At 42.7% G+C, this 55,732-nt stretch carries 52 protein-coding genes (1 of these 52 running past the window's edge); 21 read left to right on the top strand and 31 right to left on the bottom strand.

The window, feature by feature from the left end; all coding sequences use genetic code 11:
• The 21 genes from AAEU28_RS18900 to rpmH form a co-directional block, all read right to left on the bottom strand.
• On the bottom strand, window positions 1-941 hold the beginning of the coding sequence (locus AAEU28_RS18900) for an insulinase family protein (protein WP_421965494.1). 1,921 nt of this gene lie to the left of the window's left edge; 941 of the gene's 2,862 nt are visible here — the first part of the coding sequence; it begins with the start codon at window positions 939-941; its stop codon lies beyond the left edge, outside the window.
• A gap of 365 nt (window positions 942-1,306) precedes the next feature.
• Window positions 1,307-3,421, bottom strand: a complete 2,115-nt coding sequence (locus tag AAEU28_RS18905) for a winged helix-turn-helix domain-containing protein (protein WP_421965495.1) — start codon at window positions 3,419-3,421, stop codon at window positions 1,307-1,309.
• A 169-nt stretch (window positions 3,422-3,590) separates the two neighbouring features.
• Window positions 3,591-4,007, bottom strand: a complete 417-nt coding sequence (locus AAEU28_RS18910) for a F0F1 ATP synthase subunit epsilon (RefSeq protein WP_421965496.1) — start codon at window positions 4,005-4,007, stop codon at window positions 3,591-3,593.
• Window positions 4,008-4,021: 14 nt separating this feature from the next.
• Complete coding sequence (gene atpD / locus AAEU28_RS18915; RefSeq protein WP_058031478.1) at window positions 4,022-5,407, bottom strand: F0F1 ATP synthase subunit beta; 1,386 nt, start codon at window positions 5,405-5,407, stop codon at window positions 4,022-4,024.
• 32 nt (window positions 5,408-5,439) lie between these two features.
• Window positions 5,440-6,300, bottom strand: coding sequence for a F0F1 ATP synthase subunit gamma (gene atpG, locus AAEU28_RS18920; protein ID WP_421965497.1), 861 nt, complete (start codon window positions 6,298-6,300; stop codon window positions 5,440-5,442).
• Between the two features lie 57 nt (window positions 6,301-6,357).
• Window positions 6,358-7,899 (bottom strand): F0F1 ATP synthase subunit alpha, encoded by a 1,542-nt coding sequence (atpA, locus tag AAEU28_RS18925; protein WP_058031480.1) that lies wholly within the window; start codon window positions 7,897-7,899, stop codon window positions 6,358-6,360.
• A gap of 14 nt (window positions 7,900-7,913) precedes the next feature.
• Complete coding sequence (gene atpH, locus AAEU28_RS18930; RefSeq protein ID WP_058031481.1) at window positions 7,914-8,447, bottom strand: F0F1 ATP synthase subunit delta; 534 nt, start codon at window positions 8,445-8,447, stop codon at window positions 7,914-7,916.
• A gap of 15 nt (window positions 8,448-8,462) precedes the next feature.
• Complete coding sequence (gene atpF, locus AAEU28_RS18935; RefSeq protein ID WP_058031482.1) at window positions 8,463-8,933, bottom strand: F0F1 ATP synthase subunit B; 471 nt, start codon at window positions 8,931-8,933, stop codon at window positions 8,463-8,465.
• A 41-nt stretch (window positions 8,934-8,974) separates the two neighbouring features.
• Window positions 8,975-9,208, bottom strand: coding sequence for a F0F1 ATP synthase subunit C (atpE, locus tag AAEU28_RS18940; RefSeq protein ID WP_349284987.1), 234 nt, complete (start codon window positions 9,206-9,208; stop codon window positions 8,975-8,977).
• Between the two features lie 56 nt (window positions 9,209-9,264).
• The gene (gene atpB / locus AAEU28_RS18945) at window positions 9,265-10,122 is read right to left on the bottom strand and encodes a F0F1 ATP synthase subunit A (RefSeq protein WP_421965498.1); all 858 of its coding nucleotides are present in this window, start codon (window positions 10,120-10,122) and stop codon (window positions 9,265-9,267) included.
• Between the two features lie 15 nt (window positions 10,123-10,137).
• Window positions 10,138-10,518, bottom strand: a complete 381-nt coding sequence (locus AAEU28_RS18950) for an ATP synthase subunit I (protein WP_130254907.1) — start codon at window positions 10,516-10,518, stop codon at window positions 10,138-10,140.
• A gap of 138 nt (window positions 10,519-10,656) precedes the next feature.
• Complete coding sequence (locus AAEU28_RS18955; RefSeq protein WP_421965499.1) at window positions 10,657-11,613, bottom strand: ParB/RepB/Spo0J family partition protein; 957 nt, start codon at window positions 11,611-11,613, stop codon at window positions 10,657-10,659.
• Between the two features lie 14 nt (window positions 11,614-11,627).
• Entirely contained in the window at window positions 11,628-12,413 is a 786-nt protein-coding gene (locus AAEU28_RS18960) for a ParA family protein (RefSeq protein WP_058031487.1), read from the bottom strand.
• A 12-nt stretch (window positions 12,414-12,425) separates the two neighbouring features.
• Window positions 12,426-13,046, bottom strand: coding sequence for a 16S rRNA (guanine(527)-N(7))-methyltransferase RsmG (gene rsmG / locus AAEU28_RS18965; protein ID WP_138483157.1), 621 nt, complete (start codon window positions 13,044-13,046; stop codon window positions 12,426-12,428).
• Between the two features lie 16 nt (window positions 13,047-13,062).
• Window positions 13,063-14,952, bottom strand: coding sequence for a tRNA uridine-5-carboxymethylaminomethyl(34) synthesis enzyme MnmG (gene mnmG / locus AAEU28_RS18970; protein WP_421965500.1), 1,890 nt, complete (start codon window positions 14,950-14,952; stop codon window positions 13,063-13,065).
• 426 nt (window positions 14,953-15,378) lie between these two features.
• Entirely contained in the window at window positions 15,379-15,822 is a 444-nt protein-coding gene (gene mioC / locus AAEU28_RS18975; RefSeq protein ID WP_421965501.1) for an FMN-binding protein MioC, read from the bottom strand.
• A gap of 682 nt (window positions 15,823-16,504) precedes the next feature.
• A complete protein-coding gene (gene mnmE, locus AAEU28_RS18980) occupies window positions 16,505-17,869 on the bottom strand; it encodes a tRNA uridine-5-carboxymethylaminomethyl(34) synthesis GTPase MnmE (RefSeq protein ID WP_421965502.1) in 1,365 nt (454 codons plus the stop codon).
• Between the two features lie 151 nt (window positions 17,870-18,020).
• Window positions 18,021-19,664, bottom strand: coding sequence for a membrane protein insertase YidC (gene yidC, locus AAEU28_RS18985; RefSeq protein WP_421965503.1), 1,644 nt, complete (start codon window positions 19,662-19,664; stop codon window positions 18,021-18,023).
• Between the two features lie 8 nt (window positions 19,665-19,672).
• Window positions 19,673-19,966 carry a membrane protein insertion efficiency factor YidD gene (gene yidD, locus AAEU28_RS18990; RefSeq protein ID WP_138633454.1) on the bottom strand — a complete coding sequence of 98 codons (294 nt, stop codon included), beginning with the start codon at window positions 19,964-19,966 and terminating at the stop codon, window positions 19,673-19,675.
• A gap of 81 nt (window positions 19,967-20,047) precedes the next feature.
• The gene (rnpA, locus tag AAEU28_RS18995) at window positions 20,048-20,476 is read right to left on the bottom strand and encodes a ribonuclease P protein component (protein ID WP_058031496.1); all 429 of its coding nucleotides are present in this window, start codon (window positions 20,474-20,476) and stop codon (window positions 20,048-20,050) included.
• A gap of 6 nt (window positions 20,477-20,482) precedes the next feature.
• Window positions 20,483-20,617: a 50S ribosomal protein L34 gene (gene rpmH / locus AAEU28_RS19000; protein ID WP_008488847.1), complete on the bottom strand. Its 135-nt coding sequence runs from the start codon at window positions 20,615-20,617 to the stop codon at window positions 20,483-20,485.
• 552 nt (window positions 20,618-21,169) lie between these two features.
• On the opposite strand from rpmH, the gene dnaA reads away from it, so the two are divergent.
• The 8 genes from dnaA to AAEU28_RS19040 all read left to right on the top strand — a co-directional run bounded on the left by dnaA (window position 21,170) and on the right by AAEU28_RS19040 (window position 31,419).
• Window positions 21,170-22,567, top strand: coding sequence for a chromosomal replication initiator protein DnaA (gene dnaA, locus AAEU28_RS19005; RefSeq protein ID WP_421965504.1), 1,398 nt, complete (start codon window positions 21,170-21,172; stop codon window positions 22,565-22,567).
• A 19-nt stretch (window positions 22,568-22,586) separates the two neighbouring features.
• Window positions 22,587-23,690, top strand: a complete 1,104-nt coding sequence (dnaN, locus tag AAEU28_RS19010; RefSeq protein ID WP_421965505.1) for a DNA polymerase III subunit beta — start codon at window positions 22,587-22,589, stop codon at window positions 23,688-23,690.
• A gap of 3 nt (window positions 23,691-23,693) precedes the next feature.
• Complete coding sequence (gene recF, locus AAEU28_RS19015) at window positions 23,694-24,779, top strand: DNA replication/repair protein RecF (RefSeq protein WP_421965506.1); 1,086 nt, start codon at window positions 23,694-23,696, stop codon at window positions 24,777-24,779.
• 15 nt (window positions 24,780-24,794) lie between these two features.
• Window positions 24,795-27,218 (top strand): DNA topoisomerase (ATP-hydrolyzing) subunit B, encoded by a 2,424-nt coding sequence (gene gyrB / locus AAEU28_RS19020; protein ID WP_138483175.1) that lies wholly within the window; start codon window positions 24,795-24,797, stop codon window positions 27,216-27,218.
• Window positions 27,219-27,397: 179 nt separating this feature from the next.
• Window positions 27,398-28,297, top strand: a complete 900-nt coding sequence (glyQ, locus tag AAEU28_RS19025; protein ID WP_404392437.1) for a glycine--tRNA ligase subunit alpha — start codon at window positions 27,398-27,400, stop codon at window positions 28,295-28,297.
• Window positions 28,298-28,299: 2 nt separating this feature from the next.
• Window positions 28,300-30,369, top strand: a complete 2,070-nt coding sequence (gene glyS, locus AAEU28_RS19030; RefSeq protein ID WP_421965507.1) for a glycine--tRNA ligase subunit beta — start codon at window positions 28,300-28,302, stop codon at window positions 30,367-30,369.
• A 184-nt stretch (window positions 30,370-30,553) separates the two neighbouring features.
• Window positions 30,554-30,994 (top strand): hypothetical protein, encoded by a 441-nt coding sequence (locus AAEU28_RS19035; RefSeq protein WP_421965508.1) that lies wholly within the window; start codon window positions 30,554-30,556, stop codon window positions 30,992-30,994.
• Window positions 30,995-30,996: 2 nt separating this feature from the next.
• Window positions 30,997-31,419, top strand: coding sequence for a hypothetical protein (locus AAEU28_RS19040; RefSeq protein ID WP_421965509.1), 423 nt, complete (start codon window positions 30,997-30,999; stop codon window positions 31,417-31,419).
• 7 nt (window positions 31,420-31,426) lie between these two features.
• Here the strand turns inward: AAEU28_RS19040 and tusA are convergent, their stop codons facing one another.
• The 3 genes from tusA to fadB form a co-directional block, all read right to left on the bottom strand.
• Entirely contained in the window at window positions 31,427-31,666 is a 240-nt protein-coding gene (gene tusA / locus AAEU28_RS19045; RefSeq protein ID WP_421965510.1) for a sulfurtransferase TusA, read from the bottom strand.
• A 262-nt stretch (window positions 31,667-31,928) separates the two neighbouring features.
• Window positions 31,929-33,095 carry an acetyl-CoA C-acyltransferase FadA gene (fadA, locus tag AAEU28_RS19050; RefSeq protein WP_421965528.1) on the bottom strand — a complete coding sequence of 389 codons (1,167 nt, stop codon included), beginning with the start codon at window positions 33,093-33,095 and terminating at the stop codon, window positions 31,929-31,931.
• Between the two features lie 7 nt (window positions 33,096-33,102).
• Window positions 33,103-35,265, bottom strand: coding sequence for a fatty acid oxidation complex subunit alpha FadB (gene fadB / locus AAEU28_RS19055; protein ID WP_421965511.1), 2,163 nt, complete (start codon window positions 35,263-35,265; stop codon window positions 33,103-33,105).
• A gap of 364 nt (window positions 35,266-35,629) precedes the next feature.
• Here fadB and AAEU28_RS19060 point away from each other — a divergent pair, with 364 nt between their 5' ends.
• The 5 genes from AAEU28_RS19060 (at window position 35,630) to AAEU28_RS19080 (ending at window position 42,173) form a co-directional block, all read left to right on the top strand.
• Complete coding sequence (locus AAEU28_RS19060; protein ID WP_421965512.1) at window positions 35,630-37,516, top strand: transglycosylase SLT domain-containing protein; 1,887 nt, start codon at window positions 35,630-35,632, stop codon at window positions 37,514-37,516.
• Window positions 37,517-37,607: 91 nt separating this feature from the next.
• Complete coding sequence (gene pepQ, locus AAEU28_RS19065) at window positions 37,608-38,930, top strand: Xaa-Pro dipeptidase (protein ID WP_421965513.1); 1,323 nt, start codon at window positions 37,608-37,610, stop codon at window positions 38,928-38,930.
• A gap of 307 nt (window positions 38,931-39,237) precedes the next feature.
• The gene (locus AAEU28_RS19070; protein WP_421965514.1) at window positions 39,238-39,852 is read left to right on the top strand and encodes a YigZ family protein; all 615 of its coding nucleotides are present in this window, start codon (window positions 39,238-39,240) and stop codon (window positions 39,850-39,852) included.
• A 52-nt stretch (window positions 39,853-39,904) separates the two neighbouring features.
• Window positions 39,905-41,356 (top strand): TrkH family potassium uptake protein, encoded by a 1,452-nt coding sequence (locus AAEU28_RS19075; RefSeq protein WP_421965515.1) that lies wholly within the window; start codon window positions 39,905-39,907, stop codon window positions 41,354-41,356.
• 127 nt (window positions 41,357-41,483) lie between these two features.
• Entirely contained in the window at window positions 41,484-42,173 is a 690-nt protein-coding gene (locus AAEU28_RS19080; RefSeq protein WP_421965516.1) for a flagellar brake domain-containing protein, read from the top strand.
• Window positions 42,174-42,188: 15 nt separating this feature from the next.
• On the opposite strand, the gene trkA is transcribed toward AAEU28_RS19080, so the two are convergent.
• Genes trkA through def form a run of 4 tightly spaced genes read right to left on the bottom strand, consistent with a single transcriptional unit; the run spans window position 42,189 to window position 46,341 of the window.
• Window positions 42,189-43,565 carry a Trk system potassium transporter TrkA gene (gene trkA, locus AAEU28_RS19085; RefSeq protein WP_058028293.1) on the bottom strand — a complete coding sequence of 459 codons (1,377 nt, stop codon included), beginning with the start codon at window positions 43,563-43,565 and terminating at the stop codon, window positions 42,189-42,191.
• An 11-nt stretch (window positions 43,566-43,576) separates the two neighbouring features.
• The gene (gene rsmB, locus AAEU28_RS19090) at window positions 43,577-44,860 is read right to left on the bottom strand and encodes a 16S rRNA (cytosine(967)-C(5))-methyltransferase RsmB (RefSeq protein WP_421965517.1); all 1,284 of its coding nucleotides are present in this window, start codon (window positions 44,858-44,860) and stop codon (window positions 43,577-43,579) included.
• Window positions 44,860-45,804: a methionyl-tRNA formyltransferase gene (gene fmt / locus AAEU28_RS19095; protein ID WP_421965518.1), complete on the bottom strand. Its 945-nt coding sequence runs from the start codon at window positions 45,802-45,804 to the stop codon at window positions 44,860-44,862. The genes rsmB and fmt overlap by 1 nt, the downstream gene beginning before the upstream one ends.
• 27 nt (window positions 45,805-45,831) lie before the next feature.
• Window positions 45,832-46,341 carry a peptide deformylase gene (gene def / locus AAEU28_RS19100; RefSeq protein ID WP_421965519.1) on the bottom strand — a complete coding sequence of 170 codons (510 nt, stop codon included), beginning with the start codon at window positions 46,339-46,341 and terminating at the stop codon, window positions 45,832-45,834.
• A 118-nt stretch (window positions 46,342-46,459) separates the two neighbouring features.
• Here def and AAEU28_RS19105 point away from each other — a divergent pair, with 118 nt between their 5' ends.
• From AAEU28_RS19105 to hemF, 6 genes are all read left to right on the top strand, one after another.
• The gene (locus AAEU28_RS19105) at window positions 46,460-47,581 is read left to right on the top strand and encodes a LysM peptidoglycan-binding domain-containing protein (RefSeq protein ID WP_421965520.1); all 1,122 of its coding nucleotides are present in this window, start codon (window positions 46,460-46,462) and stop codon (window positions 47,579-47,581) included.
• A gap of 40 nt (window positions 47,582-47,621) precedes the next feature.
• Window positions 47,622-48,719, top strand: coding sequence for a DNA-processing protein DprA (gene dprA / locus AAEU28_RS19110; protein WP_421965521.1), 1,098 nt, complete (start codon window positions 47,622-47,624; stop codon window positions 48,717-48,719).
• 2 nt (window positions 48,720-48,721) lie between these two features.
• Window positions 48,722-49,195 carry a DUF494 family protein gene (locus AAEU28_RS19115; RefSeq protein ID WP_058028302.1) on the top strand — a complete coding sequence of 158 codons (474 nt, stop codon included), beginning with the start codon at window positions 48,722-48,724 and terminating at the stop codon, window positions 49,193-49,195.
• An 89-nt stretch (window positions 49,196-49,284) separates the two neighbouring features.
• The gene (locus AAEU28_RS19120; protein WP_421965522.1) at window positions 49,285-49,851 is read left to right on the top strand and encodes a topoisomerase DNA-binding C4 zinc finger domain-containing protein; all 567 of its coding nucleotides are present in this window, start codon (window positions 49,285-49,287) and stop codon (window positions 49,849-49,851) included.
• The gene (locus AAEU28_RS19125) at window positions 49,851-50,420 is read left to right on the top strand and encodes an L-threonylcarbamoyladenylate synthase (protein ID WP_421965523.1); all 570 of its coding nucleotides are present in this window, start codon (window positions 49,851-49,853) and stop codon (window positions 50,418-50,420) included. The genes AAEU28_RS19120 and AAEU28_RS19125 overlap by 1 nt, the downstream gene beginning before the upstream one ends.
• Window positions 50,421-50,422: 2 nt before the next feature.
• The gene (gene hemF / locus AAEU28_RS19130) at window positions 50,423-51,337 is read left to right on the top strand and encodes an oxygen-dependent coproporphyrinogen oxidase (RefSeq protein WP_421965524.1); all 915 of its coding nucleotides are present in this window, start codon (window positions 50,423-50,425) and stop codon (window positions 51,335-51,337) included.
• Window positions 51,338-51,410: 73 nt separating this feature from the next.
• On the opposite strand, the gene AAEU28_RS19135 is transcribed toward hemF, so the two are convergent.
• Window positions 51,411-53,021: a methyl-accepting chemotaxis protein gene (locus tag AAEU28_RS19135; protein ID WP_421965525.1), complete on the bottom strand. Its 1,611-nt coding sequence runs from the start codon at window positions 53,019-53,021 to the stop codon at window positions 51,411-51,413.
• Between the two features lie 100 nt (window positions 53,022-53,121).
• The gene (locus AAEU28_RS19140; protein WP_058028310.1) at window positions 53,122-53,580 is read right to left on the bottom strand and encodes a group II truncated hemoglobin; all 459 of its coding nucleotides are present in this window, start codon (window positions 53,578-53,580) and stop codon (window positions 53,122-53,124) included.
• A 23-nt stretch (window positions 53,581-53,603) separates the two neighbouring features.
• On the opposite strand from AAEU28_RS19140, the gene aroE reads away from it, so the two are divergent.
• Both aroE and AAEU28_RS19150 read left to right on the top strand, forming a co-directional pair.
• Entirely contained in the window at window positions 53,604-54,422 is an 819-nt protein-coding gene (gene aroE / locus AAEU28_RS19145; RefSeq protein ID WP_421965526.1) for a shikimate dehydrogenase, read from the top strand.
• Window position 54,423: 1 nt separating this feature from the next.
• Entirely contained in the window at window positions 54,424-54,663 is a 240-nt protein-coding gene (locus AAEU28_RS19150; protein ID WP_404392476.1) for a DUF1488 family protein, read from the top strand.
• Here AAEU28_RS19150 and AAEU28_RS19155 read toward each other — a convergent pair.
• Window positions 54,646-55,188, bottom strand: a complete 543-nt coding sequence (locus AAEU28_RS19155) for a gamma carbonic anhydrase family protein (RefSeq protein ID WP_421965527.1) — start codon at window positions 55,186-55,188, stop codon at window positions 54,646-54,648. The genes AAEU28_RS19150 and AAEU28_RS19155 overlap by 18 nt on opposite strands.
• Window positions 55,189-55,732: the final 544 nt, after the last annotated feature.

Raw genomic sequence — 55,732 nt, forward strand, 5'->3', positions numbered from 1 at the left:
GTCGTAAAATTATTCTGCAGCGGGAATTGCAACATTAATAAATCAGCTGCCACTTTTGTTTTTAGCTTAATTTCTTTATTTAGCGTGTCTTGTGTGAATACTGGTAAGGTAATTCGCGGATCAGCAACCTCCCAGTTTGGTAACTGAGCAAAGTGCTTTTTAGCCAGCTTTTTTAACTCGTCAATCGATTGATCACCAACCAAAGTTAAAGTCATGATATTCGATGAGTAGTACTTTTGATAAAAGTCTTGCATCGCTTTGTAAAGACTAAGCTGCCCGTGCCCAGTTTTATTTTGCAAGGTTGCTTTATTACCCACCCCCAACTGCTTAATTGGGTGTTCTGGGTTTACCGTATTCGCTAATGTACGACTGACCACAAACATATCTTGCTGTCTAAGACGTTGCCACTCTTGCTCTATTGCCGTGAGTTCTTTATCTATGTTTTCTTTTTTAAATAAAGGCGCAGCAATGGCGTCTGACAACATTGTCAAAGCCGTGTCAAATTGTGCACTTGAAATAGTAAAGAAATACGTGGTCAGCTGTGCTTCTGTCATCGCATTGTAGTGACCATTGTGCTTGGTAATGAAGTCTTTCAAAGTATAAGGGGTCGGGTAAGACTGAGAACCTTGGAAAATCATATGCTCAAGAAAGTGCGCCAAGCCTTGGTAGTTTTCAGGATCATGAAATTGCCCCACTCCAACACTTAAACTCACCGCTGATTCAGCAACTGAAGGGTCTGACACAACAACGACGCGCAACCCATTATCTAAACGCATTTCACCGTAGCTACGATCGTCATGTTGGCTTTTTACAAAACCGGCTTGTGAAAGCTGTGTAGGCGTAGCCAATGTTGTATATGCGCGGTCGTGAGTGCTTTGTGCAGCAGCATAATGCGACATCAGTGCCAGCGTGATTAAAGCAAGTTTGTTTCTTAACATCATATCGGTATGTCCGTATTCGCAATCAGAGAGTGGACACATATTGCGTTGAAAAATACGCTTGCTCAAATTAGGCGAAAAATAAACTTAACTCATAATTTCATAAAGTTAAGCTTAATTATTAGGAAACGATAAGAAACTCTTTATAAGTATATTAGTTACCAAACCTGTGGTGAGAATAAAAAGCAGCTAGTAACGGCAAATCCATCATATTTAAAATGGCTAATGAATTAATGAAAGCATAAGAAGAAACTACATTTTTAACACCCACATGCGTCTAAGAACTCACGACGTGAATAAAAAGAAGAAAAGCGCCGTGGTTTTAATTAAACATCTGGCGCCCTTAATAAAAAGTTAATCGCATTAACCTATTGCAGGCTAAAGCTGTGTAAAACAACCTCATTGTTGCGAGGTTCAATTCTGATATGGAGTTGACTCGTTTCATCTAGCAAAATCGTAGCAAAGCGATCATTTTCACGAACTTCTTTAGGTAGCAATAGGTGTTCTTTTATGGCAAATGTTTTTAGATCAAACTGTTTCATACCTTCTCTATCTGTAAAATAAAACCCCGTTTTTAAACGAGTAAAGGTAGGAAAAATAGTATCCGTTTTTGCTATCTGAGATTCAAATCCCAATTTTCTTAGGTCATACACGCGTAATTCACCATAGAAGTTTTGCGTAAGGCAACGATATTCCTCAAAACAGCTAAACCACATGATATCTTTTATCGGTAAGCGTTTACGCGTACCTGATAGCACATCAATAACGACGGCATTATTTTCGCCCGCAATTTGCTCTACGGCCGCCAAACGCCCACCAGACATGACTTCTATCGTTAACACTTTCCCTTCAAATTCTAGTCTTTTTATTAGCTTTCCATCTAGGTCTAACACAGATACAGCTTTATTATGTCTTACAAAAAGATGCCTTTCATCAAGAGAGGGCTTAATCTTTAAGCTATGTTCATCAAAAGAGATCTCTTGCTGCTTAGTGCCGGCATCGTCATAAAAGCTCAATATGCTTGAGTTGCTTGCGGGGAATAAAGCCAAAACAACAAGCTGTTGTGATTGTTTTAAGCGAATTGCGCTGTTTATATTACCCTTATAATCCAGGTTAACTTTTTTTGTTTCGCTAAAAGAATGTAAGTCAATTACCACTTCAAAAGGCAAAGTTTGAGCAATACTTTGAGATTCTGATATTTTAAATACGTTTTGGAATGCCTGCTTAGAATCATTTTTCTTAATTTCAATACTTTGCTTATTTATCTCATCGTACTTATAGAGTGACTGAGAAGATAGACCAAAGAAATATAGATCATCGTTAACAAAGTTTAAGTTGTTAATCATCAAGTCATCGCTAAACAATTTTGATGCATAGCTACCTTCAATGTCCGTGTAAAAAACATCTGAATTCTCGGGTAAAACTCTGAGAAAATAGATTTTATTGCTAGCTATATCTATGGCCTGTAAATAATCGCCATAAGACCTTTCTCCTGGCGCTGTAATTCTCGAGGTTTGCTCACGAACTTTATCATAGGTATAAATGGCGCGTATATTTTGCTGGTCACGATAGCCTAAGCGGTCGAATACCAGATAACGATCATCATATTCTATCAATGAGCGAATATCGCCGCCGCATTCCATAACTCTTTCAGCCGGCGTGTCTTTTAAATAATTAACACGCCAAATACCACACTCGTTCTCAATGTTCTCCTCCCTGTAAAAAACGTCAGTATATATGGCTGAAAAGCCCAACAAAGTCAGTTTACTACCAGCAAAAGAAATCTGTTTTGAGACCTCACCTGTTAGTGCTTGTACTGTGATACCTTGTTCACCGCCTGATTCAGTTACATAAGCGTAAACGTTGTTATTAGGGTGCACTTTAAGTTGACTAAAACTCGCGTCTTGCCAGCTTAATATTTGTGTTGATGCGTCACTGAACTTGCGAAGGGCAACCTCATTTGACTGCGTTGGACCTTGCTGGTGGATAAACCAATAGCCAATTATGGCCAAAACAAACACCACACAGGATGCCAATAAAATACGTAATGAGAAATTATAGGGTGGGTGCTTTGGTTGACTCGGTATGCTAGCCGCTGGGGTATTAATTACACCAATATTGTTCTGCTTTCCATCGAAACCGACGAGCTCTCTATCGACAGCAAGACTATAGCCTTTGCGATAGTGCGTTTTGATTATTGTCCCTTTAAACTTATCTGATTTAAGCAATTTTCTCAGCTCAGACACCGCGCGATTTATGGCATTATCGTCAACATAATGTTGTCGCCATACATGCTCAATTAAGTCTTCTCGAGTGATGATTTCTTCATTATTGAGGAGAAAATAACATAATAATTTATAAAGTAGGGGCTCGAGCTCTCGACTTATATCACCATCGCTAATGACTTGTCGTTTCGGATCAAGTTCCCACTGTGCGAACTTAACCTGCACAATGGCACTGCTAAAATTGAATTCCTTCATCATACATCTCGTTTACAGCCAAGCTAATGTCCTACTTAACTCTTTGTACCGTTTTTATACTTTATTGCTGATTCTAAAAAAATGTATAAATAACATCAATATATAGATTTTTAAATTGCAATAAAAAAGCCCGCACTTTGCAGTGCGGGCTTTTTAAACCAGATAGGATGTATTATTTGCGTAGCTGGCGAATAACACGTAGCTGAGCGATTGCTTCTGCTAACTGTACAGCTGCAGCATGCGTATCAAGCTCAGACGTCGTGCCTGAAGCCATTTGTGCTTGCGCTTCACGCTTAGCTTCTTCAGCAGCCTGCTCATCAAGTTCTTCACCACGGATAGCAACGTCCGCAAGAACGGTTACTGTCTTAGGTTGAACTTCAAGCGTACCACCAGCAACATAGATGATGTCTTCAGAACCATCTTGTTTAACTAAACGTACCATACCAGGTTTTAGGCCAGTCAATAGTGGCGCGTGACCAGGATGAATACCTAGCTCACCTTCACTACCTGTCACTTGAATAGTGGTTACTTCACCAGAGAATACACTCTGCTCTGCACTTACTACGTCAAGATGTACTGTCATTGCCATAACACCCTCCTAAATTACATGTTTTTGGCTTTTTCGATCGCTTCGTCGATTGAGCCAACCATGTAGAAAGCTTGCTCTGGCATGTCATCGTATTCACCGTTTAAGATGCCTTTGAAGCCAGAGATAGTGTCTTTCAGTGAAACGTATTTACCAGGTGCACCTGTGAATACCTCAGCAACGAAGAACGGCTGAGATAGGAAACGCTGGATTTTACGTGCGCGAGATACAACTTGCTTATCTTCGTCAGATAGCTCGTCCATACCTAGGATCGCGATGATGTCTTTTAGCTCTTTATAACGCTGAAGTACAGTCTGAACGCCACGTGCTGTGTCGTAGTGCTCGTTACCAATTACTTGAGGGTCAAGCTGACGTGACGTTGAATCAAGTGGGTCTACCGCTGGGTAGATACCAAGTGATGCGATGTCACGAGAAAGTACAACTGTTGCATCTAAGTGCGCGAACGTCGTAGCTGGTGATGGGTCAGTTAAGTCATCCGCAGGTACGTATACCGCTTGGATAGACGTGATTGAACCAGTCTTAGTAGACGCGATACGCTCCTGAAGTACACCCATTTCTTCAGCTAGTGTAGGCTGGTAACCTACCGCTGATGGCATACGACCTAGAAGTGCTGATACCTCAGTACCCGCTAGTGTGTAACGGTAGATGTTATCTACGAAGAAAAGTACGTCACGACCTTCGTCACGGAACTTCTCAGCCATAGTTAGACCCGTTAGTGCAACACGTAGACGGTTACCCGGTGGCTCGTTCATCTGACCGTATACTAGAGATACTTTGTCTAGTACGTTTGAATCGTTCATCTCATGGTAGAAATCGTTACCCTCACGAGTACGCTCACCAACACCTGCGAATACTGAGTAACCGCTGTGCTCGATTGCGATGTTACGGATAAGTTCCATCATGTTTACGGTTTTACCTACACCGGCACCACCGAATAGACCAACTTTACCACCTTTAGCGAATGGACATACAAGGTCGATTACCTTGATACCAGTCTCTAAAAGCTCTACTGAACTTGATTGATCTTCGTATGAAGGCGCAGCACGGTGAATTGACATACGCTCGTCTTCACCAATTGGACCTGCTTCATCGATTGGCTGACCAAGTACATCCATGATACGACCTAGGGTCTTAGTACCAACTGGAACCTTGATTGGCTCGCCTGTGCCTTCTACTGAAGTACCACGACGTAAACCGTCAGTAGTACCAAGTGCGATACCACGTACCACACCGCCACCTAGCTGCTGTTGAACTTCTAAAGTCAAACCAGCTAAGTCGCCATCTGTAACTTTTAGTGCGTCATATACGGCTGGCACGTTGTCTTGTGGAAACTCGATGTCCACAACGGCGCCGATAATTTGGACGACCTTACCTAAACTCATGTCTATTCCTCTCGTTAAACTTTGCCGAAGCGTTATACAGCTGCCGAACCGCCTACAATCTCACTGATTTCTTGTGTGATTGCAGCCTGACGGGCTTTGTTATAAACAAGTTGCAGCTCATCCATTAGGTCGCCTGCGTTATCAGTTGCGGCTTTCATCGCAACCATACGGGCAGCCTGTTCAGAGGCAGCATTCTCAACTACACCTTGGTAAACCTGTGATTCAATGAAACGAACCAATAGCGTCTCTAGGATCGCTTCTGGGCCCGGCTCATATAGGTAATCCCAAGCGTGAGCTGATACTTCTTCTTCAGCTTTTGGCAAAGGTAATAACTGTTCGATCGTTGGCTCTTGCTTCATGGTATTTACGAATTTGTTATATACCACGAATAAACGGTCAATTTTGCCTTCAGCGAATGCGTCTAGCATTACTTTTACAGGACCAATTACGTCCTGAATTGAAGGTGCATCTCCAAGACCCGCTTTTTTAGCGAGTAAATCACCGCCGAAACGTTGGAAGAAACCAGCAGCTTTGCTACCTAAAGTAGCGAATTCAGCTTCAACGCCTTTTTCTTTCCACGCTTTTACGTCTTGTGTGATTTTCTTAAACTCGTTTGAGTTTAAACCACCACATAGACCACGGTCTGTAGAGATGACAATATAACCAACTCGCTTCACATCACGCTCTTCTAAGAACGGGTGATGGAAGTCAAGATTTGCTTGAGCAACACGACCGATCACTTTGCGTAAGTTCTCAGCGTATGGACGGCTTGAAGCCACACGGTCTTGTGCTTTCTTCATTTTAGAAGCAGCAACCATTTCCATTGCGCTGGTGATCTTCTGAGTATTCTTGATACTCCCGATCTTGCTTTTAATCTCTTTTCCGCTGGCCATGACTCTCTCTCCGAATCAAGGTGAGCATTCTAAGAACACTCACCATCCATAACTAAATTACCAAGTTTGCGTTGCTTTGAACTTCTCTAGAAGTTCTTTAAGCTGCGCTTCGATCTCAGCGTTGTAGTTACCTGTTTCATTGATTTGAGCCATTAGCTCTGCGTAAGTGCTGTTTGCGAAACCGATTAGGCCTTCTTCGAAATCACCGATCTTGTTGATTTCGATGTCTTGTAGGAAACCTTTCTCAGCAGCAAATAGAGACAGAGACATTTCAGCAACAGACATTGGTGCGTATTGTTTCTGCTTCATTAGCTCTGTTACACGCTCACCGTGCTCAAGCTGTGCACGCGTTGCATCGTCAAGGTCAGAAGCGAACTGAGAGAACGCCGCTAGTTCACGGTACTGAGCTAGCGCTAGACGGATACCACCACCTAGTTTCTTAACGATTTTAGTTTGCGCTGCACCACCTACACGAGATACCGAGATACCAGCGTTAACAGCTGGACGGATACCTGCGTTGAATAAGTCAGTTTCTAGGAAGATCTGACCATCGGTGATTGAGATAACGTTGGTAGGTACGAATGCAGAAACGTCACCACCTTGAGTTTCAATGATTGGCAATGCCGTCAATGAACCTGTTTTACCTTTCACTTCACCGTTAGTGAACTTCTCAACGTAATCAGCGTTTACACGTGATGCACGCTCTAGAAGACGTGAGTGAAGGTAGAATACGTCACCTGGGTATGCTTCACGGCCTGGTGGACGCTTAAGTAGTAGTGAGATCTGACGGTAAGCAACAGCTTGCTTAGACAGATCATCATATACGATTAGTGCGTCTTCACCGCGGTCACGGAAGTATTCACCCATAGTACAACCAGCAAATGGCGCTAGGAATTGTAGCGCTGCTGATTCAGAAGCTGATGCAACAACAACGATAGTGTTTTCAAGTGCACCGTGCTCTTCTAATTTACGTACTACGTTAGCAATAGTAGACGCTTTCTGACCAACCGCTACGTACACACACTTAACGCCTGTGTCTTTTTGGTTGATGATAGCATCGATTGCTAGAGCCGTTTTACCAGTCTGACGGTCACCGATTACTAGCTCACGCTGACCACGACCAACTGGGATCATCGCATCGATAGACTTATAACCAGTTTGTACTGGCTCATCTACTGATTGACGCTCGATTACGCCTGGTGCGATTTTTTCAACTGGCTCGAAACCATCGTTGTCTAGTGCACCTTTACCATCGATAGGCTGACCTAGTGTGTTAACAACACGACCAAGTAGACCACGACCAACTGGTACTTCTAAGATACGACCTGTAGATTGTACTTTTACGCCTTCTTTAAGGTCAGCGTAAGGACCCATTACTACTGCACCTACTGAGTCACGCTCAAGGTTTAGTGCGATAGCATAACGGTTGCCAGGAAGCTCGATCATCTCACCTTGCATACAGTCAGCTAGACCGTGGATGCGGATGATACCGTCAGTAACAGATACGATAGTACCTTCGTTACGTGCTTCACTAACAACTTCAAACTGTTCAATACGTTGTTTGATCAGTGCAGAAATTTCAGTGGAATTAAGTTGCATGCTCTTTTTCCCAATTACGATTGTAGCGATACCGCTAGGCGGTCCAACTTGCCTCGGACAGACCCGTCAATCACGGTGTCACCAGCTTTGATAACTAAACCGCCAACAACGGTTTCGTCGATGCTACAATTCAGCTTAACTTTGCGTGCGAAACGTTTTTCAAGTGCCGCGACCAGTTTGTCTTGCTGCTCAGCAGCAAGTTCAGTTGCAGAAACCACGTCTACGTCGATTTCTTTATCAAACTCTGCTTTAAATTCAGCAAAGATTTCAGCAACTGCTGGGATGGCGGCTAAACGTTCATTTTCGGCCATCAGCTTGATAAGATTTTGACCTTGTTCGTTGAGCTGTTCAGCACAAACTTTGATGAAAACATCAGCTTGTTCTGCAGCTGTTGGAATGCTAGCTAGTAATGAACTTGCTTGCTCATCGCTGGCCACTTGACCAGCGAAGAACAGCATTTCATTCCATGCTTCAACATTGCCTTTTTCAACGGCAAGTTCAAAAGCTGCTTTAGCGTATGGGCGAGCGATAGTAGTCAATTCAGACATGCTCAGACCCCCTACTTAAAGCTCAGCGACAAGTTTTTCAACGATGTCACTGTGTGCAGCTTGGTTAATCTCACGCTCTAAAATGCGCTCAGCACCAACTACAGAAAGCGTAGCAACTTGCTTGCGTAGCTCTTCTGAAACTCGGCTGCGCTCTGATTCAATTTCAGAGTGACCTTGAGCGATGATTTTTTCACGTTCTTGCTGACCACGCGTTGTCTCTTCGTCAACGATAAGCGCAGCACGCTTCTTAGCTTGTTCAACGATATCAGCTGCTTGAGCTTTCGCTTCTTTAAGCTGCTCAGCAGCTTGTTTACGCGCAACTTCAAGTTCTTGTTCAGCTTTATCAGTGGCAGCTAAGCCATCTTCAATCTTTTTCTGGCGAGCTTCAATTGCACCATTTAACGGTGGCCATACGTATTTCATACAGAAAAGTACGAAAACCGTAAATGCAATTAATTCACCTATTAGAGTGGCGTTTAAGTTCACAACCGCTCCTCCTTAAAATAGTAAGCTGTTCAAAAATAATATTAAAGTACGAACAACAATACCATTGCGATACCAACACCGATCATTGCTACAGCATCGATTAGACCAGCTAGGATGAACATTTTAACTTGTAGTGAAGGTGCAAGTTCAGGTTGACGAGCACATGCTTCTAGGAATTTACCACCCATGTTACCGAAGCCGATCGCAGTACCGATAGCACCAAAACCGATAAGTAGAGCAACAGCGATGAATTTTAAACCTTCTACTAGTTCCATTTTTTTCTCCAAAGTTTCTTAAAGTTAAAGTTAAAGTTAATAAAATCTATAAATAATTAGTGGTTATCTGAGCTAGCCATACTTAAGTAAACAACTGTCAGCATCATGAATACGAATGCTTGAAGTACGATTACTAAGATGTGGAACACTGCCCAAATGAAATGCAACGGAAGCTGCATAAGACCAACTGCGCCGATAAGGATGAAAATCAATTCACCAGCGTACAAGTTACCGAACAAACGCAGAGCTAGCGAGAATGGCTTAGCAACCAGCGCAATTGTTTCAAGTAATAAGTTACAAGGGATCAAGAAGATCATGGCAATCTTATTGTTAGAGCTGAACGGGTGAAGCGTTAATTCAGCAATGAAACCACCAATACCTTTCATCTTGATTGAGTAACCGATCATCAGTAAGAACACACCAATAGCCAGTGCAGCTGTTAGGTTGATGTCAGTTGTTGGTACAATTTTCATGTACACATCGTGTGAGTCCATACCAAATGCAGTTTCACCAACGAAACCAGCAAATGCAGGTAAGAAGTCAACAGGAATAAGGTCCATCAGGTTCATTAAGAACACCCAAACAAAGATTGTTAGGGCTAATGGCGCAATTAGAGCACTTTTACCGTGATAAGTGTCGCGTACGTTGTCGCCAACGAACTCAACGATCATCTCGATGAAGCACTGAAACTTGCCAGGTACACCTGTGGTTGATTTTTTAGCGGCGCTACGGAAGATCCATAAGAAAATAAGACCTAAACCGATAGACCATGCGAGGGTATCCACGTGCCATGTCCAGAATCCACTGTCCGCACATGCTTTATTGAAGGCTAAACCGGCATCGGTTGAACACATCTTAGCATTGGTCAAGTGGTGCTGAATATGGCTCGATAGAGTCACTTCTTCTGCAGCCATGTTTTATCCCAAAAGTTAATGATTAAAAAAAATCGGTGAAAACCACTGTGCAAACATCACTAATATATAACAACAGAAAAATGGCAAAGCCATGACAGCAAAGTGCTTAAATATTAGTGCAAACAAGCAAATGGTAATCAAAAATTTTAATCCGTTGCCTCGTTTTATCGAGTCAAACACTTGTTCTGCTTTACTGGCGCCCATATATCTGAATGCATATAAAGCAAATACAAAATTAGGAAGTACCATAACTAGACCGCCAGCTAATGCTGAAGCGCCTGCTTGTACTCCCCAACCAACTAAAACTATTACTGCAGCGATTGTTGCTACGATACCCTGAAGTAAAACACCTTTTAATGCGGCACGCCTATATGGGCCTGCTAACGAATTTGTCACTTTTAATTTACCTTAATGACGCAAAAATTTATCAGGGTATGAAAACTGGCGAAATTATACTTATTTTTGGTGATTTTGCAACTTGCAGCGACGAAATGTGACACATTTTCAGCGCCACTTTCGTCTAATAATTATGCGTTAGGAAGGTTGTTGTAGATCTGGCTGAATTTGGCTAAGAATGCCATCTAATTCATCGAGATTTGCATAGGAGATGACCAGTTTTCCTTTGCCTTTTTGATTGTAATTAATCTCAACTTTCGCCCCTAAATTTTCAGCCAACTGTTGTTCTAACAATCTGACATCAGGGTCTTTTTCTTTTGTTTGTTTTTTATCCGCTGGCTCAAGGATTGAACGCACTAATTTTTCTGTTTCACGTACCGTCAACGCTTTTGCAACGGCTGTTCGAGCCGCTTCTGATTGCACTTCACCAGTCAGAGCAAGTAAACAACGGGCATGACCCATTTCGATGTCACCATGCTCTAACAATTTCTTTACATCATCGTTGAGGTTATTTAAACGCAATAAATTGGTGACCGTAGTACGAGATTTGCCTACCGCCTCTGCAACTTGCTGATGTGTTAATTCAAATTCGTTCAATAAACGCTCAAGTGCAACTGCTTCTTCCATGGCATTCAGATCTTCACGCTGAATGTTCTCAATCAGTGCAATGGCAACCGCCGCTTCATCGGCAACGTCTTTAACTAAACAAGGAATAACATCGAGTTGTGCCAACTGTGCAGCACGCCAACGGCGTTCACCGGCGATGATTTCGAACTTTTCATGGGCAATTTCACGCACAACAACAGGTTGCAGTACGCCCTGTGCACGAATTGAACTGGCAAGTTCTTCTAGCGCTTCTTCAGACATGTCTTTACGTGGTTGATATTTGCCACGCTGAAGCCACTCGATTGGTAAACGACGAAGTTCATTATCGGTTTGTGAAGTACTGGTTGTCGATGCAACTTCTTGCTCAGGTGCAGTGGCCGGTAATTCAGGTTCTGGTGCTGCTACTTCAACAGGCACAGCCGGAGCTGGTTTTGCTGAACTTAATAAGGCATCCAAGCCTCGACCTAAACCACGTTTTTTTACTGACATTTATTATTATCCTCTCACGCAACAGCAGCCGTTTGCTGCTCTTTACGTCTTAACATTTCACCGGCTAATGCTAAATATGCTTTTGCACCGCTTGATGCTCTATCGTAATACATGGCTGGCGCACCGAAACTTGGCGCTTCGGCTAAACGTACATTTCTTGGGATCACTGTACGGTATACTTTCTCACCAAAGTGCTGTTTTAATTGTTCAGACACATCATTGGCAAGTCGATTACGCGGATCGTACATAGTGCGCAGAATGCCTTCAATCTGTAAGTTAGGGTTTACCAACTTAGCAAGCTGAGTGATGGTATCCATCAAGGCAGTTAGACCTTCTAATGCGTAATATTCACATTGCATAGGCACTAAAACAGAATCCGCTGCCGCCATGGCATTGACTGTCAGCATATTCAATGAAGGCGGACAATCAATAAAAATAAATTCATACTGATCTTGAACTGCCTCTAAGGCATTTCTTAATCTTACTTCTCGAGCGAATAATTCCATTAATTTAACTTCTGCTGCGGTAACATCACCGTTTGCAGCAATTAAATGATATTCGCCAGACGTTTCTTTACAAACCACGTCATTGATTGGTGTTTCTTCGATTAACAAATCGTAGATGGTGGCAACCTCGCCATACTTATCAACACCACTACCCATAGTGGCGTTACCTTGTGGGTCTAAATCGATAAGTAATACTTTGCGTTTGGTTGCGGCCATTGATGCGGCAAGGTTTACGGCGGTGGTTGTTTTACCCACGCCCCCTTTTTGGTTTGCGATTGCAATAACTTTTGCCACTTTACCCTCAACTTAGTCTTTTGACAGAATAATTAAATGTCGCTCAGCATCTAATTTAGGCACATCTAAACTAATATCTTGTTCGAACTTGGTACCCGTTGGCAGGTTTTCAAGTTCTTCATCAGGAAATTGCCCTTTCAAAGCAATAAATCGACCTGAGTCATCAATTAAATGCGAACACCACTGCACCATATCTTGTAATGATGCAAATGCACGGCTTAGTACCCCGTCTAATTTAACACTTGGTTGATATTCTTCAACTCGAGACTGTACTGGCGTGACATTATCTAACCCTAATGCATGTTTCACCTGCATTAAGAAGCGCACACGTTTGCCTAAACTATCCAGTAATACAAATTGGGTATCAGGTAAAGCAATAGCAAGTACAATGCCCGGTAAGCCAGGGCCTGTACCTACATCAATATAATGCTTGCCTGTTAAGTGAGGCGCTACCACTAAACTATCCATGATATGTTTCACCATCATTTCTTTAGGATCACGTACAGAAGTTAAGTTGTAGGCTTTATTCCATTTATCAAGCAATTCGACATAAGCAACCAGTTGTTGCTGTTGTTTGTCGCTTAGCACAATATCCGTTTGTGCTAATAAAGAAGTCAGTAATGGTTGTAACACAGTCTACCCTTGCGGCTTATGCTGACTTACGAAGTAAGCCCTGCTTTTTCAAATAGACTAATAATAGCGAAATCGCTGCTGGGGTGATACCAGAAATACGAGATGCTTGACCAATAGTTTGCGGTCTGGCATCAGAAAGCTTGGCAACCACTTCATTCGATAAGCCACTTACTTGGCTATAGTCGTAGTCAGCAGGAATTTGCGTTTCTTCATGACGCATCAATTTTTCGATTTCATCTTGCTGACGAGCAATATAACCTGCGTATTTGGTTTGGATCTCAACTTGCTCTAATGCTTGCCAGTTGTCTGACTCAGATCCAAGCCCTTCGATTTTATATAGATCAACTTGTGCAACTTCAGGACGGCGGATCAGATCTTCTAAACTTGCTTCGCGCGTTAATGGCTTTTTAAGCAGCGCATTAACTTGGTCAAGTGCCGGGTGATCTTTGTGGATCCAAGTACTTCGAACGCGCTGTGTTTCTTGTTCCATCACTTCGAGTTTTTCATTGAAAGCCGCCCAGCGCTCATCATCGACTAAGCCTAGTTCACGACCTTTTTCTGTTAGGCGAAGATCAGCATTGTCTTCACGAAGAAGAAGACGGTATTCTGCGCGGCTAGTGAACATACGGTACGGTTCTTTAGTACCTAATGTTGCAAGGTCGTCAATCAGTACACCTGTATAAGCTTGGTCTCGACGTGGTGTCCAAGCATCTTTGCCCTGTACTTGTAATGCCGCATTCATACCTGCGATCAAACCTTGTGCACCCGCTTCTTCATAACCAGTCGTGCCATTGATCTGACCGGCGAAGAATAGGCCATTAATAAATTTGGTTTCTAAAGATTGTTTTAAATCACGCGGATCAAAGAAGTCATATTCAATTGCATAGCCAGGGCGACAGATGTGCGCGTTTTCAAACCCTTTAATTGAACGAACAATATCGAGCTGAATATCAAACGGTAAACTTGTCGAAATACCATTCGGATAAAGTTCATAAGAAGTCAGGCCTTCAGGCTCAACAAAAATTTGGTGCTTTTCTTTATCAGCAAAACGAACCACTTTATCTTCAATAGATGGGCAATAACGTGGACCAATACCTTCAATGACACCTGCGTACATTGGTGAGCGATGTAAATTATCACGGATCACATCATGAGTTTTTTCATTGGTATAAGTAATGTAACAAGGGATCTGTTGTGGGTGATCGCTTTGCTTACCCATAAAAGAGAATACCGGTGTTGGTGTATCACCCGGTTGCTCTTGCATCACTGAGAAATCAACTGTACGGGCATCAATACGTGGTGGCGTACCCGTCTTAAGTCTGTCAACTCTGAATGGCAGTTCTCTTAAGCGTTTTGCTAATGCAATTGAAGGTGGATCGCCGGCTCTACCGCCAGAGAAGTTTTCTAAACCAATATGAATTTGGCCACCTAAGAATGTACCAACAGTTAGAACTACCGTTTGTGCACTAAAACGTAGACCCATTTGAGTCACGACGCCTTTAACTTGATCTTGTTCAACAATGAGATCATCACAAGACTGTTGGAAGATCTTCAAGTTTTCTTGGTTTTGCAAAATGTCTTGGATCGCTGCTTTATAAAGTGCGCGATCAGCTTGTGCACGAGTTGCTCTAACCGCTGGACCTTTAGACGAGTTTAAAGTTCTAAATTGGATCCCGCCTTTGTCGATCGCTTTGGCCATTGCACCACCAAGTGCATCGATCTCTTTTACCAGATGTCCTTTTCCGATCCCGCCAATTGCTGGGTTACATGACATTTGGCCTAAAGTATCCATATTATGGGTTAACAATAGGGTATTCATGCCCATGCGTGCAGCCGCTAATGCAGCTTCAGTACCTGCATGACCGCCACCAACAACTATTACATCAAAATGTTCATGATAAATCATCTACGGGATCCTACTTAAAACAACCGGTGAATTTTGAAAGGATGCGTATTCTACCTAGAAAAACTCAGAAGTGAAACGCTTAAATATTAAACAGCCTAGAAAATACGAAAAAGTGATCACTAATTATATATAAGGATCTTTTTAAAGATCTTTTATTAGATCTTACTATTAGTGATCGTAAGATCTGTGTGTAACTCTAACTACATCTTTAAAAGCATAAACTTAGATCAGATCAATAGATGTGAATTAGATCGGATCTTACTCGGTATAAGCGTTGATCAAATCGGCGTTTTATTCACAGCCTCAGATCGGGAAATATTTATCCAAGGGATAAGTATGCGTAGATCAGCAGTTAGATCAAAGGTTATCCACAATCCGATCTGATATATGAGGATTTTGTGAATAACTTCTGTGTAAAAGATCTTTCTAGTTATCTGCCAATTTTTCGATCAAGTTTGGCAGCCAAGCTAAAGCAGTATCTTCTGGCAAGGCTTCATCAAGCACATTGATCTCTAATGGTGCTAATAAAGACTGTGATCCTTTGCTTCTTAACAGTGCATCACAGTTCTTTGCAGCATAGTTATATGTGTCGTAACTACTGTCGCCAATTCCGACAACTGCATGTTTGAGCTGTGACAAAGAAGATTGCGCTGTTATTTGCTCAATAAATGACAGTAAATTGTCTGGATAATCTCCAGCACCATAAGTCGAGGTTACCACCAGCCAATTTGCCTGTTGGCAATCATCAAAATTTGGCTGCTCATGAAGCACGGCTTCGAAACCTTGATCTTCAAGGGCTTCTTGAAGTTGCTCAGCGACATACTCCGCTGATCCCATCTGGCTACCTACAATGATGTCAACTTGCGGCATTTAACTCATCCTATCTACTTTGAGCGGCTATCATAATGTGCCTGTGGAAGAAGTAAAGAGGGGATTTAAACTTGGGATAACTTTTAATGCCTATGAAATCAGCATTTTTAACTCAATTTACTGATTTATAATAAATTAATAATTTATTCCTCGTTGTTCTTTAGTTGTTAATTTGTGGATAAACTGAGTGAAAGTTGCGTCTAGTTTATTTTCTTCGATGAGTTAAGGGGCTTAAAAAGATCTTTTTTTAGGTTTTTGTGGTGATATTTTAGCAATGTGGATAGACTGCTTGTGTATAACTCGATCTTGTTTATTTTGCTTCACTTACTTTTGGATCTAAAAAATAAGTTTATATAATTAAATGTTCTATAAATTCTGAAAATAGATCCGAATAGGGAGGTTAAAGGTCTATTTATTGGTCTGATCAAACTGTACTTTGCTGATTGATCGGCTCTGAGGTTTGTTTTTTCTCGAAAGAGATCGCTTTTTGGTGACGTGATTCGTCTGATTTAATCCAAGGAAGCCTTAAAAGTTGGGGGTTTGCAGCACGGCGATGAGAAGAATTAAAGGTTTTTAACTTAGTCTAGGTTTTGGTTATTTAATTTGATGAAATAATGGGCTGGCTTTTAGGAAAATGAGCGCCACAAAAGGGGATATGCGGCGCTTTTGAGCGGGTATACCGTTACTTACCGATACAAAATGAGCTGAAGATCTTACCAAGTAGATCATCAGAGCTAAACTCACCGGTGATCTCATTTAAATGTTGTTGAGTGAGGCGTAATTCTTCAGCCAAGATCTCACCCGCTACATGCATTTCTAGCTGCGTTTGTCCGATATCTAAATGCTCGGCGGCACGCTCTAAGGCGTCTAAATGACGACGTCTTGCCATAAATCCGCCTTCAGTGGCACCGGTAAAACCAATACATTCTTTGAGATGTTCACGCAGCAAATCGACACCTTCGGTGCTTTTAGCACTTAAGCGAAGTAGGGGATACTGACCCGCTTTATCGAGATTTACCGCTTCATTTGAGAGATCGATCTTGTTGCGTACCACAGTCACTTTCATACCATCAGGCAACTGCTGCATAAACTCAGGCCAGATCTGCATAGGGTCGGTCTCTGTGGTATCTGTGCCATCAACCATAAATAGCACATGATCGGCTTGGCGAATTTCATCCCATGCGCGCTCAATACCGATTTGCTCAACTTTATCAGGGCTTTCCCGAAGACCTGCTGTATCAATGATATGTAGCGGCATACCATCAATGTGAATGTGCTCTCTCAGTACGTCTCTCGTGGTGCCTGCGATGTCAGTCACGATGGCCGCTTCTCGTCCTGCTAGGGCATTCAGTAGCGAAGATTTACCCGCATTAGGACGACCTGCTATCACCACGCGCATACCTTCACGCATAATGCTGCCTTGCTTCGCTTGTTGGCGCACTTCATCGAGTTGCGTGATGATGGCTGCTAAATCGCCAGCGACTTTACCGTCTGATAAGAAATCGATCTCTTCATCTGGGAAGTCGATAGCAGCTTCAACATACATACGCAGGTGAATGACTTTTTCCACCAGCGTATGAATGTGTTTTGAGAAATCACCTTGCAGCGAGTGTAGGGCGCTTTTGGCAGCTTGTTCGCTGGTTGCATTGATTAAGTCAGCAATGGCTTCAGCTTGTGTTAAATCCATTTTATCGTTTAAGAAAGCACGTTCTGAGAATTCACCAGGTTGCGCTAAACGTACGCCTTCAATTTGGCAGATCTCTTTTAACAGCATGTCTATTACAACGGGTCCACCGTGGCCTTGAAGCTCTAATACATCTTCGCCCGTGAAAGAGTGTGGGTTATTGAAGAATAGGGCAATACCTTGGTCAAGCTGCTCGCCTGAAAGACTATTGAAAGAAAGATATTCAGCATATCTAGGCTTAGGACATTTGCCTAAAATCTTTTCGGCTACGTGAGTAGATAAGCTACCCGAAACTCGGATGATGCCTACACCACCACGACCGGGCGCGGTAGCTTGTGCGACTATGGTGTCTTGATTAATCATGGATTCTTTTGCTGAGCAATTACAATACTGCAATTGTACTCTAAAGCATCAGTGTCAGCCAGATTGGGCAGAGTTGAGAAATATAAGTTATCAAGGCTGAAACAAAAACGCCTGCAATAAGCAGGCGTTTTGGAATATTTAAAGTAGGCGATTAGTCGCGAACTTTGATCCCTTGTTTTTCCATACCACGATAGATGTAAAGCATCTGTGCAATGGTGATCAAGTTAGATACTAACCAGTAAAGTACTAGACCTGATGGGAATGGGAATAAGATGAAGAAGAATGTAAATACGATTGGCATGTACGTCATCATCTTTTGCTGCATAGGATCAGTTACAGTCATAGGCTGCAGCTTCTGCGTTAAGAACATACTTGCACCAAATAGAATTGGTAATACGTAGTATGGGTCTTTTGCTGATAGGTCTGTTAGCCAGAACATGAATTCGGCATGACGTAATTCAGGTGACTCTAGGAATACATAGAATAGCGCTAAGAAAATAGGCATTTGCAGTAATAGCGGCAAACAACCACCCATAGGGTTTACTTTCTCTTTGCGGTAAAGCTCCATAGTAGCTTGACCCATCTTTTGACGGTCATCACCATAGCGCTCTTTTAATTGCATCATCTTAGGTTGAAGCGCACGCATCTTAGCCATAGACGTGTACTGCGCTTTAGTCAGTGGGTAAAGCGCCATCTTAACTAAAATAGTGATAGCGATGATTGCCACACCCCAGTTACCGATGAAGCTATAAAGTAGTTTTAGAAGTACAAGTAGTGGCTGAGAAATAAACCATAACCAACCGAAGTCTACTGCTAAATCTAGGTCTTCATGGATAGCTTCAAGTGCATCACCATCTTTTGGACCCATGTAGAAAGTCGAGTTAATGTTGGTCGTGCTGTTTGCTTGTACATTTACCGCTTCGCCTTTAATACCAATGATACCTTGGTTATTACGCAGTAATGTATAAACCGTGTTGTTTACGGTTTGGTCTGGTACCCAAGCACTTAAGAAATAGTGCTGAATGAAAGCAATATAACCACCTTGCGTGTTTTTGCTTAAGTTCGCTTCAGCCATATCTTCGAAGCTATACTTTTCGTATGGCTCTTCAGAAGTACCATAGGTTGCGCCTAAGTAAGTTTGGTCAACCATGCTGCCTTTTGCTTGCACAGTGCGCTTAACTTGCGTGTAAAGCTGGACTTGGATTGGGTCAGCAGTGGTGTTGTTGACTGTGTATTCTAGTGCAACATCATACTTACCTGCTTTAAATACATAAGTTTTTGTGTACTGAACACCTTTGTTATCAACAAAAGTCAGTGGTACACGCAACTCATCGCCTGATAGTTCATACGCTTTTTGTGGCGCGGTATAAACAGGGCGACCTTCAGGGTTTGCATCCGGGCCATGTAATCCAATTAAACCGCTTTGTGAAATATATTGGCGGCCTTCAAATTCACCTAACAGTAAAAATGGTGTATCGCTGCCATGTGTTTCTGCGTGTTGTAATAACTTCGCTTCAACAACATCACCGCCTTTGGTGTCAATTTTTACATCTAGTACGTCAGTTTTAACTGTGATAACTGAACGAACTGCTTTAGTAACTGCGGCTGGTACATCGTTTTGAGTTGATGCTGGCACATCATCATCTTGCGCGATTGATGAAGAAGGTGCAGTGACTTGTTGTGTAGTGGCACTGGTATCGGCATTCGCTTGAAGTTTTTCATTATTCCACTCTTGGAACAATAAAAACGACACAAGCAATAAACCGATAAATAAAAACGTGCGTTGTGATTCCATAACAGCTCTTATTTCTCGTGTTGGTGTTTAACTTTGTTGGACTTCTCAGGTACGGGGTCATCCCCACCTGCGCTTAAAGGGTGACATTTTAATATGCGTTTGAGCGCTAACCAACTCCCTTTTATCGATCCATGACAATTAATTGCCTGAATTGCATAACTGGAGCAAGTTGGATTAAAGCGACAGTGAGGACCAAGTAACGGACTAATAAAATTTTGATAGCCTTTAATTAGCACAATTAAAGCAAGTTTCGGCAGGCTTAATAGCCATGCAAAGGTCAACTTTTTTTTAGCTTGTGCCATGGTCACGCATTGAATGTTTAAAAGGTGAGCTAAAGATACCTTAAATAGGGGGGTAAAGCTATTCAGCAGAAGTTTAATACACTACTTTTGCTGAGTTTTAGCTGGTTTCTTACCTTTATAAGGACGCTTTTTGTAAGGTTTAGGTTTTGGCGCACCTGGCTTACAACGTTCATTTATTTTTAACCAAAGTTTATTAAGCTGTTTAGTTAGCTCTTCATTTGATTGTTCATCAACACCTGATTTAACCATCAAGACAATATCGATGTTATCAAGTTTATGTTGATTTAAACGAAAGCTCTCACGGGCAAGGCGTTTAATGCGGTTTCTTTGAACAGCCAGTTTGCAACGTTTTTTAGCAACAGTGAGACCTAGTCTTGGTTGACCAGCTTCATTTGGTTTAGCTAATAAAGTAAAGAAGGGTGTTGCTGCACGAGCAGGTTCATTGAATATACGGGAGTAGTGCGAGGGAGTTAACAGACGTAACTCCCTGCCAAAGCTAAAGCTTTCCACTAATGATTAAGCAGAAAGTACTTTACGACCTTTAGCACGACGACGTGCTAAAACTTTACGGCCGTTAGCAGTAGCCATACGTGCACGGAAACCGTGAGTACGCTTACGCTTTAATACGCTAGGTTGAAAAGTTCTTTTCATAACAATTCCATCCGATCGGTTAAGGTTAAAACATCCTATGCAGGTCGCGATCCTGGCACAGGTGCCATTGCGAGCGCGAGATATTAATGCCGAGGACGACGAAAGTCAATGATAATCTCATTTACAGGGCAAAATAGTTGTAAAAATAATCAACTTGATTCGCCCTATATAAAAGCGGCTGCATTATACCCGTGATCGAGATAAAAAGGATAGCAGATCTTAAAGGATCTGATCTTATTTGGGTTTTCCACAGGTCTTGGGGTCAATCTGAACAAAAGCTTGGGAAAACTTAATTTGATCACAATTATCGCGTGTGATCTTGGTTGTTTTTTGTTATGATCTATTGCTCGGATCTAAAATAAAAACCTTTATAAAACATGTATTTAATTATTTTTATCAACAAGATCCTAGTTTTTGCAAAAGTCAATATTGAAGTTGTGGATAAGATCAATTCATAATACCCGGCTTCCACTTATATTTTATGATAATAATTAATCAATTCTTGTACTCTTTACTATGTACGGGAATATTAACCCATTGGAGTTGTTCAGCGTGTATCTGTCTGTTTGGCAAAGTTGTTTATATGTGTTGCAAGATGAATTGCCATCTCAGCAATTTAGTATGTGGGTCAGGCCACTGCAAGCAGAGAGTACCGATGATACTTTGACCATTTATGCACCTAATCGCTTTGTTTTAGATTGGGTTAGAGAAAAGTATCTCAATCGTATCAATGAGTTATTAGTTGAAATTTGTGGTGATGAAGCGCCTGAGTTGCGTTTTGATGTTGGCACTCCAGCGGCCGCTCAAGTAAATATTGCTGCAGAGCAGACAAATAATGTCTCACCTCAAGCGACTAGCAGCGAACAAGCTAAAGTAACAGCTCAGCCTGTTACTGAACAAAAAGTAGAGCCCGCCCCTAAATCTGGTTATAAATCTAATATTAAAGAAAACTATACGTTTGATAACTTCGTTGAAGGTAAATCAAACCAGTTAGCTAAAGCGGCTGCAACGCAAGTTGCCGACAATCCGGGTAATGCGTTTAACCCTGTCTTTATATATGGTGGTACAGGCTTAGGTAAAACTCACCTTTTACACGCGGTGGGTAATGGCATCATGGAAAAGAAAAAAGATGCCAAAATTGTCTACATGCACTCTGAACGTTTTGTTCAAGACATGGTTAAGGCACTTCAGAATAATGCCATTGAAGAATTTAAGCGTTATTACCGCAGTGTTGATGCTTTGATGATCGATGATATTCAATTCTTTGCAAACAAAGAGCGTTCGCAAGAAGAGTTTTTCCATACCTTTAATGCTTTATTAGAAGGCAATCAACAAATTATTTTAACCTCTGACCGTTACCCGAAAGAAATTGAAGGGGTAGAAGACAGATTAAAATCTCGTTTTGGTTGGGGTTTAACCATTGCCATTGAGCCTCCTGAGCTTGAAACGCGTGTGGCAATCCTGATGAAGAAAGCACAGCAGAGTAATATTAATTTACCGCATGAAGTGGCTTTCTTTATCGCGAAAAAATTGCGTTCAAATGTACGTGAATTAGAAGGGGCGCTTAACCGTGTGATTGCAAATGCAAACTTCACAGGTCGTCCAATCTCTATCGATTTCGTAAAAGAAGCACTGCGTGACTTATTAGCACTACAAGATAAGTTGGTTACGATCGATAACATTCAACGTACGGTTGCTGAGTACTATCGTATTCGCGTGTCTGATCTATTATCCAAGCGTCGTAGTCGTTCGGTTGCAAGACCAAGACAAGTGGCGATGGCGTTATCTAAAGAATTAACAAACCACAGCTTACCTGAAATTGGTGATGCATTTGGTGGTCGAGATCACACCACTGTGTTACATGCTTGCCGTAAGGTAAAATCTCTTCGTGACGAAAGTCATGAGGTAAAAGAAGATTATCAAAATTTAATTAGAACATTGTCGTCTTAATTTTCGGGCTTAATTTATTATGCAAATTACAATTTCAAGAGAGCAATTTTTAAAGCCGTTAATGCAGGTTTCTGGTGCCATTGAGCGTAAGCACACTTTGCCAATTCTTTCTAATGTATTGTTAGAAATAAAAGAAGGCGTGTTAGCAATGACGGGTACTGATTTAGAGATTGAATTGGTTGCGAGTTCGCACCTTGAAAATCCAGCAGAAGACGCCAAACTGACTTTGCCGGCTAAGAAGCTTCTCGATATCTGTAAAAGCTTACCCGATGGGTCAGAACTTACTTTTGCCATGCAAGAGCATCAAGTTTTATTAACCAGTGGTAAAAGTCGTTTTTCTTTAACGACATTAGCGGCAGAAGATTTTCCGAATCTTGAACAGTGGGATGGCGAAGTTGAATTCAAGACGACCCGTTTAGAGTTAAGACGTTTACTTGAAAGTACGCATTTCTCAATGGCAAACCAAGATGTGCGTTATTATCTAAATGGCATGTCATTTGAAGTTGATAATAATGAGATTAAAACAGTTGCTACTGACGGTCACCGATTAGCAATCGCTTCTCAGCCATTATCTGAATCTTTAAATACGCAGCGTCAGTTAATTATTCCTCGTAAGGGTGTACAAGAAATTATGCGCCTTTTACCAGCTGACGATGAGTTAATTACCATTCAGTTTGGTGCGAATCATGTACGTCTAATTGATGGTGAGTTTACGTTTACTAGTAAATTAGTTGATGGTCGTTTTCCTGATTATCGTCGTGTTTTACCACGTGGTGGCGATAAATTAGTGACTGCAAATCGTGAATGGTTACGTAGTGCATTTCAACGTGTTTCAATTTTATCGAATGAAAAGTTCCGTGGTGTTCGCCTTAATTTATCAAGTGGCTTATTGAAGATCACAGCAAACAACCCTGAACAAGAACAAGCCGAAGAAGTGGTTGAAGTGGGTTATCAAGGCGATGATTTAGAAATTGGCTTTAATGTTTCTTATGTTTTAGACGTACTTAATACTCTAAAAACTGAAGATGTTCAGTTCACTTTATCTGACTCAAACTCAAGTGCATTAATTGAGGGCGTAAGCCAAGATGATGCAGTGTATGTTGTGATGCCAATGCGTCTATAGTTTATGAGCTTGAATCATATTAGCCTCAATCATTTTCGAAATATTGAGGCTTTATCTTTTCAGCCAAGCGCAGACATTAATATCATCTATGGTGCGAATGGCTGTGGAAAAACCAGCCTTCTCGAAGCCATCTATTTTCTTTCTCACGGTAAATCTTTTCGTACCAACAAGCAAAAACTTCTTATTCATTACGAGCAAGACGCCTGTATTGTTCATGCTAAAAAACAACATCTTAACTTGTCTATACCTGTAGGTATTAGTAAAAATAAGCAGGGTGAAACACAGCTTAAAATACAAGGGCAAGCCAGTAGAAAAATCTCGGAGTTGGCGCAACTTTTACCAGTGCAAGTTATTACACCTGAAAGCTATGAATTGTTTTTTGGTGGCCCTAAAGAGCGCAGAAAATTTTTAGATTTAGGTGTGTTCCACGTGGAACAATCTTTTTTTAATGCCTGGCGTCAGTTCAATAAAATTTTGAAACAACGCAATGCACTCCTTAAGTCTCGTCCACATAATTACGCCGAGCAAATCAAATTCTGGGACGTTGAATTCGTTAAGGTGGCTGATCAAATAAATATCGCAAGAAAAGCCTATATAGAGAGGTTTAATGCGTATTTTTTTGATAAAATAGTGGGTCAAATACCTATATTTTCTGGCCTAGAATTACGTTATGATGCTGGTTGGAAAGAGGACTTAGCAAGCACGTTAAAAGCGAACTTTGAGCGTGATGTTAAGCTTGGCTATACAAGTAAAGGGCCACATAAAGCTGATTTTAGCTTTTATATAAATGGTCATAGTATAGAAAATATTTTTTCTCGGGGTCAGTTAAAACTGTTGTTGTATGCGTTAAAGATTACGCAAAACACCTTGATTGAGACCGAAACAAAAAAGCAGTCAATATTGCTAATCGATGATTTACCCTCAGAGCTAGGGGAAGAAACGATGACTAGTGTGGCTGAATTATTAAAATTATGTCAGTCACAGCTATTTATTACGGCTATTACTGCTGAAAGTATTTCTGCTGTTGTGGAACCAATACAAAGAGAAAAGAAAATGTTCCACGTGAAACATGGCAGTTTAACAACATAAAATTGGAAGAAACCCATGTCTGAAAATTACGATTCGTCCAGTATTAAAGTACTGAAAGGATTGGATGCGGTAAGAAAGCGTCCGGGAATGTATATAGGGGATACAGATGATGGCACTGGTCTTCATCATATGGTATTCGAAGTAGTAGATAACTCAATTGATGAAGCATTAGCTGGTTATTGTGATGATATCTTCGTAACTATTCATACTGACGGTTCTGTATCAGTTCGAGATAATGGACGTGGTATTCCTACTTCTATTCACCCTGAAGAAGGGGTGTCAGCTGCCGAAGTTATCATGACGGTGCTTCATGCCGGTGGTAAATTCGATGATAACTCATATAAAGTATCAGGTGGTCTTCACGGTGTAGGTGTTTCAGTAGTAAACGCGCTATCTGAAAAGTTACAACTTACAATCCGTCGTGAAGGTAAACTTCACCAGCAAAAATATACGATGGGTGTACCAGATGCACCGCTAGCGGAGATTGGTGAATCTGAAACTACGGGTACTGAGTTACGCTTCTGGCCAAGTGCTGAAACTTTTTCTGATACAAATTTCCACTACGATATTCTTGCAAAACGTCTTCGTGAACTTTCATTCCTTAACTCGGGTGTGAGTATTATCCTGACTGATGAGCGTGAAGAGAATAAGCAAGACCACTTCAAATATGAAGGTGGTATTCAAGCTTTCGTTGAATATCTAAACCGTAAGAAAACACCTGTACATCAGAATGTATTCAACTTCACTTCAGAGCGTGAAGATGGCATTAGTGTTGAAGTATCAATGCAGTGGAATGATGGCTTCCAAGAAAACATTTACTGTTTCACGAACAATATTCCTCAGCGTGACGGTGGTACTCACTTAGCGGGTTTCCGTGCTGCACTGACTCGTACACTGAATAACTACATGGAAAAAGAAGGCTTTAACAAGAAAGCGAAAACAGCAAGCAACGCGACAGGTGATGATGCGCGTGAAGGTTTAACCGCTGTTGTAAGTGTTAAAGTGCCTGATCCAAAGTTCTCTTCACAGACCAAAGATAAACTTGTATCAAGTGAAGTTAAATCTGCTGTAGAACAAGCGATGGCTGAAAAGCTAACTGAATACTTACTAGAAAACCCGGGTGATGCTAAAACGGTAGTAAGCAAAATTATTGATGCAGCGCGAGCTCGTGAAGCGGCACGTAAAGCGCGTGAAATGACTCGCCGTAAAGGCGCAATGGATTTAGCGGGCTTACCAGGTAAGCTAGCTGATTGCCAAGAAAAAGACCCAGCACTTTCTGAACTATATATAGTGGAGGGTGACTCGGCGGGTGGTTCTGCAAAGCAAGGTCGTAACCGTAAGAACCAAGCAATCCTGCCACTGAAAGGTAAAATTCTGAACGTTGAGAAAGCACGCTTTGATAAGATGCTATCTTCTCAAGAAGTTGCAACGCTTATTACTGCACTTGGTTGCGGTATTGGCCGTGACGAATACAACCCAGAAAAGCTACGTTATCACCGTATCATCATCATGACCGATGCTGATGTCGATGGTTCGCACATTCGTACGTTACTATTGACCTTCTTTTACCGTCAAATGCCAGAAATCATTGAGCGTGGTTATGTGTATATTGCTCAGCCGCCACTTTATAAAGTGAAGAAAGGTAAACAAGAGCAGTACATCAAAGATGAAAATGCGCTTACTGGTTACTTGTTAGAGTTAGCACTAAATGGTGCAGCGTTATATCCTGCTGAAGGTGCTGCTGCAATTGAAGGCAATGCGCTAGCAAATATCGTTTATGATTATCAGAAAACGGTAGAAGTGTTAGAGCGATTAAATCGTAAATACCCTGCATCAGTAACGAATCGTTTAATTTATCAGCCTGAGATCACAGAAGCTGATCTATCTGATAAAGATAAAGTAACTAGCTGGACTGAACGTTTAGTCGCTGACCTTGTAGAAAAAGATGAAGATGCAACTATCTTTAATGCTGAAGTAGCGTACGACGAAGAGCGTCATATGTACTACCCAGTGGTTAAGATCCGTCAGCACGGTGTTGATAAAGCTTATACACTAGACTATAACTTCATTACGTCTAAAGATTATGTACGTATCGCAAACACAGGTAAGCAAATGGCGAACTTGATGGAAGAGAGTGGTTACGTACAACGTGGTGAGAAGACGCATCCAGTTACTGACTTTGTATCAGGTCTTGATTGGTTGGTGAGTGAATCTAAGCGTGGCTTGTATACACAACGCTATAAAGGATTGGGTGAAATGAACCCAGATCAGCTTTGGGAAACAACGATGGATCCAGGCGCACGTCGCATGCTTCAGGTAACCATTGAAGATGCCATTGCAGCTGACCAATTGTTTGCGACACTAATGGGTGATCAAGTTGAACCTCGTCGTGAGTTCATCGAAAGCAATGCATTACGTGTTGTGAACTTAGACGTTTAATCGAGTTCTGAAATAATATTTAAAAAGGCGGGTTTTCCCGCCTTTTTTTATGTTTGATGCTTAAAACCCTGCACAGCACGCGGTATACTGAGCATAATTTTCAATCACAAAACCCTGCGTGATTAGCCATTTGATGTGAGCTAGTAAAGCGCAATGAGCCAAATTAAATTAAGCCAACTATGCAAAAATACGATTTAAAAACCTTTCAAGGCTTGATCCTGGCACTACAGGATTACTGGGCACAGCAAGGCTGTGTGATCGCTCAGCCACTTGATATGGAAGTAGGCGCGGGTACATTCCACCCACTGACATTCTTAAAATCAATTGGCCCAGAGCCAATGTCGAGTGCTTATGTGCAACCGTGTCGTCGCCCAACAGATGGCCGCTACGGTGAGAACCCAAACCGTCTTCAACATTACTACCAATTCCAAGTTGTGTTAAAGCCATCTCCAGATAATATTCAAGAGTTGTACTTAGGCTCTCTAGCTGCGATGGGCATCGATACGTTAACGCATGAAGTTCGTTTCGTAGAAGACAACTGGGAATCACCAACACTAGGTGCTTGGGGTCTTGGCTGGGAAGTGTGGTTAAATGGTATGGAGGTGACTCAGTTCACCTACTTCCAACAGGTGGGCGGCTTAGAATGCGCACCGGTAACTGGCGAAATCACTTATGGTCTTGAACGACTAGCAATGTATATACAAGGCGTAGACAGCATCTATGATCTAGTATGGGCTGATGGTCCAATGGGTCGAGTGACATACGGTGATGTATTCCATCAAAACGAAGTAGAACAGTCGACGTATAATTTTGAGCATGCAAATGTAGATGTATTATTTGCACAGTTTGATCAGTGTGAAAAAGAAAGTGAAAAACTGATCGAAGCAGGTTTACCGCTGCCAGCATACGAGCAGGTAATGAAAGCATCTCATGCCTTCAATTTATTAGATGCCCGTCATGCTATCTCAGTAACAGAGCGTCAACGTTATATCCTTCGTGTACGCGCATTATCTAAAGCATGTGCGCAGGCATATTATGAAGCGCGTGAAGCGCTTGGTTTCCCGCTTTGTAAGGACTGATCATGACAACTGAAAATTTATTAGTAGAAATTGGTACTGAAGAGTTACCACCAAAATCACTGCGCAAACTAGCAACGGCTTTTGCTGACAACCTAACTGAAGAGTTGAAAGCACTAGAGCTATCTTTCGATAGCATCAATTGGTATGCGTCACCACGTCGATTAGGTGTGCAGGTTGCAGCGCTTGCGACACAGCAACAAGATAAAATTGTAGAAAAACGTGGTCCTGCGACTAAGGCAGCTTTTGATGCTGACGGTAATCCAACTAAAGCGGCCATGGGTTGGGCGCGTGGTTGTGGTATCGAAGTGAGCGAAGCTGAGACGCTAGAAACAGAAAAGGGCGCTTGGTTACTTCACCGTGCGACAGTAAAAGGTCAAGGGGCTACAGAGCTACTTGCTGATGCAATTAATAAAGCACTGGCTAAATTACCTATTCCAAAACCTATGCGTTGGGGTGCAAACAAAACACAGTTTATTCGTCCTGTACATACTGTGGCTGCACTGCTAGGTGGCACACAAGTACAAGGTGAAGTGCTAGGTAAAGCGATCAGTAATGAACTGCAAGGTCACCGTTTCCACCACCCTGCACGTGTAACTGTAAACCACGCTGATGAGGTATTCGAAACGCTTAAGTCAGCTTATGTTGTTGCAGACTATGAAACGCGTAAAGCACAAATTCGTGCACAAATCGAAGAAGCTGCTGCGGCAGTTGACGCGGTTGTGGCAATGGATGAAGACCTACTTGAAGAAGTGACTTCACTCGTTGAGTGGCCGGTTACACTAACAGCGTCATTCGAAGAAGAGTTCTTAGCTGTACCTGACGAAGCGCTTATCTATACTATGAAGGACGACCAGAAGTACTTCCCGCTATTAGACAAAGCAGGCAACTTAATTAATAAGTTCCTATTCGTGTCTAACATCGAAAGTAAAGATCCAAATGTGGTTATCTCTGGTAACGAAAAGGTCGTTCGTCCTCGTCTAGCTGATGCACAATTCTTCTTTGAAACCGATAAAAAGAAAACCCTTGAAAGCCGCCTAGAATCTTTAGGTAGCGTATTGTTCCAAAAGCAGCTTGGTACGTTAAAAGACAAGTCAGAGCGCATTGCGGCATTAGCGGGTTATATCGCTGAGCAAGTAGGTGCAGACAAGGCATTAGCTGAGCGTGCAGGTCTATTAAGTAAAACAGACCTAATGACTGAAATGGTGATGGAGTTCACTGACGTACAAGGTGTAATGGGTATGCATTACGCTCGTATTGACGGCGAAGCAGAAGAAGTTGCGCTAGCACAAAACGAGCAATATATGCCGCGTTTTGCTGGTGATAACTTACCATCAAATCCTATCAGCTATGCTGTTGCCTTGGCAGATAAGTTCGACACGCTAGTGGGTATCTTTGGTATTGGTCAAGCACCAAAAGGTGACAAAGACCCGTTTGCACTTCGTCGCGCAGCCATCGGTGCACTTCGCATCATGGTTGAAAAAGAGCTTAAGTTAGACATCCATGACATCGTTGCTAAGTCTCAGGCATTATTTGCTGACAAGCTAAGCAATGACAATGTGGCTGAAGACGTGTTTGAATTTATGCTAGGTCGTTTCCGCGCTTGGTATCAAGATGAAGGGATCAGTGTTGATGTGATCCAAGCGGTATTGGCGCGTCGTCCATCTTCACCGGCTGACTTCGACCGTCGTGTTAAAGCGGTAAGTCACTTCCGTACATTGGCTGAAGCTGAAAGCTTGGCTGCGGCGAATAAGCGTGTAAACAATATTCTTGCTAAGAATAATGTGACCAGCGATGCTGCTGTAGACAATGCATTATTAGCTGAAGACGCAGAGAAAGTGTTAGCAGCACAAGTTGCTGAGTTAACCAAAGTGCTTGAACCTGTATACGCAGCTGGCGATTATCAAGGTGCATTAACGCAATTGGCAAGCCTACGTGAAGCGGTAGATAACTTCTTCGATAACGTGATGGTAATGGCTGATGATGAAGCGGTTAAAAATAACCGTTTAGCACTACTAAGTCAGTTAAGTCGCTTGTTCTTAAATACAGCGGATATCTCTGTTTTACAGAACTAGTCGAGTTGACCAAAAAACTTAAAAGGCCAACCCTATGAGGTTGGCTTTTTGTCATTTAGTGTTAGAGAGTTATAAATTCTTTTACATAATACTTAGCACTTTTACAGTTATTTAGATTCTAATGAATATCAATTAGAAGAGCTCAGAACAAGCTGAGCAAAATGGCTGAGAGGAATTTAAAAGTATGAAAAAACTATCCGCAGCGTTACTGGCTTTATTACTTTCTGCGTGTTCGAGTCAGGTATATGTTCCAGGCCAAGAAACTATTCAGCCGAATGTAAAACCCCTCGATAGAGACATGTATCTGCGTGGTGACTTCACCTTATGGGATGCAGAGCCTCACTATAAACTGGGTGCACAACAGCCGGGCATTTACACAGTACGCGCAAAGTTTATGACACCAGGCAAGGTGTATGAATTTAAAATTGCCGATGAGTCGTGGAGTAAAGGTTTCAACTGTGGTTATCAGTCGTCAGGCTCACTGCAATTAAATAAACCAATACCAGCGAACTGCGATACTGTATATAACTACTTTAGTTTTGCACCGAGTAAAAAGGGGTGGTACACCATCACCTTTGATTATCGAAACTCGGCATCACCTATGGTCATGGTGAGTAAAGGATAAAAATGAAGCTTTATAGAGGTGTAAGTAAAACTATTGATGAATTAAACAATGGCAGGCTAGTTCCAAAATCAGATGTAATCAATGCTGTACCATGTGCAGGAGAGGATGCTGTGCAAGCTGGAGCTGGATTTGAATGTGGAGAAGGAGATTTAAATTCTTGTATATTCCACCAATATGATTCTTCTAATTATAAGTTTGCTTGGGTTTCTACCAGTAAGAGCTTTGAAATAGCAAAATCATTTGCAAAGCATGGAGGAAATATAGGGTATGTTTATACTTTAGATACCACTTTATTCGAAGATAGTGGTGTCATTGCAAAAGATTTAAATTTTAAATTTTTTCCTATTGAACAAGAAATATCTATACGAGAAAAAAATGGAAATGCAATTCCTTCTTCAGTCATAATTGATAAGGTTGAGGTTTAAAAAGGGCTTATTTGCCCTTTTTTACTAAGTAACGGAAAGGCGCTTGTTCAACTTCTTTGGCAACCAATGTATGGTCCATAAATTCACAGAAGCTTGGAATGTCTCGGGTAGTTGATGGGTCATCGGCGATAATTAATAACGTTTCACCATTAGACATTTTTCTCACCGCACCACGTACCATCATCACAGGCTCAGGACAACGAAGACCGATTGCATCTAATGTATGATCGGGATTAGAAAATGGCATGGTGACTCTCTTAAACAAGCTAAAAATAGGGCGAATATTTTACCCACTGCGCGATGACAAATAAACCATTGCAAGCGACTAATTTGAGCTTCACACGCTAAACGAAAAAAGGCAAAGCGTTTTCACACTTTGCCTTTGTACCAGCATTCATGACTGAAATACTGGTTCACCAAGTTGAGTTTTGCGTTTTGAATAATTTCTCGACAAGAGAAATGAGCGCAAGCGCTTTAACAGCTCACTCAGCAAGTGAGCTGTTTTGGGCTTATTCTACGCGCTCAAACACCGTTGCGATGCCTTGGCCTAAACCAATGCACATGGTGGCTAAACCATATTTTGCACCTTTGTCTTCCATCAAGTGGATAAGTGACGTACTGATACGTGAACCCGAACAACCCAGTGGGTGACCTAGGGCAATCGCACCACCATTTAGATTCACTTTCTCGTCAGCCACTTCAAGTAGACCAAGATCTTTCAATACAGGTAGAGACTGAGCAGCAAATGCTTCGTTAAGCTCAGCTACATCAATATCATCAATAGTAATACCTGCTTGCTTCAGAGCTTTCTTACTTGCCGGAACTGGACCGTAACCCATGATTGATGGATCGCAACCTGCAACCGCCATTGACTTAACACGGGCACGAATAGGTAAGCCTAGTACTTTGGCTTTCTCTTCACTCATTACGAGCATCACAGATGCACCATCTGACAGTGCCGATGAAGTACCCGCAGTCACCGTGCCTGAAGCAGGGTTAAACACAGGGCGAAGTTGCGATAAGCCTTCAAGTGTTGTTTCTGGGCGAATTACTTCGTCGTTTTCTACTAATACTGGCACGCCATCATCATCGTGACCTTCAGTTGGTAAAATCTCACGAGCGAAACGACCCTCAACAGTCGCAGCATGTGCTCGTTGGTGTGAACGTACCGCGAATGCATCTTGTTGCTCACGGCTGATACCATGAATCGTTGCAAGGTACTCAGCGGTTAAACCCATTGAACCAGCTGCTTGTGCTACTGACGTTGATAAGCCTGGGTGGAAATCAACACCATGTGTCATAGGTACGTGACCCATGTGCTCAACACCACCGATAAGGTAAGTGTCACCAGCACCAGTCATAATTGCGCGCGCTGCATCATGCAGTGCTTGCATTGATGAGCCACATAAACGGTTAACGGTAACCGCTGGCACTGTGTGAGGAATACCAGCAAGCAGTGCCGCATTTCGCGCCACGTTAAAGCCTTGCTCAAGGGTTTGTTGAACACAACCCCAATAAATATCGTCGATGCTTGCAGGATCAACTTGTGGGTTACGCTCAAGAATACCTTTCATTAGATGTGCACTTAAGTCTTCTGCGCGACGGTGTTTGAACACACCGTTTTTAGAGCGGCCCATTGGCGTACGAAGACAATCAACGATTACTGCATTTTGCATAGTCATGTTATTGGCCCTCCACGGCATAGAATACTTTACCTTCAGTCGCCCATTGACGCGTCTGTTCTGATACTTGGTAAATTTCACCTAGATGTGCGTACTTGTCAGCCATAGCAACAAAGTTAGCTAGGCCAATTTGATCTAGGTAACGGAATGCACCGCCTCTGAATGGAGGGAAACCAATACCATAGATAAGCGCCATATCTGCTTCTTGTGGAGAAGCGACAATGCCTTCTTGTAAGCAAAGTAGGACTTCGTTGATCATTGGCACCATACAACGCTCAATGATAGTTTGTTTATCAAACTCAGTTGCCGCATCACAAATGCTGCTTAGCAATGCAACTGCGTCAGCGTCTTTGCTCTTCTTAAGGCGACCGCGACGATCTGGTGCATATTGGTAGAAACCTTTTTGGTTCTTCTGACCAAAACGCTCAGCATTTGCAAGAACCGCAACCGGATCTTTATCTTGGCGAGCCATGCGAGTAGGGAAGCCATCAGCCATCACACCCGTACAATGATTTGCTGTATCGATACCGACAACGTCTAGTAGGTATGCCGGACCCATAGGCCAACCAAATACGTTTTCCATGACTTTATCTACTTTAGTAAAGTCAGCGCCTTCAACAACGAGTTTACTGAAACCTGCAAAGTAAGGGAAAAGTACACGGTTAACAAAGAAACCCGGGCAGTCGTTTACCACGATAGGTGACTTGCCAAGCTTTAATGCGTAATCAACCACGGCTGCAACTGTTTCATCTGAGGTCTTTTCACCACGGATGATCTCAACAAGCGGCATTTTTGGCACTGGGTTGAAGAAGTGCATACCACAGAAGTGCTCTGGTTTTTCTAGTGCTTCAGCCAGTTCATCAATGCGGATTGTTGACGTGTTCGAGGTTAAAATCGTGCCTTCAGGTAATTGCTTTTCAAGACCTGCAAGCACTGTTTTCTTAACTTGTGGGTGCTCAACTACTGCTTCAACCACAATGTCAGAGCCAGCTAAGTCTGCATCATTCAGTGTTGGCTTGATCTTACCTAGCGTGCCAACCATCTTGTCTAGCTTCATGTGACCGCGTTCTACTTTTTTGCCAAGTAGGGTTGCTGCTTCATTCATACCTAGATCAAGGGCCGCTTGGTTGATGTCTTTCATGACAATCGGCGTGCCTTTGTAAGCAGATTGGTAAGCGATACCGCCACCCATGATACCTGCACCCAGTACTGCCGCTTGTTTAATTTCAGTAGAAGATTGTTTAGTTTGTTTCTTCGCAACGCCTTTGATGTATTGGTCTGCTAAGAAAATACCCGTTTGCGCGGCCGCTTCTGCTGTTTTAGCTAGCTTTGCGAAGTTAGCATTTTCAATTGCCATGGCTTCATCGCGTGTTGCATTTGCTGCAGCTTTAATTGTTCTTACCGCCATCACAGGTGCAGGGTAGTGACCTTTGGTTTTACCCATCACTAGGCCTTCAGCCATTGCGAAGCTCATGCCTTGCTCAACGCGGTTTAGTTTAAGTGGGTCAAGTTTTAGCTGACGTTTTGCACGCCAATCAAGTTTACCCGCTACCGCTTGCTCAAGAGTTTTTACTGCCGCTTCAACTAATTTGTCTTTTGCAACCACACCGTCAACTGCACCGACTTTTAATGCGTCTGCTGCACGGTTTTCTTTACCTGTGGTGATCCACGTCATGGCATTATCAGCACCGATAATACGTGGTAAGCGTACCGTACCGCCGAAACCAGGCATGATCCCTAGTTTAACTTCTGGTAGGCCGATTTTTGCGTTTTGACTTGCGATACGGTAATCCGTTGCAAGTAGCCATTCACACCCACCGCCAAGTGCAAGACCATCAATGGCAGATGCAGTTGGGAACGGAAGGTCTTCGATGGCATCGAAAATATCTGTTGCTGACTTGATCCAACCAACTAGTTCTTCTTCTGGGCGTTGGAAAGTCGGTAAGAATTCAAAAATGTCGGCGCCGATGATGAAATGGTCTTTGTCACTGGTGAAAACCATCGCCGCGATATCATCGCGTTGGCTAAGTTCGGCAAATGCTTTGCCACATTCTTGTAGGGTTTGCTGAGATAGTTTGTTTACCGAACCTGGCATACAGAACTTGAACTCAGCGATATTGCCTTTGTAAAAATCAACTACAAAGGACTCGCTCTTGTATAACATGCTTGTTCTCCCGTGTTATTACACTGGTACGATGAGTTGTTAATTTACTCAGTTTGGACCCTTTAAATTAAAATTGCAATGAAAAATTTACCCCAGGTTTACGCCTGCCTTAAAAATTTGCAGTTGAGCTGCTAAGGTGGTTGAGTGACACCATGCTCAAGTCATTTTTATCTTAATGGCGTTTGGTCTTGATAACCGTTGATGTGCAAACTTAGTGTGTGTTTTTTATTGGTGTGTTATGTGTGCGTAGAACCAATGCCCTTGAGTACATTTATTCATCTTAGAGATAGCCAAGCTTAGGCAAGATGAATGCATTAATACTTATCTCATTCATTAATTTAAAATTTAAAGTGTAAAGGTCATTATGAAATCTTGGATCATGACCATTGCCGCTACCAGCCTTGGCGCATTTAGCTGGTTTTCTTCTGCGAGCAATGATCATCAAGCATTTAAAGATGCAGAAAAAGTTGCACGTTCAGGTAACTATAAAGCGTTTAAAGCGGCGATCAACGACTTAGATCACCCGCTTAAACCGTATGCCGAGCTGGCGTTTTATAAACGTTACCCTCGCCTTAAATATCAGCAAGACATTAGTCACTATTTAAGTGTCTACGATAACACGCCGTTAGAGTGGCCGGTGCGCAAGAGCTGGTTAGAGTATTTGCAGCGCCGTGGAAAAAAAGCGCTCTTTGTTGAGTATTACCAGCCCACCAGCAATGCTGAATTACACTGTCGCTATTTACAGTATCAAATTGATTTAGGCGCACCGAAAGCACAGTTGCTTGACCAAGTCGATGCACTTTGGACGGTTGGCAAATCTCAGCCTAAAGCGTGCGATAAGTTGTTTAGAATATGGCGCAAAGACGGGCGACTAACACAAGACTTAGTGTGGCAGCGTATCACTAAAGCGGCACAGGGCGGGCAAGTTGCGCTGTTGTCTTATTTAAAAACGTTGCTCCCTAAAAAAGAAGCTTACTTAGCTGATTTATATAAAGCAGTAAGGCGTGACCCAAGTGCCTCTGCAGGCTTATATCGGTATAAGAAGCGCTCAAGTAAAGAGGCTGAAATCGCGGTTTATGGTGTGAAGCGTCTTATTTGGCGAGATCAAAAGCTTGCGCTAAGAGCATGGGATAAGTTGCAAGGTATGTTTACATTCAGCCAAGCGCAAAAAGATGCAGTAGCGTATCGCTTTGCATTGGCGTTGGCATCAAAAGGGCATGATGATGCGCGCTTTTGGTTAAACAAAGTACCTGACGAGTTGCAAGATACTAAGCTGCGCCAGTGGATGATGGCCAATATGCTGAAAGAGCAAGACTGGGCGGGGATCGTGGCTTTATTTACGGGGATGAAGAACTTAAGTAATGGCCAGCAATACTGGCTTGCTTATAGTTACAATCAGCGTGGAGAGCCTGAAAAAGCACAACAGTTATGGCAGCCTCTGGCATTAAAACGTGATTATTATGGCTTTTTAGCTGCGGCGCGTTTGAATATGCCGGTGTCATTAAATAGTAAAACGCTCGATGTACCTATGCCCATTGTAGATAAAGTATCGCAAGCACCGGGCTTCTTAAGGGCCAAAGCATTATATGAATTAGATCGTTATACCGATGCTCGAAGAGAGTGGAACTATTTAACCAATACCTCAAGCACAGCTGAAAAATTAGCCGCATCGGTACTGGCTGCTGACTTAGATTGGTACGACAGTGCTATTCGTACGTTAGCTCAAATAAAAGCATGGGATTATGTTGATTTACGATTCCCTATGGCCTTTGAGGAATTATTCACGCGTTACAGTAAGCGTAATCATGTTGATGTGGCGTGGAGCATTGCTATTTCACGTAGAGAGAGCTCGTTTGCACCAGACGCCGTGTCTCATGCTAACGCCCATGGCTTAATGCAATTATTACCGAGTACGGCTCGATACGTTAGCAAGCAAAAGGTCTCTAAGCGTCAACTTTATAAACCGGCCACCAATATTCGTTTAGGTACTGATTACTTGGAGTATTTAAAGAAAAAGAATGGTGGCAATGAGATTTTAGCTACAGCTTCTTATAACGCGGGTTATCATCGAATTAAGCGCTGGTTACCCGAGCAAGGCATGCCAGCTGAACTTTGGATAGAGCTCATACCATTTAAAGAAACCCGAAATTATGTGAAAAACGTGATGGCATATCGTCAGGTTTATCACACCAAGTTGGGTCGAGAGGGCAATATATTGGCCCCAATCTTGGATATGAAAATAGAAAAGTAAGCGAAGCAGGCAATCCAGCGTGTTGGCTGGATTGCATTTCTGGCCTTATGCTAGACTGGCAAAATGAAAAACTAAACGAAATGGGTACACCATGGAACAATTAGCACATTTATACGCTGAGCATATTGCAACATTGCAGCAGCGCACCAAAACCATTACTGAGCGAGAGAGCTTAGATGGCTTAGTGATCCACTCTGGACAAGCAAAGCGCCAGTTTTTAGATGACATGTATTATCCGTTTAAGGTGAACCCTCAGTTTAAAGCTTGGTTACCTGTGATCGATAATCCACATTGTTGGATTGTGGTAAACGGCGAAGATAAGCCTAAACTCATTTTTTATCGTCCGGTCGATTTCTGGCATAAAGTGCCTGATGAGCCGAGTGACTTCTGGGCTGAATATTTTGATATCCAGTTATTATTACAGCCTGATCAGGTAGAAAAGTATCTGCCATACGATAAAGAAAAGTTTGCTTACATTGGTGAGTACTTAGAAGTGGCACAGGCATTGGGTTTCACCAATGTAAACCCTGAGCCGGTAATGAACTACTTGCACTTCCATCGTGCTTACAAAACGCAATATGAATTAACTTGTTTACGTGAAGCAAACCGTTTAGCTGTATTAGGTCATAAAGCTGCACGTGATACGTTTTATGCGGGCGGGTCTGAGTTTGCGATTCAACAAGCTTACCTAAACGCCACGCAGCACATGGAAAATGATACGCCATACGGCAACATTGTGGCGCTTAATGAAAACTGTGCAATCTTGCACTACACACATTTTGATCGTAAAGCCCCTGCTAAGCATTTATCTTTCTTAATTGATGCAGGCGCAAACTTTAACGGTTATGCGTCTGATATTACCCGTACGTATGATTTTGAAAGAAAAGGTGAGTTTGCAGAGCTGATTAAAGTTCTGAACGATCACCAAATTGAATTAGGCAAAGGTTTACAGCCGGGCAAACTTTATGGTGACTTACACATAGAGTGCCATAAGCGTATTGCACAAACCTTGGCTGATTTTAAGATTGTTAATCTTGCGGCGGATGACATTGTGGCTAAAGGCATTACTTCAACATTCTTCCCACATGGTTTAGGTCACCATTTAGGTCTGCAAGTGCATGACATGGGTGGCTTCATGGCAGATGAAGCGGGTACGCACCAAGCGCCACCTGAAGGCCATCCTTTCTTACGTTGCACACGCAAGATTGAAGCAAACCAAGTGTTCACTATCGAGCCTGGTTTATACTTCATCGATTCACTACTCGGTGATTTAGCGAAGACGGATAACAACCAATACATTAATTGGGAAAAGGTTGACGCATTCAAGCCATATGGTGGTATTCGTATCGAAGACAACATCATAGTGCATGAAGATCGTCTAGAGAATATGACGCGTGATTTAGACTTAGACTAATTAAGTCGACGCATTGAAACGAAATTCGTTACACTAACGGGAAGCAGTTGCTTCCCGTTTTTTATTAAAGAATCTAATACCAATCCTCTTAATTAAGTGATCTATTTTGAGGCAAGGAAAGTTTGTCGATAACGCCGCTCACGCGTCCTGCTATCGCCGAGGTACCTACATCCATGTAGGCAAGGCGAAAATTTTGCTATTTAGTTATTCTAAATGAGAAATTTTTAACGCGGTTAGCGGCAGCTTTTATCCCTCAAAATGATTAAGTATTATTGAGGATTGGTATAAATACTGGTACCCCAACTTTATGTCAGAATTCTATATTCCGAGCGAATCCATCAGTCATCACGAAGAAATTAAGAAGAGCACTTTTTTAGTGCATATTGCGCATACGCCAACCATTGAGTCTGCGAAAGCCTTTATTCAGAAGATCAACGATGACTACCCAGATGCCAGGCATAATTGTTGGGCACATGTGGCAGGGGAGCCCGGGGGCAGCCATGTTTATGGTTTCTCGGATGATGGCGAACCCAATGGCACTGCGGGCAAACCTATGTTGAATGTGCTTATTGGCTCTGGACTTGGTGAAATAACCGCAGTAACAACCCGTTACTTTGGCGGCATTAAGCTGGGCACGGGCGGTTTAGTGCGTGCTTATGGTGGCACGCTGAACAATGCCCTTGAGGTACTAAAAACCACATTGAAAGTGCCTGCAACTGAGCTGATAGGGCGATCGGATTATGCATTGCAGGGAGTTATTGAGCAGTATCTAAATACCCATTTCACTATTTTGCAGCTGGATAAAAGCTATGACTCAGCGGTGAATTGGCAAGTCAGCATTGATAGTCGACAAGTTGAACAAGCACAGCAAGAAATTTTTGATTTAACCCATGGAGTGGTTGAGTTAGTCTGTAAAGAGTAAGACAATCAAGTAATAACACTCAGTCATTCTTATTTTTGAAGCGTAACGCAGCATGCAATTTCGTACCATAATAAAAATTCTTGGCCAGCTGGTGGCCTTATTTAGTATCACAATGGTGCCGCCTGCACTGGTTTCGCTGATTTATAAAGATGGTGGGGGTGTACCATTTGTACTGGCGTTTGTGTTCAGTATTATTATGGGTATGTTGGCGTATTATCCTAACCGCCATCAAAAAGGAGATTTGAAAGCCCGAGAAGGCTTCTTGATTGTGGTGTTATTTTGGTTGGTACTGGGGTCGTTCGCATCCTTACCGCTTATCTTTTTGCAAACACCGAACCTCTCCTTAGCAGATTCTGTATTTGAAGCGTTTTCAGGCTTAACCACAACCGGTGCAACCGTTTTAACGGGCATTGAAACCTTGCCTAAGTCGGTATTGTTTTACCGTCAGCAATTACAGTGGTTTGGCGGTATGGGGATCATCGTATTAGCGGTTGCGGTCCTGCCTATGCTAGGTGTCGGTGGCATGCAGTTATATCGCGCTGAAACACCGGGGCCAGTTAAAGATTCAAAAATGACACCGCGCATAGCCGATACCGCCAAGCACCTTTGGTATATCTATGTAGCGTTAACGGCGGCCTGTACTTTGGCGTATTGGTTAGCGGGGATGAATTTCTTTGATGCGATTTGTCACGCCTTCTCAACGATTGCGATTGGTGGCTTCTCAACCTATGACGCGTCTATGGGTTACTTCGATAGTCCTTTGATTAACCTCATTTGTGTGGTGTTTTTGATCATCGCTGCTGTGAACTTTTCGCTTCATTATGCAGCAGTGGCTAACCGTAATTTTAGAGTGTATTTTAGAGATCCTGAACTTAAAGTTTTCTTATTCATTCAATTAGCTTTGGTGGTGATTTGCTTTGCTGTTTTATCGTCAAATCAGGTTTATACAAACGGTGATGAAACTCTAGATCAGGCTTTGTTCCAAGCGGTTTCTATCAGTACGACCGCAGGCTTTGCGACAGATAATTTTTCGGCTTGGCCTCTGTTTTTACCTATCTTACTTATCTTCTCAAGCTTTATTGGTGGCTGTGCGGGCTCGACTGGTGGTGGCATGAAGGTGGTACGCGTGTTCTTACTGTATCTTCAAGGTGTGCGAGAGCTAAATCGTTTGGTTCACCCTCGTGCAATTTACTCTATTAAATTAGGCCGCAAAGCGCTGCCAGACAAAGTCGTTGAAGCAGTATGGGGCTTTTTCTCCGCTTATGCTCTAGTGTTCGTGATCATCATGATTGCCTTGTTAGGCACGGGTATGGACAACATCACCGCGTTTTCAGCGACTGCTGCGTGTTTAAATAACTTAGGTCCGGGGCTAGGCGACGTGGCTGCGCATTATGGCGACATTACCGACTCAGCTAAATGGATCTTAACATTAGCCATGGTATTTGGTCGTTTAGAAATATTCACCCTACTGGTGCTATTTACGCCGACATTTTGGCGTGGTTAAGCTAGTCTTAAGGCTTAACGAAAAATTTAGGTCAGCAGATTAAAGTCTTCGGTAGACGGCCGATATAAACAGGAATAACAAAAATAAAAGGGACACTTGTACTGACTGCAAGTTGTAAAGGTCAAAGATGTTAAAGTCGCAAACCAGTGTAGATGTATCTATCATTTCTCAGCTGCCTACAGGGAGTACGGTAGATATTGAAGTGATCATGCCGGCAGGCTCAAAACGCTTAAAAACGGAATTTGTCGGTTATATGTCTGGGCAATATATCATTCTGAATTGTCCATCTGCACAGCGTTTAGGTGCTGCACTTGATTATGTCAAAGAGGGCACATACGTCGTAGTGCGCGCTGTACTCGAACAAGGTGATGGGCAAATCATAGCTTTTAAAAGTATGATTAAAGCCGTTACAACTCACCCAACTAAGCTTATCTTTTTATTTCTTCCCCGTGTCGTACAAAGTTATCAGCTCCGTGAGCAAGTCCGTATTCCGACTTTAATCCCAGCAGTATTTAATACCAGTGACCACTCAGAGGTTGGCGTGATAAAGGATATTTCTTTGTCGGGTCTTCAGTTTGATTTACACAGTGATGATGTTTGTCCTAATACGGATTTAAAAGAGCAAGACTGTGAAATTCTACTTGAGGGTAAACAAAACCAGCAATTTAAACTCAATGGTGAGATTTGCCGAGTGAAACAAAAAGAAGGTCTGGTCATGCTAGGAATAAAATTGAAGAACGATCAGACTTTTATGGAAGCCATCATGAAAGAGTATTTGATCGACTTGTCAGTGTTACAAGCCGATCAAAAAGAATAGCGTCATAGGCTGAATCTATACGAATAGCGCGCTTACTTGGAATAGCTTTTCGACTACACCAATTTGCTTTTTATCGATTAAGAACATGATGACATGGTCGCCAGACATAATCACAGTGTCATCATGGGCAATCAGCACCTCATCGTTACGCACAATGGCACCAATGGTTGTACCGACAGGTAGCTTAATATCGCTGATGGCACGGCCCACTACTTTTGAAGTATTTTCATCACCGTGTGCAACCGCTTCTATGGCCTCTGCTGCCCCTTTACGTAATGAATATACGTTGACGATATCTCCACGACGAACATGGGTGAGTAGTGCAGATATGGTTGCTTGTTGAGGCGAGATAGCAATATCAATCTCACCACCTTGGACCAAATCAACATAAGCACCACGTTGGATCAGTACCATGGTTTTCTGTGCGCCCATACGTTTTGCCAACATGGCAGCCATAATATTGGCTTCATCATCATTGGTCACCGCGATGAACACGTCAACTTGTTCAATATGCTCTTCAGAAAGCAGTTCTTGATCTGAAGCGTCACCACAGAACACCACGGTATTGTCGAGCATTTCTGAAAGCTCAGTGGCGCGTGCTTGATTACGTTCGATCAGTTTCACGCTGTGGTTTTTCTCAAGCGAGCGCGCAAGACCCGCACCGATATTACCCCCACCGGCAATCATGATCTTTTTATAAGATTGCTCCAGCTTTTGCAGCTCATTCATTACCGCACGAATGTGTTTGGTTGCGGCAAGGAAGAAGATTTCATCATCAGCTTCAATGACCGTGGTACCCAGAGGCTTAATGGCTTTACCTTGGCGGTAAATCGCCGCAACGCGTGTATCAACGTTTGGAATATGCTCTTTCAGTGCTGACAGCGCATAGCCCACTAGCAGACCACCGTAATACGCTTTTACAGCAACCAGTGACAGCATGCCATCACCAAACTGTAGTACTTGCAATGCGCCGGGGTAATCAATCAAGCGACGAATGTATTTGGTCACCAACTGCTCTGGCGCAATGTAGTGGTCTACGGGTAAGTCGTCGTTATGGAATAACTTCTCACGATACTTCAAATATTGCTCAGAGCGGATCCGAGCAATTTTTGTTGGTGTATTGAAGATACTGTAGGCGACCTGACAAGCAACCATGTTAACTTCATCCGAACTGGTCACCGCGATGATCATATCGGCATCTTCGGCACCCGCTTGGCGAAGAACATCAGGGTGTGCGCTGTGACCCGCAACCCCTTGCAAGTCATATTTATCTTGAAGCTCTCGTAAACGATCACCGTCGATATCAACAACGGTGATTTCGTTTTGTTCACCCACAAGGTTTTCTGCTAGGGTGCCGCCAACTTGTCCGGCGCCTAAAATGATGATCTTCATAGTGTGATTAATTACTTTTTAATTATTTTTGCGTAATAAAAGCCATCGGTTAAACCAGGTAACAACTGTAAGCCGGGTGCTTCAGGTGTGTCACTCTCATGAAGAGGCTGGTGAATGGCGTCGCTATTGTCAGCTAAAAACTGTGCGACTTGCTGTTTGTTTTCTTTTGGTAGTACTGAGCAAGTTGCATACAGTAACGTACCACCAGACTTTAACAGTGGCCAAATGTTTTTCAGGATCTGGCCTTGCTGCTCGGCAAGATCGTCAATGTCAGTTTTTCTTCGAAGCCATTTAATGTCAGGGTGGCGACGAATTACACCCGTCGCTGAACAGGGCACATCGAGCAAGATGCGATCGTATTGCTGACCGTCCCACCAGGTATCTGGCTGACTCGCATCGGCATGAATACAATTTGCTTCAAGGCCAATACGATCAAGATTTTGCTCAACGCGAAGTAAGCGGTCACTGTCGGCATCTAATGCGTCAACGTTTGCCTTGGCAAGCTCTAAAATATGGCAGGTTTTACCACCAGGCGCCGCACACGCATCTAATATACGTTCGTTATCTTGTGGCTCAAGTAAACGTGCAGCGAGCTGGGCTGCAGCATCTTGCACCGAACTTGCACCTTGTTTAAACCCAGGTAGCTTGGCCACATCACAGGCTTTATCTAAGATGATGGCGTCTTGATATTCTGGGTAGTGCTCGGCGCGAATACCCGCTTCATCAAGTGCCTCTAAGTATTCTGCTGTGCTACCCATGTGCTGGTTAACACGCAGCCACATAGGCGCTTGTAATTGGTTTTGTTCAAGAATGTCTTGCCATTGCTCAGGGTAAGCTTCTTTAACTGCTTTAATAAACCAGCCCGGGTGGTTAAATGTTAAAACATCATTACCTTGGCTGCTTTCTTCTAAGGTCTCTTGCTGGCGTTGGAAGTTACGAAGTACTGCATTGACCAAACCTTTTAGACCACCGGCGCGCATTTGCATTAACGCATTCACAGTTTCTGCGACTGCCGCATGCTCAGGCACACGCATATGCTGTAACTGATAAATACCCACATAAAGTAAAAATTGGAAAACGCGGTTTTTACCTTTAAGCGGCTTTTCTAATAGTTGTTGGCAGTAATTTTCTAAACTTGGTAAGTAGCGTAAAACGCCATAACAAATTTGTTGTAATAGTGCTTTGTCTTTTGGCGATAAGTTTTTTGCAGCAAGCGGAAGCTGTGTATTAAGCGATTGGCCTTTATCGACAACCTGAAATAGGGTTTGCGCCGCAAGGGCGCGCACATTGGTCATTATTGACCTACCTTATTACCAGCAGCAACCCACTCAGCACGACCGTTTAAGAAGTCCTGTGCAGACATAGGTTTTTTACCTTGCGGCTGCAGTTGCGTGATACGAAGGGCATTTTCACCACATGCGATCACGATACCTTGTTTGTCTGCATGCAATACAGTGCCTGCCTCGCCACTTTGTTCAACAACATCAGCTTGCCAAATCTTCACTGTGTTTTCTTGCATTTGGGTAAAACACACTGGCCAAGGATTAAATGCACGTATGTTACGCTCTAGTTGTTCAGCATCCATTTGCCAGTCAATGTCAGCTTCTTCTTTGCTGAGCTTCTTGGCATAGTTAGCAAGGTTATCATCTTGAGGCTCTGCAACCGCAGTGCCTGCAGCCATGCTGTTTAGCGTTTCAATGAGTGCTGGTGGCCCAAGCTCGGCAAGCTTGGTATAAAGGCTCGCGCTGGTGTCTTCTGCGGTAATCGGGCAAGTTGCAATATGCAGCATATCGCCGGTATCTAAGCCTTCATCCATTTGCATAATGGTCACGCCTGTTTCGGCATCACCCGCCCACAGTGCACGCTGAATTGGCGCAGCACCACGCCAGCGTGGCAGAATAGAGCCATGCACGTTAACGCAACCAAGGCGAGGTGTGTCTAACACCACTTTAGGTAACAATAAGCCGTAAGCAACAACAACCATTACATCGGCGTTTAGGCTGGCTAACTCTTGCTGTGCTTCTTCACTTTTGAATGATTCAGGCTGGTAAACGGGTAAATCATGCTCAAGCGCTAAGGTTTTTACCTCGCTGGCTTTGAGTTTTTTACCGCGACCCGCAGGGCGGTCTGGTTGACTATACACACCAACAACTTGGTGCTCTGAATCGATAAGTGCTTGAAGGTGGCGCGCAGCAAAATCAGGCGTACCAGCGAAAACAATACGTAATGGTTGAGTCACAGAATATTCCAATGTTGTCAGGTTAAATTAAGAACGAGTCGCTAAACGCGCTTCTTTTTCAAGTTTTTTGCGAATACGCTGGCGCTTAAGTGGCGATAGGTAATCAATAAATAATTTACCCATTAGGTGATCAAGTTCGTGCTGAGTACAAATCGCCAGTAGGCCATCTGCTTCATAGGTATATTCTTCACCGTTTTCATTTAACGCTTTTACTGTGACTTGCTCTGCGCGGTCAACTTTTGCGTATGACTGAGGCACAGATAAGCAGCCTTCTTCACTGATAGTAGAGCCGTCTTTCGCGATGATCTCTGGGTTGATTAATACCAGCGGCTCATTGCCTTCTTCTGATACGTCGATCACCACAATACGTTTGTGAATATCAACTTGAGTAGCTGCTAAACCAATGCCATTTTCGTCGTACATGGTTTCAAGCATATCTTTAACGATTTGACGGATCTCGTCGTTTACTTCAGCCACAGGCTCTGCAACTGTGCGTAAACGCTCATCTGGGAATCTTAATACTTCTAACTTAGCCATGGTTACCTTTTACTATTGAGCTATATATGCATTCGTGTATGCTTTCATTTTAGCCATTCACGTTTCCCTTTTACAGGTTTTGGTTGATAATATCGAAAAATAACTCAAGGAAGCTTTGATGAAATATTCTATTGCTGCGTTAATGCTCTCTGTTGGCGCTCAATTTTCGGCCATGGCTGATGTTTTAAAGTTGAAAGCCGATGCACCACAACAGTATGTGGTGAAAAAAGGCGACACCTTGTGGGACATTTCGACCATGTATCTAAACACGCCTTGGCGTTGGCCAGAATTGTGGCAATGGAATCCGCAAATTGACGACCCTGATTTAATCTATCCCGGCGATGTTCTTGCCCTGCAATATGATGCCCAAGGTAATCCACGTTTAGTGTTAAAGAAAGGGGTAAAGAAACTTTCTCCTCGTACACGTGTTGTGGTGCAAAAAAACACCGCTATTCCGACACTACCTCTAGCCATGATAGAGCCGTTTTTGCGCTTCGACCAAGCTATTGGTGCTGATGACCTAGATGGCAAGCCGATTGTATTGGGTTCAAACCGCAACGTACTGCGTAATACTCAAGGTCAGTTGTTGTATGTAAAGGGTAATCTTAATCCATCTGCAAACTATGGTATTTACCGTCGTGGTGAGGCCTACATAGATCCTGAGAATGGTGAAACCTTAGCGTATGAGTCGCGTTTAGTGGGCACAGCTCGAGTATTATTCGGTGGTGATATTGAAGCGGGCCATCCGGCAAAAGTCGAGATTGAAACGGTTCGTCAAGAAATCAAAACCAATGATGTACTGATGCCGATTAATGTAGATCAAAGCTTTTCGGCGCAATTTAATATGACGCGTCCTACCGAAGCCATCGATGGCTCGATTATTTCAAGCGACAACCAAATGCGTGAATTTGGTTCTACTGCCATTGTGGTATTGAATCGTGGCCGTGACGACAACCTTAAAGAAGGTCATATCCTTGATATTAACAAGCAGTCACCTACAGTTATTGAAGGCGAACATGGCCCACGTTACGTTGAAGACGCCAACAAGCTAGAAAAGTTTATCACTGGCTTTAGAGAAATGTTTGGTACTGAAAACGACGAAGACAGTGTTGTGTGGACCATGCCAAAAGAAAAAGTCGGTGAGCTGATGGTATTTAAAGTTTACGATAATATTAGCTATGCGATGGTGACTCGCTCTCAACAACCAATCAGAGTGGGAGATACCATTAGCGCCAATTAAGCGAAAGCTTATACATGACAAGATACTCTAAGGAGGGAGTATGGCAACACTTTCGCAGTTACAAGGACTGATACTGTATTTAACAAAAGGGCTGGGCAGTGCAACGCTCTCAGCCATAGAAAGCAAAATAGATCTTGTTAAGTTATTTGACTTACCTTCTGATGAACTCACAGCGCTCGGCATTAAGCCCACCATCGCAGAGCAAATAGCCAATCCTGATTTAAGGCGTATAGAGCAGCTCCAGAAATTTTGTGAACAACAAAATATTCAAATTATTCATGCCGAGCATGAAGCTTATCCAAAATTACTTAAGCAAACCTGTCATGCGCCTTTAATACTTTTCTGCAAAGGTAATATTACATTACTGAATGAGCCGCAAATTGCCATTGTGGGAAGTCGTAACGCAACACCGCCTGGGTTGGAGTGTGCCTCCGAGTTCGCCTATCAATTAACGCGTTCAGGCATAACGGTCACCTCAGGCATGGCTATGGGCATCGATGGCGCGGCACATAAAGGGGCGCTCGCAGGTAACGGTAATACCGTTGCAGTGTTAGGCACAGGTGTCGATGTGGTCTATCCAAAACGACATAACTATTTATATCAGCAACTGGCTGAGCAAGGGCTGGTTATCAGTGAGTTTTTACCGGGTACGGTGGCAAATCAACACCATTTTCCAAGGCGAAACAGGATTATTTCGGGGGTGTCGCTAGGTACATTAATTGTAGAAGCAGAAATAAAAAGCGGCTCTTTAGTCACAGCCAAGTATGCGCTTGAGCAAAATAGAGAAGTATTTGCGATACCCGGTTCTATCAGAAATCCGCTGGCAGCTGGGTGTCATCACTTGATAAAACAAGGTGCAAAGTTAGTAGAAAGCGTGGCCGATATTTTAGAAGATGTGAGCTTTTTGCCAAATAACGGTCTATATAATATAGAAAGGGCAGAAAATGCCCCAATAGAAGATAGTAAGGAGAATTGCCCAGTATTGAAGAGTCTTGGTTTTGAAGCGGCCAGTGTCGACGTCATAACCCATAGGACTCAATGGCCAGTAGAGGAAGTATTAGCACGACTGCTGGATCTCGAACTCGAAGATAAAGTCGCCCGCACTGCGGAAGGCTACATAAAATTAGCGAGGGGTTAATGATGTTTGATATTTTAATGTACTTATTTGAGAACTATATCCATTCTGAATCGGATATTTTTGTTGAACAAAACGAATTAACTGACGAGCTATTACGTGCTGGTTTTAATCAAGATGAGATTTACAAAGCCTTGGATTGGCTGGAGCAATTAGCAGATTTACAACATAGCGATGAAATTCCTTACTTAAATGCGACGGCCGATAAAGCCATTCGTATTTATACCGAAGAAGAGTGCCAACTTCTGGATGTTGAAAGCCGTGGCTTTTTAATGTTTGTTGAGCAAGTTGGTGTGATTGATAGCACTACACGTGAAATGGTCATCGACCGATTAATGGCCCTTGAAAAGGCTGAGATCAGTCTAGATGATTTAAAGTGGGTGATACTAATGGTGCTCTTTAATGTGCCAGGTAAAGAGCAAGCCTATGCGCAAATGGAAGATCTGATCTTCGATGAGCCCACGGAGTACTTGCACTAGACGTACTTTTATTGATGCACAATACTTGACCCTAACTTTAGCACGGTTATATTAGGCGCAATTCAAACCGAGCTAAGTGGGTGGCATGTATGAGTAAGATTGATCATTCTTTATTTAATGCTGATAAACATGCATTAGAAAAGGAATATGAAATTTGTCCTAAATGTGGCTCTGAGCTGGTGATGAAGCACAGCAAAAATGGGCCATTTTTGGGTTGTGCCAGTTACCCTGCGTGTGACTATATTCGCTCTCTCGCCCAGCATGATAATCACGACATCAAAGTACTCGACGATTCTCCTTGCCCTGAGTGCGGTGAACCATTAGTTATTCGTAACGGTCGCTACGGTATGTTTATTGGGTGCACCGGATACCCTGCCTGCCATTTTATTGTGCATGAAGACGAACCCGAAGAAGAAGGCTTACCAAACTGCCCTAAGTGCAAAAAGGGTAAGCTCGTTGTTCGTAACAATAAATTCGGTAAACAATTTTACTCATGTGATGCCTACCCAAGTTGTAAGTACAGTTTGAATCAACACCCCGTCGATGAAACCTGCCCACAATGTGGTTGGGGGGTGATGGTTGAGAAATCTCGTGGCGATAAAGCTGTGCTACAATGCCCGCAGAAATCCTGCCAACATAAAGTAGAGAAATCATAGTGAGCCATGAACAACAAACCAGCAAGGATACGCCTGAAGCGGTATTGCGTGCTGGTGGTGTAATTTGTTATCCAACAGAAGCAGTCTATGGTCTTGGCTGTGATCCTGATAATCACAGTGCCGTGCAGCGTATTTTGGCGTTAAAGCAAAGAGCGGAAGAGAAAGGGCTAATTTTAATTGCCGATAACTTTGCTCAGCTTTTACCTTATGTTGATGAAAGCAAAATTCCAATGGATAAACGCGCTGAGATTTTTTCTTCGTGGCCGGCAGCCATTACTTGGACTCTGCCAGCTAAGGCTTCAACCCCTAAATGGTTAACCGGTGCTCATTCGACAATCGCGGTGCGCGTTAGTGCTCACCCTGTGGTGAAGCAACTTTGCCAACAGTTTGGTAAGCCGCTGGTGTCGACCAGTGCAAACATTGCAGGGCAACAACCAGAAGCGACACTAGACGAAGTAAAAGCGGTATTTAACGATCAAATCGACTTTTATGTTGAAGGAGCACTTGGTGGTGAAACCAAACCAAGTCAAATTAAAGATGCCTTTACCACACAGCTAATTAGAGAGTAAGCATGTCAAAAGTAAATTTAGAAACAGTCAAAGCCTTCTTATTACAATTACAAGACACAATTTGTGCAGGCTTAGAGCAAGCTGATGGTAAAGCGAAATTTGTTGAAGATGCGTGGGAAAGAGCGGAAGGCGGCGGTGGTCGTACACGTGTTATTCGCGATGGTGACGTAATCGAGCAGGGCGGTGTTAACTTCTCACATGTATACGGTGCGTCAATGCCTGCTTCGGCAACTGCACATCGCCCGGAGTTAGCAGGTCGCAGTTTCCATGCCTGTGGTGTGTCTTTGGTTATTCACCCTAAAAACCCACATATTCCAACGAGTCATGCCAACGTACGCTTCTTCATTGCCGAAAAAGAAGGCGAAGCACCTATTTGGTGGTTTGGCGGTGGTTTCGATTTAACACCTTTCTATCCTGTATTAGAAGACGTTAAACACTGGCACCAAGTCGCAAAAGACTTGTGTGATCCGTTTGGTGATACTGTTTATGACGACTATAAAAAGTGGTGTGACGAATATTTTTATTTAAAACACCGTGGTGAAACCCGTGGCGTAGGTGGTCTATTCTTTGATGATCTCAATGAGTGGGGGTTTGAGAAGAGCTTCGACTTCATGCAAGCGGTGGGGAATGGGTTCTTAGATGCTTACTTACCAATCATTGAAAAACGTAAAGATACGCCAACTAATGATGCGCAGCGTCAATTCCAGCTTTATCGTCGTGGTCGCTATGTTGAATTTAATCTAGTGTGGGACCGTGGTACCTTGTTTGGCTTACAAACAGGAGGTCGTACAGAGTCAATTTTAATGTCGATGCCACCATTAGCACGCTGGGAATATGACTTCACACCTGAAGCCGACTCATTAGAAGCTGACTTATATGAATCTTACTTAAAGCCAAGAGACTGGTTAAGTCTTTAACTTCAGAGCTTGAATAGCAGACCATAAAAAACGGCGCTCAATTGAGCGCCGTTTTTGTATAAAGAAGGTTTTATTAATCGACTTTAAAGCTGCGAACTTGCTCATCCAAAGAGCGCGCTAATGTCAGGAGTTCTTCACTGACTTGTTTACTGCGGTGCGCATCTTTTAAAGATTCTTCCGCGTTATCACGAATACCAATGACACTGTGATTAATTTCTTCTGCCGCTAAGTTTTGCTGTTCTGTGGCATCGGCGATCTGTACATTTAAGTCATTAATCTCATGCATCTGATTAGAAATATCTTTTAGTGCCTGTGCGACTTTTTTCACTTGCAAGGCTCTATCGTCTGCTTCTTCACAAGATGCACTCATCGCCTGAACGGTTTGCGCTGCTTCGCTTTGCAGCTTTTCAATGGTGCGCTTTATTTCATCTGTAGAGTCATGAGTACGAGTTGCCAGCGTTCTTACTTCATCGGCAACCACTGCAAAGCCTCGACCCGCTTCACCAGCTCGTGCCGCTTCGATTGCTGCGTTAAGTGCTAGCAGGTTAGTTTGCTCGGCAATGCTACTGATCACTTCAAGTACTTTACCCACTTCAAGGGTTTGGTTTTGTAATTGACTCACTTGCTCTGCGGCTTGGCGAACATCTTGCGCAAGTTGATTAATACTGGCTTCGGTGTGCTCAGCAACGGCCATACTTTCTTCAGCTAGATGATTACTTGAATCTGACTTCTCTGAGGCAAAATGTGTGGTGTTCTTAACTTCACTTGATGAACTCTCTAATTCATTAATCGCAGCGGCAACTGAATCTGTGCCTTGCTTTTGCGCCAAAATAGCTTGCTCTGTGGTATCTGCTGAGTTGTAAATACTCTCTGCCGAGCGAATAAGCACATGAGAAGAGTGGGAGACTTGCGCCATATTCTCTTTAAATGCGGTCATCATTTTATTGAAGTTCGTCGCTAATCGACCGAGCTCATCGTCAATATCATCATCAATACGCAGACTTAAATCTTTATTCTGTGTAGCAAGGCGCATGGTTCGGCCAAGGGTTTTTAGACGCACAATAAATAGTTTTCTAAATAGCACGCCTAAAATGACAAAGGCTGAGATAAAAATGGCCGACAATAACCCTGTGCTTAACCAAGTATTGCTGGTTACCGTGCTATCTATGTCTTCCAGTGAATAGCTGATGCGAACAACCCCTAATACATCGCCTTCTTTGGCCATGTGGCAACCTAAGCAGTTTGTACCTTTATAGTCACTACTGGCGATCATTGGCCGCAGGTAAGTCATAACGCGCTTGTCATCACGTTGTTCAATGACTAAGGTTTCTTTGCCTTTTAAAGCAGCCCTTTCAGGATCACTTGAAGGCGCCTGATTTGAATTACCTGGTCCATAAAGTTTATTGATTTGTTCGCTACGAATGATATGGGCGTCTTCGATGCTAGGGTGAGCACGCAGTTTTTCACTGAGTATTTCGCGGTTGGCCATAGTGCCTGTCAGCATCATGGTATTAATAGAATCAAAATAGTTATCAGCTAATAACTTGATATTCTCAGCAACGGTCTCTTGAGCAAGTTTTTGTTGCTGATCTGAGCTACTCCAAATACTGGCAATGAGTACAAGTACGCCCGTTATCGCTAAAAGTGCATAAATTTTATGTTGTATCGATTTCACAGTAATCATTCAATCTCACTCATATGTTATTCCATTATGCAGCTTTTAGAGATAAGGGGCTTGATTCAGCGCAAATGAGCCACAGCTAATTTAACAATTGATTAATAGTTTAGTCCTTATTTATCATGTGTGTAGCTAATTGCTCGAAAGATTTTCTTAGTCCCACTCTTAGTAACGGATTATCCACCTCGATTTCGAGTGCTTTATTCATGCAAAACATCCACTGATCTCTTAAGTCTTTATCTATCGAAAAAGGCATATGGCGTTTTCGCAACATAGGGTGCCCGTATTTCTCAACAAATAGGTCAGGGCCTCCTAACCAACCAGATAGAAATTCGAAAAAGACTAAGCGTATTCGGTCTAAAGGCTGTGGGTGCATGTCATATAGCGGTTTCGCGTATTCTTCTTCTGCCATTACATCGTAAAAGCGATCTGCTAAGGCTTTAACACCTGCTTCCCCACCTAAAATTTCATAAGGTGATTTTTCCACTGTAGGGGTCTCGTGCATATTACTCTCTTGTTCTTTACTTGCATCTTTGTTGAAGATGCGTTTAATTAGCTGCTTCATAAACTATTCACTGGGCTTATTTAATGGGTAAATTCGCGGTATTTGGTAATCCGATAAAACATTCTAAATCGCCACAAATCCATAGGCAATTTGCAGAGCAGTTTTCAACGCAAATAGATTATCAAGCTTTGCTGGCGCCATTAGATGAATTCGAAGCATTCACACAAGACTTTTTCACAAATAAAGCGGGCGAGGGAGCCAATGTCACCTTGCCTTTTAAAGAGCGTGCATTTGAGCTGGTGGATGAACTTACAGAAAGGGCACAGCTAGCGGGAGCTGTGAATACCATTAAGAAGTTAGATGATGGTCGATTACTTGGCGATAACACCGATGGCGCTGGGTTAGTGGCTGACTTAATTCGTAATGAATGCAAACTAGATGGCGCATCTGTTTTGCTTATAGGTGCGGGTGGTGCAGCAAGAGGGTGTATTTATCCTTTATTACAAGCTGGAGTGAAAAACATCACCATTGCGAATCGCACCAAAGAGAAAGCTGAGTTATTGGCTGAGCAGTTTTCTAGTCATGGTCATGTGAGAGGGGTTGGCTTAGACGAGGTAACTGAGTCGACTTATCAAGTGGTGATTAACTCGACATCATCGAGTGTGACTGGAGAACTTCCAAATATATCGGAGACTGTTTTTACGCAATGTCGGCTTGCTTACGATATGTTTTATAGCAATGAGCAAACTAGCTTCTTGAAATGGGTGGCGTCTATTAATACCAATACCAAGTTAGTAGATGGTATTGGTATGCTAATAGGGCAGGCTGCAGAAGCATATTATCTTTGGCAAGATGATATGCCCGAATTAACACCAGTAATAAATACATTTGCTAAGGGCTAATATGAATCAGGCAATCTTATTTAATGATGATGCGAGTTTTAATGCGACTCAGCAAAGAATAGAGTTTACTGCGATGAATTCTGGTTTAATCATTCGTTGCTGTGTTGCATTTGAAGGAGAAGAGGTAACAGCACTTGCCCACTTTGCAGAGCATCAATTTGATTATGAAATGCAAGCTGAGGCGCTTATCGAAGAAGAAAGCTACTCAGCAGAAGGGGAAGTATTACTTAGCCGAGTCTGACTCTGCTAAGTAATCATCTTTTAACTCAACATAATTGAGCGCTGATATTTTCAAGAAGGCTAACTCTGAATCAGTTAACGGACGAGCTTGTTTCACCGGGCTACCTACATATAAATAGCCTGATTCAAGTTTCTTATTAGGTGGTACTAATGCACCGCCACCGATGATGACATCATCTTCGACAATCGCATTGTCCATCACGATAGCACCCATACCCACTAATATACGGTTACCAAGCTTACAGCCATGTAGCATTACTTTATGACCAACTGTTACATCATCACCAATAATAAGTGGGTAACCATCAGGGTTGTTAGCACTCATTCGCGTTAAATGAAGTACGCTACCATCTTGTATATTAGTGCGTTCACCGATCTGTATATAGTTAACATCTCCTCGTGCTGCAACTAGAGGCCAGACGCTACTATCTTCACCAATAGTGATATCACCGACTAAAACGGCTGATTCATCAACATAGACGGATTTTTCTAATTTAGGATAGATCCCTTTATAACTTCTTATCATTTGTGCAGAGCCCCGAGTTTTATTGAGATGTTATTTATGCTTTGTAATTAGTGTAGAGTCAAAGCGAGCAATTTACCATGGCTTAAAAATAGCAGTTAATACTCAAAAGTGACCAAAATTACAGCGTTAAAGTATCAAAAACAGGCGTTTCGTTTAAAATGCACGCGAACAGTCAGTTTTTTGCATTTTTCTTTAAAAAAGGGCTTGCGTAATTTTCTGCTCTCCCTATAATGCGACCCCACTGACACGGGGCGAGACGCTGAAAAGCAAATCAAAACGATGTCGAGTCAAATAAAACTTAATCTTAAAAACTTTCTTTACGAAAAAGATTAAAATTAAGTGTTGACATAAAAAGTGAAGTCGTTATTATGGCGCTCCACTTCGCAGCAAGGCTGCGGTAACTAACCAAGGTTAGTTACACTGTTCTTTAAAAATATGAAGCAATCATCTGTGTGGGCACTCGTACAGGTTGAGTTCTAACAGCTCTTGATTCAGGAGCAAAAAATTTAGAGTCTCAAATGTAACTGAGTGACTTCATAGTCAA

Origin of the sequence: Pseudoalteromonas sp. SS15 (assembly GCF_049257195.1) — a bacterium.
Taxonomy (GTDB): domain Bacteria; phylum Pseudomonadota; class Gammaproteobacteria; order Enterobacterales; family Alteromonadaceae; genus Pseudoalteromonas.

Excerpts from the sequence above, each read along its gene's own strand:
- mioC (WP_421965501.1), bottom strand. The coding sequence starts at position 15,822 with ATGCCGCAAGTTGACATCATTGTAGGTAGCCAGATGGGATCAGCGGAG.
- AAEU28_RS18905 (WP_421965495.1), bottom strand. The coding sequence starts at position 3,421 with ATGATGAAGGAATTCAATTTTAGCAGTGCCATTGTGCAGGTTAAGTTC.
- AAEU28_RS18910 (WP_421965496.1), bottom strand. The coding sequence starts at position 4,007 with ATGGCAATGACAGTACATCTTGACGTAGTAAGTGCAGAGCAGAGTGTA.
- atpE (WP_349284987.1), bottom strand. The coding sequence starts at position 9,208 with ATGGAACTAGTAGAAGGTTTAAAATTCATCGCTGTTGCTCTACTTATC.
- AAEU28_RS19115 (WP_058028302.1), top strand. The coding sequence starts at position 48,722 with ATGTTTGATATTTTAATGTACTTATTTGAGAACTATATCCATTCTGAA.
- atpD (WP_058031478.1), bottom strand. The coding sequence starts at position 5,407 with ATGAGTTTAGGTAAGGTCGTCCAAATTATCGGCGCCGTTGTGGACATC.
- glyQ (WP_404392437.1), top strand. The coding sequence starts at position 27,398 with ATGCAAAAATACGATTTAAAAACCTTTCAAGGCTTGATCCTGGCACTA.
- recF (WP_421965506.1), top strand. The coding sequence starts at position 23,694 with ATGAGCTTGAATCATATTAGCCTCAATCATTTTCGAAATATTGAGGCT.
- trkA (WP_058028293.1), bottom strand. The coding sequence starts at position 43,565 with ATGAAGATCATCATTTTAGGCGCCGGACAAGTTGGCGGCACCCTAGCA.
- AAEU28_RS18955 (WP_421965499.1), bottom strand. The coding sequence starts at position 11,613 with ATGTCAGTAAAAAAACGTGGTTTAGGTCGAGGCTTGGATGCCTTATTA.
- tusA (WP_421965510.1), bottom strand. The coding sequence starts at position 31,666 with ATGCCATTTTCTAATCCCGATCATACATTAGATGCAATCGGTCTTCGT.
- rsmB (WP_421965517.1), bottom strand. The coding sequence starts at position 44,860 with ATGACCAATGTGCGCGCCCTTGCGGCGCAAACCCTATTTCAGGTTGTC.
- dprA (WP_421965521.1), top strand. The coding sequence starts at position 47,622 with ATGGCAACACTTTCGCAGTTACAAGGACTGATACTGTATTTAACAAAA.
- fadB (WP_421965511.1), bottom strand. The coding sequence starts at position 35,265 with ATGTTATACAAGAGCGAGTCCTTTGTAGTTGATTTTTACAAAGGCAAT.
- AAEU28_RS19135 (WP_421965525.1), bottom strand. The coding sequence starts at position 53,021 with ATGATTACTGTGAAATCGATACAACATAAAATTTATGCACTTTTAGCG.
- AAEU28_RS19080 (WP_421965516.1), top strand. The coding sequence starts at position 41,484 with ATGTTAAAGTCGCAAACCAGTGTAGATGTATCTATCATTTCTCAGCTG.
- yidC (WP_421965503.1), bottom strand. The coding sequence starts at position 19,664 with ATGGAATCACAACGCACGTTTTTATTTATCGGTTTATTGCTTGTGTCG.
- AAEU28_RS19105 (WP_421965520.1), top strand. The coding sequence starts at position 46,460 with ATGAAATATTCTATTGCTGCGTTAATGCTCTCTGTTGGCGCTCAATTT.
- atpA (WP_058031480.1), bottom strand. The coding sequence starts at position 7,899 with ATGCAACTTAATTCCACTGAAATTTCTGCACTGATCAAACAACGTATT.
- AAEU28_RS19040 (WP_421965509.1), top strand. The coding sequence starts at position 30,997 with ATGAAGCTTTATAGAGGTGTAAGTAAAACTATTGATGAATTAAACAAT.
- rpmH (WP_008488847.1), bottom strand. The coding sequence starts at position 20,617 with ATGAAAAGAACTTTTCAACCTAGCGTATTAAAGCGTAAGCGTACTCAC.
- mnmG (WP_421965500.1), bottom strand. The coding sequence starts at position 14,952 with ATGATTTATCATGAACATTTTGATGTAATAGTTGTTGGTGGCGGTCAT.
- atpG (WP_421965497.1), bottom strand. The coding sequence starts at position 6,300 with ATGGCCAGCGGAAAAGAGATTAAAAGCAAGATCGGGAGTATCAAGAAT.
- AAEU28_RS19155 (WP_421965527.1), bottom strand. The coding sequence starts at position 55,188 with ATGATAAGAAGTTATAAAGGGATCTATCCTAAATTAGAAAAATCCGTC.
- yidD (WP_138633454.1), bottom strand. The coding sequence starts at position 19,966 with ATGGCACAAGCTAAAAAAAAGTTGACCTTTGCATGGCTATTAAGCCTG.
- AAEU28_RS19150 (WP_404392476.1), top strand. The coding sequence starts at position 54,424 with ATGAATCAGGCAATCTTATTTAATGATGATGCGAGTTTTAATGCGACT.
- AAEU28_RS19070 (WP_421965514.1), top strand. The coding sequence starts at position 39,238 with ATGTCAGAATTCTATATTCCGAGCGAATCCATCAGTCATCACGAAGAA.
- atpB (WP_421965498.1), bottom strand. The coding sequence starts at position 10,122 with ATGGCTGCAGAAGAAGTGACTCTATCGAGCCATATTCAGCACCACTTG.
- AAEU28_RS19035 (WP_421965508.1), top strand. The coding sequence starts at position 30,554 with ATGAAAAAACTATCCGCAGCGTTACTGGCTTTATTACTTTCTGCGTGT.
- AAEU28_RS19120 (WP_421965522.1), top strand. The coding sequence starts at position 49,285 with ATGAGTAAGATTGATCATTCTTTATTTAATGCTGATAAACATGCATTA.
- pepQ (WP_421965513.1), top strand. The coding sequence starts at position 37,608 with ATGGAACAATTAGCACATTTATACGCTGAGCATATTGCAACATTGCAG.
- dnaN (WP_421965505.1), top strand. The coding sequence starts at position 22,587 with ATGCAAATTACAATTTCAAGAGAGCAATTTTTAAAGCCGTTAATGCAG.
- fadA (WP_421965528.1), bottom strand. The coding sequence starts at position 33,095 with ATGCAAAATGCAGTAATCGTTGATTGTCTTCGTACGCCAATGGGCCGC.
- AAEU28_RS19060 (WP_421965512.1), top strand. The coding sequence starts at position 35,630 with ATGAAATCTTGGATCATGACCATTGCCGCTACCAGCCTTGGCGCATTT.
- mnmE (WP_421965502.1), bottom strand. The coding sequence starts at position 17,869 with ATGATTAATCAAGACACCATAGTCGCACAAGCTACCGCGCCCGGTCGT.
- aroE (WP_421965526.1), top strand. The coding sequence starts at position 53,604 with ATGGGTAAATTCGCGGTATTTGGTAATCCGATAAAACATTCTAAATCG.
- AAEU28_RS19140 (WP_058028310.1), bottom strand. The coding sequence starts at position 53,580 with ATGAAGCAGCTAATTAAACGCATCTTCAACAAAGATGCAAGTAAAGAA.
- gyrB (WP_138483175.1), top strand. The coding sequence starts at position 24,795 with ATGTCTGAAAATTACGATTCGTCCAGTATTAAAGTACTGAAAGGATTG.
- AAEU28_RS19075 (WP_421965515.1), top strand. The coding sequence starts at position 39,905 with ATGCAATTTCGTACCATAATAAAAATTCTTGGCCAGCTGGTGGCCTTA.
- glyS (WP_421965507.1), top strand. The coding sequence starts at position 28,300 with ATGACAACTGAAAATTTATTAGTAGAAATTGGTACTGAAGAGTTACCA.
- atpH (WP_058031481.1), bottom strand. The coding sequence starts at position 8,447 with ATGTCTGAATTGACTACTATCGCTCGCCCATACGCTAAAGCAGCTTTT.
- hemF (WP_421965524.1), top strand. The coding sequence starts at position 50,423 with ATGTCAAAAGTAAATTTAGAAACAGTCAAAGCCTTCTTATTACAATTA.
- def (WP_421965519.1), bottom strand. The coding sequence starts at position 46,341 with ATGGCTAAGTTAGAAGTATTAAGATTCCCAGATGAGCGTTTACGCACA.